Consider the following 57,671-nt stretch of genomic DNA (forward strand, 5'->3'; position numbering starts at 1 on the left):
GCGGCGGACACCCCGCGGGACGCCGCCGGAACGGCGCCGGACCACGCGGGGCGGGCGACCGTCCCGTTCCGCGGGCCGCGTCAGCCCGGTGTCGGCACCACGCCGCAGGGATTCGCGACACTCGTCGCGCTCGACCTGGTCCGGGGGACGGACCGCGAGGCCCTCATACGCCTCATGCGGATCTGGACGGATGACGCGGAACGACTCATGGCCGGGCGCCCGGGGCTGACGGACACCGAACCCGAGCTCGCGGCGGTCCCGGCGCGGCTCACCGTGACCGTGGGCTACGGGCCCGGGGTGTTCGCCGCCGCGGACCTGGCGGGTCGCACGCCGCCGTGGCTGCGTCCTCTCCCCTCGTTCGGCATGGACAGGCTCGAGGACGCCTGGTCCGGCGGTGATCTGCTGCTGCAGGTCTGCGCGGACGACCCGGTCGCGGTCTCCCACGCCGTGCGCGTGCTGGTGAAGCAGGCGCGGACGTTCGCCGTCGGGCGCTGGCTCCAGCGTGGCTTCCGGAACAGCCCGGGCACCACCGCGCCGGGCACCACCTGGCGCAACCCCATGGGCCAGGTGGACGGCACGGGGAACATCGACCCCGCGACCGAACCGCACCTGGTCTGGCACGCCGACGACACCGCCGGCTGGCTGGCCGGAGGGACGTCCGTCGTCGTGCGGCGCATCGCCATGGACCTGGACGGCTGGGACGAGGTGGACCGGGCCGGGCGTGAGAACGTCATCGGCCGGAGGCTGGCCGACGGCGCTCCCCTGACCGGCAATCGCGAGCACGACGAGCCTGACCTGGAGGCCACGGGGCCGAACGGCTTCGGCGTCATCGACTTCGCCGCCCACATCCGCCGGTCGCGCACCGATGACCCGGCGGAGCGGTTCCTGCGCCGCCCGTACGGCTACGACGACGGGCCGGGCGACACCGGCCTGCTGTTCGTCAGCTACCAGGCGGACGTCGACCGGCAGTTCGTCCCGGTCCAGCGCCGGCTGGACGAGCTGGACCTGCTCAACGAGTGGACGACGCCGGTCGGCTCGGCAATCTTCGCCGTGCCGCCGGGCGCCGGTCCGGGTGAGTACCTCGGCCAGGCGCTGCTGGAGGGCTGACGCCGACCGGCTCGTCACCAGGGACGGTCGCCGCCGTGCACGCCGCGGTGGCGACCGTTCCGCCTCCGACGCCGGCCAGGCCACGACGATCCTGACAGTCAGGCCGCGACGACCGGTCAGACCACGACTGAGGGTCAGGTCGCGGCCGCCGGAACGTGCCGGCTCCGGCGCGGGCTCGATCCGGGAGTCCCTCCGCGGCACCACCGTCTCGCACCCGTCTCGACCGCGATCGATTCTCTGACTAAGGTCAGCTATATGTCGATCGACTCGCAGACCGCCGTCGTGCGCCGCTTCAACCGCAGCTACACCCAGCGCATCGGAGTCCTGGAGGACTCCTTCCTCGGCATGGGGGCACCGCTCGGCACGATGCGGCTCCTGTTCGAGATCGGCACCCATGCGGGGACGGTCGCGGACCTGCGGGACCGCACCGGTCTCGACTCCGGCTACGTGAGCAGGCAGCTGAGGCGCCTCACCGAGGACGGCCTCGTCTCCCTCACGTCCGACCCGGCCGACCGGCGACGACGTCTCGTCGAACTCACTCCTCTCGGCCGGGCGCGCTGGGACGAGCTCGAGGCCCGTTCCGCCGAGCGCGCCCGGGCTCTGCTGGATCCGCTGACCGAGCGACAGCGGGACCGGCTCGCGCGCGCCCTCGCCGAGGCCGACCTGCTCGTGCGCTCGGCCCTGGTGACCTTCGAGACGGTGGATCCGCTGTCGGACGGCGCGAGGGCCGCCGTCGAGCAGTACGTGGCCGAACTGGCGACCTTCTTCCCGTTCGACCCGGGCGAGCCCTCGGAGGAGGACGCGGCCGAGTTCCGCCCGCCGTCGGGCAGGTTCGTGCTGGCGGTCGACGACGGCGCCCCGGTCGCGTGCGGCGGCCTGCGCGACCTCGGGGACGGCGTGGCCGAGATCAAGCGTATGTGGGTACACCCCGGCTGGCGCGGCGCCGGGCTGGCATCACGGCTGCTACGGCACCTGGAGAGGACCGCGGCCGACACCGGCCACACGGCCGTCCGCCTCGACACGAACGAGAACCTGAAGTCCGCGATCGCCATGTACGACCACGCCGGCTACCACCGCATCGCCCGGTACAACGACAACCCGGACGCGACCCACTTCTTCGAGAAGCCACTCACCTGACATCCCGGCCGGACGCTCCGCCCCGCACGGCGCATACCTGCCCGCTGCACCACTGCGGGGGCTCCGGGGGCGTGCCCCCGGGGCGGGGCGTGGGGGCTCCGCCCCCACAAGAAACAACGAGACGGCCCGGCCTACGTCGTAGACACGGGCCGTCCACCGTCGAGTGGGCGATACAGGACTCGAACCTGTGACCTCTTCGGTGTGAACGAAGCGCGCTAACCATCTGCGCCAATCGCCCTGGTCGTGCGGAGCGATCCTAGCATTCACCGGACCGTCCGCGACGATCATCTGTTCAGGGGTCGATCCGCTCGCGCCGCATCTTCTCGAAGACGTCGCGCGCGGCCACGGACAGCTCTCCGGCCAGCAGGTCGACGCCGTCGAGCCAGGTCGTGGGCTGGACGTTCCGCACGGACCCGGTCAGGAGCAGGTGCGAACGCCCGGCGGTGACGTCGTCGAGCACGTCGAAAGCCAGTTCTCCCTCGCGCGCCTCGCGCACCGGCAGGCCGGCCTCGCCGCCCCACTCCAGCAGCAGCTCGCGCGTGATCCCCGCGAGGCAGCCCACCGACAGCGGCGGGGTCACCAGTTCGCCGTCGCGCTCCACGAACACGTTGGACCCGGTTCCCTCGCACAGGTCGCCGCGCGTGTTCGCGAGCACGGCCTCGTCGCCGCCCTTGGCGACGGCGTCGGCCAGGGCCACGACGTTCTCGGCGTACGACGTCGTCTTCAGCCCTGCCACGGCCGATCGCTCGTTGCGGGTCCACGGAGAGCGCACGACGCGTCCCTCGGTCCGGATGGTCGCGGGGCCGGCGGCGACGACGACGGTCTGCGGCCCGCCGGTCCGGCCGGACGCGAGCGGACCGACGCCGTCGGTCACGGTGATCCGCAGGCGCCCGGCCCCGGGTCCTGCGGCGAGGACCGCGGCCACGCCGTCGCGCACCTGCTGCTCGTCGGGCTCGGCGAGACCGAGTCCCGCGGCGGACCGTGCGAGGCGCTTCAGGTGCCGCGTGAGGGCGAACGCCTGGCCGTCGAACACCGCACACGTCTCGAACACGCCGTCGCCCACCGTGATGCCGTGGTCGACGGCACTGATCACGCCCTCGTCGGGCGTCACGAGGCGCCCGCCCGTCCAGATCACCGTCTGCGTCATGGGGTCAGTCTGCCTCACGCCGGGCGACGGCGTCCGGCCCGGCGTCGTGCCCGCCCCCGTCACTCCGGCCGGTACGACCCGAAGCTCCACAGGTTGCCCTCGGGGTCGCGGACCGCGCACTCCCGGCCGCCGTAGTCGCGTTCGGCGGGTTCGGTCAGCGCGGTCCCGCCGGCGTCGACCGCCGCGCGAAAGGTGTCGTCGACGTCATCCGTCACGGCGTACGCGGAGCCCGTGCCGGGCTCGTCAGGCCATTCGGCGCGGGACTCGCGATGCGTCCCGAGCATGACACCCCCGCCGGCCGGCCAGTCCAACTCGGCATGGTGGACCACGGCGGGATCGGCGTCGTCACGGTAGACAGCGCGCTCCGTGAAACCCACCGCCTTGAGCCAGGCGAGACCCTGCTCGGCATCGCGGTACTTCAGGGTGACCCACAGTCTGGTGCCCATGGTTCTCCTCCTCTGCGGTGAGGCTTCCGTCACACCGTACGCGAGGACACCGACAGTCCACCCGACGCGAGCCCGACCAACCGCTCTGCCTTGAGTTCCGTCTCCTGCCACTCGGCTGCCGGGTCGCTGCCCCAGGTGATCCCGGCGCCGGTACCGAAGCGCAGGATCCCGGCCGGGGCGTCGCCGGGTCCCCGCTCCCACCAGAAGGTCCGGATGCCGACCGCGAGCGACGCCGTGCCCGCGTCGCCGTCGATCCAGCCGATCGCACCGCAGTACGGCCCGCGGGGGACGGTCTCGAGCTGCTCGATGATCCGCAGTGCCGAGGACTTCGGCGCGCCCGAGACGGACCCCGGCGGGAACGTGCCGTCGAACAGACGACGCCACAGATCCGGGGCGTGCATGACATCGTCGGCCAGGACGCCCCGCACGCGGGAGACGAGGTGCACCAGGCCCGGATGGTGCTCGACGGCGAGCAGGTCCGTGACCTCGACGGTCCCGGGGCGGCAGACATGCTGCAGATCGTTGCGGACCAGGTCGGTGATCATGATGTTCTCCGCCCGGTCCTTGTCCGTGAGACCGGCCGGGGTGCGGGCGGTGCCCTTGATAGGGCCGGACGTGATCACCGGCGCCGCCGCGGACGCGGTGCCTCCCGGGCCGCCGGGGCCACGCCCCCCGATGTCCTCGGCGTCGCCCGGTCCGAGTGACAGGTACAGCTCGGGCGACGCGCTGACGACCCAGACCGGGTCAACCGGCTCGCCGGCGGAACCGGGTGTGCCGGACGGGACATGGATCGCCGCCGCGTGCGGAGCGGGATTGCCGACCGCAAGACGGGCGGCGAGGCCGCGGGCATCGGGCTCCGCACCGTCCGGCGCCACGGACAGGGGCGCGGACAGCACGCGGCAGAGGTTCGCCTGGTAGACGTCCCCCTCGCGCACGTGCTCGCGGATCCTGCGTACGGCCGCCTCGTAGCCGACGCGGTCCATCGAACTGGTCCAGGTCGTGGGGTCCGGCCCTGTCCAGGCGTCCGGGGCCGGTTCCGGTCCCACGGCGCCGATCGTGTCCGACGACGCCGGGGAGGGCGCCGCGGCCGGGTCCGCCGCGGTCACCTCCCGGAACTGCCACGCACGGGCCCTGCCCTCGAAGTCCGCGACCACGAACCACGTGCCCTCGGCCAGGGCTTCGGGCTCGGCCCGGAGGTCGATGCCGCGGGCGACGCGCGTGGCGACGCGCCCGCCGAAGGCGGCCCAGCCGGTGTTCCCGGTCACGTCGCTGGTGGGCGCGACCGTAGTGGTGGTGCGGGTTCTCGCCGGTCGGCGCAGGGTCGGTGACACGTCGTCCACGCTAACGCCGCTCAATCGATTGGACGGCCACACCGAAGTTCGATTAATGTTCAGACCACGCCGGAGCACACGGGGGAAACCCGCCAGGTCCGGCTGTGCGGACGTAGCTCAGTTGGTAGAGCATCACCTTGCCATGGTGAGGGTCGCGAGTTCGAGTCTCGTCGTCCGCTCGGAGGCCCGCTCCCGTGCTCGTCTCGCAGGAGCATCCTCACGGTGGGTTGGCCGAGAGGCGAGGCAGCGGCCTGCAAAGCCGTATACACGGGTTCGAATCCCGTACCCACCTCGCACGAACTCGAGCGATTGGCGCAGCGGTAGCGCGCTTCCCTGACACGGAAGAGGTCACTGGTTCGATCCCAGTATCGCTCACCACCACCCCACCAGGGGCGATTGGCGCAGATGGTTAGCGCGCTTCGTTCACACCGAAGAGGTCACAGGTTCGAGTCCTGTATCGCCCACTCGACGGACAGGCGGAGTGCGCCCAACAAGGTTGGGCACACTCCGTCTCGTTGTTTCTTGTGGGGGCGGAGCCCCCCACACCCCGCCCCGGGGGGCACGCCCCCGGAACCCCCGCAGTGGTGCAGCGGGCACGGATCTGCCCTGGGGCCGGGGCTGCCCGCGTGGGCGGGCCTGGCAGTCGTCTGCGCCTACCTCGCGGTGGCCTGGTGGGCAGCAGGCCGCCGGCTGCCGGTCGGTGCCACCGACCGGCACCGACCGCCTACGGCGTCGATATCCGACCGACGGCGTCCCGTTCGACCTCGCACGACGCACCACCACGGAGCGTGCGGCCGCGGAATCCCGGCCGCACGACCCGTGTGACGCACGCCCGTCCGCGAACCGCCCGTTCGATTGGACCTTTGGCCGGTGCGTCCCGTAATCTTCTGGAGCGCCGGTTCGCGTGAGCGAGCCGGAATCGTGCGGACGTAGCTCAGTTGGTAGAGCATCACCTTGCCATGGTGAGGGTCGCGAGTTCGAATCTCGTCGTCCGCTCGGACGTGGGTGAGAACCCTCGCGGTGGGTTGGCCGAGAGGCGAGGCAGCGGCCTGCAAAGCCGTACACACGGGTTCGAATCCCGTACCCACCTCGCGCGATTGGCGCAGCGGTAGCGCGCTTCCCTGACACGGAAGAGGTCACTGGTTCGATCCCAGTATCGCGCACGAGACGGATGGGCGGAGTGTGTTCGGCGGGGCCGAACCCACTCCGTCTCGTCATTTTTTGTGGGGGCGAAGCCCCCACACCCCACCCCGGGGGGCACGCCCCCGGACCCCCTTTGGGGCTTCGCCCCTTGCCCCCCGTGGCTGAGTCTCCGGAGTTCGTGTCCTCTCGGGGCTCCTGTCCTGGTAGCGGTGGCGGAGGGGCCTGGGTGTCCCGGGCCGGGCCTGTCGCCCTTGGCGGGCGGGGCGTACCGTCGGGGACATGTGCCGCAACATCACGACCCTGCGAGGGCTCGAGCCTCCTGCTACCGATGAGGAGATCAGCGCCGCGGCGCTGCAGTTCGTTCGCAAGGTGACCGGAGTGACCAAGGTCAGCGACGCGACCCGGGAGCCCGTCGAGCGGGCCACGGACGAGATCGCCGCGATCGTCGAGCGGTTGCTCGACGATCTGCCCGCGCGGCGGCAGCCGCCCAAGTCCGTCCCTCCCCTGCGCCGCGCCGAGGTGCAGGCCCGCATCGCCGAACGGCAGCGGGCCCGCGAGGAGCACGAACGCATGCACGAGCTCGGCATCGCCCATGAGCACTGAGTCCATGAGTCACTGAGTCACCCGGTCTCCGGCCGTCGCCGGACACCGCCTGCCACGACCGCCGTCGTCCGCGCGAGCGGGCGCTCAGGCGAACGGATCGGGCGTCAGCGTGTACTTGGTCTGCAGATACTCGTGGATTCCCTCGGCACCGCCCTCACGGCCCAGGCCCGACATCTTCCAGCCGCCGAACGGCGCCGCCGCGTTCGAGACGACGCCGATGTTGAGCCCCATCATCCCCGTGGCCAGTCGCTCGATCATCCGCTGGCCGCGAGCGAGGTTCTCGGTGTAGACGTACGAGACCAGCCCGTACTCCGTGTCGTTCGCGAGCCGCACCGCCTCGTCCTCGTCGTCGAACGGGACGACGGCGAGCACCGGTCCGAAGATCTCCTCCCGGAGGATCTCGCTCCCTGCCCGGACGCCGCTGAGGATGGTGGCCCGGTAGAAGGACCCCGGCCCGTCGATCGCGGCGCCGCCCGTGTGCAGCGTGGCGCCGCGGCGGACGGCGTCCTGCACGAGCTCGTCCGCCTTGGCGACCGCGCGGTCGTCGATGAGCGGGCCGATCACGACGCCGTCCTCGGTCCCCCGGCCCACGCGGAACGACTCGACGCGCCGCGTGACGCGCCGGGTGAACTCGTCCGCCAGCGAGCGCTGCACGATGAAGCGGTTGGCCGCGGTGCATGCCTGGCCGATGTTGCGGAACTTCGCCGCGACCGCGCCGTCGACCGCCTTGTCCAGGTCGGCGTCGTCGAACACCACGAAGGGCGCGTTCCCGCCGAGCTCCATCGAGGTGCGCAGCACGCCGCCCGCCGCCTGGGCGAGCAACTGTTGACCGACCGGCGTCGACCCCGTGAAGGAGAGCTTGCGCAGGCGCGGGTCGCGGAGGATCGCCTCCGACACCGGCCCGGACGCGCGCGTGGTGACCACGTTCACCACGCCGTCGGGCACGCCGGCGTCGGCGAGCAGCTGGGCGAGGTACAGCGTGGTCAGCGGCGTGAGTGCGGCCGGCTTGATCACCACCGTGCAGCCCGCGGCGAGGGCGGGCGCGATCTTCCGGGTGGCCATGGCGAGCGGGAAGTTCCACGGGGTGATGAGGTAGCACGGGCCCACGGGATGCTGGGTCACGATCATCCGGCCGGTGCCCTCCGGGTTCGCGCCGTACCGGCCCTGCACGCGTGCGGCCTCCTCGCCGAACCAACGCAGGAACTCGCCGCCGTAGGCCACCTCGCCGCGCGCCTCGGTCAGCGGCTTGCCCATCTCCAGGGTCATCAGGAGCGCGAACTGCTCCTTGCGCTGTGTGAGCAGGTCGAACGCCCGGCGCAGGATCTCGGCGCGGTCGCGCGCGGGCGTCGCGGCCCATCCTGGGAACGCGGCGTCGGCCGCGTCGAGCGCCGCGAGGCCGTCGTCCACGGACGCGTCGGCGACCTCCTTGAGCACCTCGCCCGTGGCGGGGTCGTGGACGGCGAGCGACGCACCGGCCGCCGCCGGGCGCCACCGGCCGCCGATGTGGAGCCCGTCCGGGACGTCGGCCAACAGGTCGTGCTCGCCCTGCGAAATCATGAGTTCTCCATTCTCGGTTCCTGCATGTTCCCGGCGAAGAAGCCGGCCAGCTCGCCGGTCGCCGACAGCGGCAGCACGGCCGCCACGTACTGATCGGGGCGGACGACGACGACCGCGCCGGACCGGTCGATGCCGCGCTCGGCGAAGATGTCGGTGCCGCACCAGGCGGACGGGCCGGCCGCGTACACCTTCTCCCAGTCGGTGAGCCCGAGCGGCCCGGTCTCGGGCCGGAAGACGCCGGGCACGCGGGCGAGGTCGACGTCCTCGTAGGCCTGCTGGTAGACGACCTTCACGTCGAACACCGCGTCGGCGTCGGCACCCCGTGGCGTGAAGCGCGCGACCGGCGAGGCCGGCGACGCGAGCCAGTCCGCCCACGAGGCCAGCGCCGAGCGCTCCCCCGGCGCCGCGGCGTCGGCGAACGCGTAGATCCGCCAGCGCCCGTCGGCCCGCGCATGGTGGCCGAGATGCACCACGTTTCCGTCGCAGACGCGCACCACCTCGGCCGACTTGAAGCGCATGCCGACCGGGAAGCCCTCCGCGAGCGCCGCGTCCGGCGCCTCGGCGACGATCGCCGAGGGCCCGTATCGCGTCATGAACCCGGAGGGGAACTCGGCCGTGCCGAGGTAGTAGTTGGCGAGTTCCTGTGGGTCGGAGATCTCCTCGGGCTTGCGGGCCATGAGGGAGGACCACTCGCGGTCGAAGTCGATGAGCTGCTGCGCCACGGGACGGCGCTCGGCCGAGTAGGTCGCGAGCAGCGAAGCGGGGCTCAGGCCGGTGAGGACGTGGCCGAGCTTCCAGCCGAGGTTGAAGCCGTCCTGCAGGGACACGTTCATGCCCTGGCCGGCCTTGGCGCTGTGGGTGTGGCAGGCGTCGCCGGCAAGGAAGACGCGCGGCGGGCGGCCGGATCCGCCGGGGGCGGCGTCGTCGCCGGGCGCGTCGTCGAACTTGTCGGTGACCCGGTGGCCCACCTCGTAGATGCTGTGCCACGCGACCTGACGCACGTCGATCGAGTAGGGGTGCAGGATCTGGTTGGCCCGGCGGATGACCTCGTCGAGGGGCGTGTCGCGAACGGCGTGGTCGTCGCCGTCGGGCACCTCGCCGAGGTCGACGTACATACGGCTGAGGTAACCGCCCTCGCGCGGGATGTGCAGGATGTTGCCGGCCGCGGAATTGATGGCGCACTTGGTGCGCCAGTCGGGGAAGTCGGTGTGCACGAGCACGTCCATCACGCCCCAGGCGTGCGCGGCGAAGCGGCCGACGTGTCGCCGGCCGATCGCCTCGCGCACGCCGCTGCGCGCCCCGTCGCAGCCCGCGACGTACCTGGCGCGCACGGTGCGTTCCTGGCCGGCGCGCTCGCCGGTGGTGTACCGCACGCGCACCTCGACGGGGTACTCGCCGTCGGCGTGCACGGTGAGGCCGGTGAACTCGACGCCGTAGTCGGGGACGACGCGGCCGGGGCCGCGGGCCGCGGCCTCGGCGAAGTAGTCGAGGACGCGCGCCTGGTTGACGATGAGGTGGGGGAACTCGCTGATCTGGAGGGCGTAGTCCGCGGTGCGTGCCGTGCGGACGATGTGGCTCGGGTTGTCGGGGGGTCGGGGCCCCAGAAGTTCATGCAGGCGATGTTGTAGGCCTCGGCGACGATCCGCTCCGCGAACCCGAACGCCTGGAACGTCTCGACGCTGCGCGGCTGGATGCCGTCGGCCTGCCCGAGGACGAGCCGCCCCTCGCGGCGCTCGATGATGCGGGTGGTGACCTGCGGGAACTGGGACATCTGCGCGGCGAGCAGCATGCCCGCCGGCCCGGAGCCGACGATGAGGACGTCGGTCTCGTCGGGCAGGTCGCCGGGGCGGTCGACGCCGGTGCCGGCGGCATCGTGCACGCGCGGATCGCCCGAGACGTAGCCGTGGTGGTGGAACTGCATGGTGCGGGCTTCCTCCTCAGCGCTTCGAGAGGCCGTAGACGGGGCTGACCGCCTGCTCGGCCTCATGGTCAGGACCGAGCGGGATGCCGGTGCGATCCCGCAGCAGCAGGGTGGCGGCGAGCCCGATGACGGTCATGCCCGCCAGGTAGAGGGCGACCGACCAGGTGGTGTGTGTGGACTGGACCAGGGCGGTGGCGATGGTCGGGGCGAAGGCGCCGCCGAGGATGGCGCCGAGCGCGTAGGAGATCGAGACACCGGAGAACCGGATCGAGGCCGGGAAGAGCTCGGCGTAGTACGCGGACTGCTGGCCGTAGGTGAAGCCGAGGCCGATCGCGAGGATCGAGATGCCGGCGAACAGCAGCTCGATCTGACCGGTGTCGACGAGCGGGAACAGCGCGAACACGCCCGCGAGCTGGAGCAGCCAGCCGAGCACGTAGGTCCGGCGCCGGCCGAGCCTGTCGCTGACCCAGCCGGCCGTCCACGTGGACGCGAGCCAGAACACAGCGGATCCCGTGACGGCGAGCAGCACCGAGCTGCGTTCGAGGGCGAGCGGGCCGGCGGGGTCGCTCGCGTAGTTCTGGATGTAGCCGCCGGTGGTCATGTAGCCGACGGCGTTGTTGCCCGCGAACACGAGCGCGGCGATGATCACGAGCGGCGCGTGCCGGCGGAAGAGGGCGACGACGGGTGTGCGGGTGCGTACCTTGCGGTCGGCGACCTCGAGGAAGACGGGGCTCTCCTCGACGCGGCGGCGCACGTAGTGGCCCACGAGGATGAGGACGAAGGACAGCAGGAACGGCACACGCCAGCCCCACTCGAGGAAGGCGTCGCCGGGCGCGACGATCGCCATCAGCGTCATCGTGCCCGAGGCGAGCAGCAGGCCGATCGGGACGCCGATCTGGGGCGACGCCCCGAACAGGCCGCGCCGGTCGGTCGGGGCGTGCTCGACAGCCATGAGCGCCGCGCCGCCCCATTCGCCGCCGGCCGAGACGCCCTGCAGCACGCGCAGCAGGATCAGGAGGACCGGCGCCGTGACGCCGATCGCGGCGTAGGTGGGCAGGAGGCCGACCAGGGTCGTGGCGACCCCCATCAGGACCAGCGTCAGGACCAGCACCACGCGGCGGCCGTACTTGTCGCCGAAGTGGCCGGCGAGCAGCGCGCCGAGCGGGCGGAACAGGAAGCTGATGCCGACGGTCAGGAACGACAGGAGCGTCGCGACCGCGGGCCCGGCGGGGGCGAAGAAGAGGCTCGCGAAGACGAGGCCGGCCGCCTGCGCGTAGATGAAGAAGTCGTACCACTCGACGGTGGTGCCGACGACGGTCGCGAACACGACCCGGCGCCGGTCGGTGCGCAGGTCGGCCGGTGCGGTGGTGCCGGGTTCCTCGAGCGTGCTGTCGCTCATGTGTGACTCCTGGTGACGACGTTGTCTCGGTCAGCCGATCCGACGATCGGTTGCCGCGGGAACCCCGATGATATACGATATGAAATACGCTGCAAAGAGCGAGGGAGCTCATGACCACCGATCCACGTCAGACGGACGCCGTCGATCCGCGATTCGCCGCACTACCCGGCCGGCCGGGCAAGATCGTCGCGGTGCACCTGAGCTACGCCTCGCGCGCCGATCAGCGCGGGCGTCGTCCGGAGCACCCGTCGTACTTCCTCAAGCCGTCGAGCTCGCTCGCCGCCTCGGGCGACGTCGTCGAACGGCCGGCCGGCACCGAACTGCTCGCCTTCGAGGGCGAGATCGCCCTGGTCATCGGCACCGTCGCGCGAAACGTGCGGCCCGAGGACGCGTGGGCGCATGTGGGATGGGTGACCGCGGCCAACGACTTCGGCCTCTACGACCTGCGCGCGAACGACCGCGGCTCGAACGTCCGCGCCAAGGGCCGCGACGGCTACACCCCGCTCGGGCCCTCGCTCGTCGCGGCGGACGGGCTCGATCCCGCTGCCTTGCGCGTGCGTACGTGGGTCAACGGGAAGGTGGTCCAGGACGACACGACGGCCGGGCTGCTCTTCCCGTTCCCGCGGATCATCGCGGACCTCTGCCAGCACCTCACCCTCGAGGCGGGCGACGTGATCCTCACCGGCACCCCGGCCGGCTCGTCGGTCGCCGTCCCGGGCGACGTCGTCGAGGTCGAGGTGGACGCGCCGGCCGCACCCGGCGGGCCGACGTCGGGCCGCCTCGTCACGACCGTCACGCAGGGAGACCACGGCTTCGACGAGGGCCTGGGATCCCTCCCTGTGGTCGACGACGTGCAGCGGGTCGAGGCCTGGGGCTCACGCGAGGCCGCCGGGCTCCCTCCGGCCGAGGACCGGACGGTACTCACTCCCGCGTTGCGGGCCAAGCTCTCCGAGGCGTCGGTCGCCGGGCTGTCGCAGCAGCTGCGCAGGCGGGGCATCGACAACGCCACGATCGACGGCGTCCGCCCGATGCACCCCGGCGCCAGGCTCGTGGGACTGGCCCGGACACTTCGCTTCGTGCCGAACCGCGAGGATCTCTTCGCCGCCCACGGCGGCGGACACAACGCCCAGAAGCGCGCCTTCGACGCCGTCGGCCCGGACGAGGTCATCGTGATCGAGGCCCGGGGCGAGACCGGCTCCGGCACGCTCGGCGACATCCTCGCGATCCGCGCCCACGCGCGCGGTGCGGCGGGCATCGTCACCGACGGCGGCGTCCGCGACCACGCCGCGGTCGCCGCCGTCGGTATCCCGGTCTACTCCGCCGGTGCCCACCCGGCCGTGCTCGGCCGGAAGCACGTGCCGTGGGACGCCGACCTCACCGTCGCCTGCGGCGGCACCACCGTCCAGCCGGGCGACATCATCGTCGGCGACGGCGACGGCGTGGTCGTGATCCCGCCCGCCCTCGCCGAGGATGTGGCCGAGGCCGCCGTAGCCCAGGAGGCCCAGGACTCCTGGATCGCCGAACAGGTCGCGGCGGGACATCCGATCGACGGACTCTTTCCCATGAACGCCGAATGGAAGGCGAGGTATCGCGCATGGCGCGAGAAGAGCTGACCGCCACGCCGGCGGAGGCATCAGCGGACCTGAGCAAGTCACAGCGCGCGTACCACTGGATCAAGGAGCGGATCTCCGCTCAGGACTTCACCCCGGGCTACCGGCTCGTTCTGCGCAGCATCGCCACGGAGCTCGACATGAGCGTCGTCCCCGTCCGCGAGGCGATCCGCCAGCTCGAGGCCGAGGGCCTGGTGACGTTCGAGCGCAACGTGGGTGCGCAGGTCTCGATGGTCGACGACACCCAGTACCGGGCGAGCATGCAGGCCCTGTCGATCCTCGAGAGTGCCGCGACGGCTCTCGCGGCTCGCCGGCTGACCGCCGACGACCTCCGCCGTGCCCGCCGCGTCAACGAGCTCATGACCGAGTCGCTCTCGGACTTCGACCCGAGCGCCTTCACGCGGCTCAACCACGAGTTCCACTCCGTCCTGTATCACAAGTGCACCAACGCGCGCGTGCTCGAGCTGGTCGAATCGGAGTGGGCCCGGCTCTCGCACCTGCGCGAGTCCACCTTCAGCTTCGTCCCGGGCCGGGCACGGCAGTCCGTGCAGGAGCACGAGCACATCGTCCAGCTCATTGAGAGCGGCGCGCCGCTCGGCGAGATCGAGAAGGCGTCCCGCCACCACCGCTCCGCGACGCTCGACGCGTTCCTGATCCACGAGCACCCCGACGAGACACTCGGCCTTTCCGCGCCGTGACCGCACACCTTGGAGAAACCATGACCGACGCAGCCGCCGTGACCGGCGCCGCCGCGACCACGCGGCGCCACGCCCCCGCGGACCTCCCGGAGCGCATCCGGCACTACATCGACGGCACCTTCGCCGACTCGGCCGACGGCGCCACGTTCGACGTGCTGGACCCCGTCTCCAACGAGACGTATCTCCAGGCCGCCGCGGGCAAGCGGGCGGACGTCGACGCCGCCGTCGCCGCCGCCCGCCGCGCGTTCACCGAGGGCCCGTGGCCCCGGATGCTGCCCCGCGAGCGCTCGCGGGTGCTGCACCGGATCGCCGACATCGTGGAGTCGCGCGACGCCCGGCTCGCCGAGCTCGAGTCCTTCGACTCCGGCCTGCCGATCACCCAGGCGCTGGGCCAGGCGCGCCGGGCCGCGGAGAACTTCCGGTTCTTCGCCGACCTGGTCGTCGCCCAGGCCGACGACACCTACAAGGTGCCCGGGCGGCAGATCAACTACGTCAACCGCAAGCCCATCGGCGTCGCCGGCCTCATCACGCCGTGGAACACGCCGTTCATGCTGGAGTCGTGGAAGCTCGCGCCCGCGATCGCGACCGGGAACACCGTCGTCCTCAAGCCCGCGGAGTTCACGCCGCTCTCGGCGTCCCTATGGGCGGGGATCTTCGAGGAGGCCGGCCTGCCACGCGGCGTGTTCAACCTGGTCAACGGGCTCGGCGAGGAGGCCGGGGATGCGCTGGTCAAGCACCCGGACGTGCCGCTGATCTCGTTCACCGGGGAGAGCCGGACCGGGCAGATCATCTTCGCGAACGCCGCGCCGCACCTGAAGGGCCTGTCGATGGAGCTCGGCGGCAAGTCGCCCGCCGTCGTCTTCGCCGACGCCGACCTGGAGGCCGCGATCGACGCGACGATCTTCGGGGTGTTCTCGCTCAACGGCGAGCGCTGCACCGCCGGGTCGCGCATTCTCGTCGAACGGGGCGTCTACGACGAGTTCGTGGAGCGCTACGCCGCCCAGGCGAAGCGGGTGCGCGTCGGCTACCCGCACGATCCCGCCACCGAGGTCGGCTCACTGGTGCATCCCGAGCACTTCGCGAAGGTCATGAGCTACATCGAGCTCGGCAGGACGGAGGGCCGGCTGGTCGCCGGCGGCGGCCGGCCCGAGGGATTCGAGACGGGCAACTTCGTGGCGCCCACCGTGTTCGCCGACGTCAAGTCCGACGCCCGCATCTTCCAGGAGGAGATCTTCGGCCCGGTCGTCGCGATCACCCCGTTCGACACCGAGGCCGAGGCCCTCGAACTCGCCAACGGCGTCCGGTACGGCCTCGCCGCCTACGTCTGGACGAACGACCTCAAGCGGGCGCACAACTTCTCCCAGGCCGTGGAGGCCGGGATGGTCTGGCTCAACTCGAACAACGTGCGCGACCTGCGCACCCCGTTCGGCGGCGTCAAGGCGTCCGGCCTCGGCCACGAGGGCGGCTACCGCTCGATCGACTTCTACACGGACCAGCAGGCCGTGCACATCACGCTCGGCAAGGTACACAACCCCACGTTCGGCAGGGCGGACGACGCCGGTCACTGATCCGGCCACCGCTACCCGCACCCATCGGCCCCCCGGCATGCAAGGACGCATCATGAGCATCGACAGGACCCGCACCTCCTCCGGCTTCTTCGTCTCGCAGGAAGCCCCGATCCACAGCGACGACCCGATCCCGGCGCCGCACGCGCCGGCGCCCGACATCGTGCGCTGCGCGTACATGGAGCTCGTCGTCACGGATCTGGCGGCCTCCCGCGAGTTCTACGTCGACGTGCTCGGCCTGTACGTCACCGAGGAGGACGAGCGGAGCGTCTACCTGCGGTCCACCGAGGAATTCATCCACCACAACCTCGTGCTGCGCCAGGGCGACGTGGCCGCCGTCGCCGCCTTCTCCTACCGCGTGCGGACGCCGGAGGACCTCGACAGGGCGGTCGCCTTCTACACCGAGCTCGGCTGCGAGGTGCGCCGCGAGCCGGAGGGCTACGCGTTGGGCATCGGCGACTCCGTGCGCGTCGTCGACCCCCTCGGCTTCCCCTACGAGTTCTTCCACGCCACCGACCACGTCGAGCGCCTGTCGTGGCGCTACGACCTGCACTCCCCCGGCGAGCTCGTGCGCCTGGACCACTTCAACCAGGTCACCCCCGACGTGCCGCGCGCCGTGAACTTCATGCAGTCGCTCGGCTTCCGCGTCACGGAGGACATCCAGGACGACGCCGGCGTCGTCTACGCCGCCTGGATGCGCCGCAAGCCGACGGTGCACGACACGGCGATGACCGGCGGCGACGGCCCGCGCATGCACCACGTCGCGTTCGCCACGCACGAGAAGCACAACGTCCTGGCGATCTGCGACAAGCTCGGCGCGCTGCGCCGCTCCGACTGCATCGAGCGCGGGCCCGGGCGCCACGGGGTGTCGAACGCCTTCTACCTGTACCTGCGTGACCCGGACGGGCACCGGGTGGAGATCTACACGCAGGACTACTGGACCGGCGACCCCGACAACCCGGTGGTCACCTGGGACGTACACGACAACCAGCGCCGCGACTGGTGGGGCAACCCGGTGGTGCCGAGCTGGTACACCGAGGCGTCGCTCGTGCTCGACCTGGACGGCAACCCGCAGCCCGTCGTCGCACGCACGGACACCTCCGAGATGGCCGTCACCATCGGCGCCGACGGGTTCTCGTACACGCGGCCCGACGACGACGCGGACTCCCTGCCGGAGTACAAGCAGGGCGAGTACAAGCTCGGCCACCAGCTCTGATCCCGCACGCCGCCGCGAGAGGACCGAGAGGAACCAGATGCTCAGCCAGGACGTCGTCGCCGCCATCGCCGAGGAACTCGCCGAGGCCGACCGCACACACGCGGTGATCCCGCGGATCACCGCCCGCCACCCGGACGCGACGATCGAGGACTCCTACGCGATCCAGGGGGTCTGGCGCGACCGGATGCTGGCGGCCGGGCGGCGGCTCGTGGGCCGCAAGATCGGCCTCACGTCCAAGGCGATGCAGCAGGCCACGGGGATCGACGAGCCCGACTACGGCGTGATGTTCGACGACACGGTGTACCCCAGCGGCGCCGAGATCCCGGTGGACCGGTTCTCGAACGTGCGCATCGAGGTGGAGCTCGCCTTCGTGCTCGCCACGCCCCTGGAGGGTCCCGGCTGCACGCTCGAGGACGTCCTCGCGGCGACCGACCACGTGGTGCCGGCGCTCGAGGTGCTCAACTCGCACATCGAGCTCGAGGGGCGCACGATCGTGGACACGATCAGTGACAACGCCGCCTACGGTGCCATGGTCCTCGGCGAGACGCGCAAGCGGCCGGACGAGATCGACCTGCGCTGGGTGCCGGGCCTGCTGTACCGCAACGGCGAGATCCAGGAGACCGGCGTCGCCGCGGGCGTGCTCGACCACCCGGCGCGCGGCGTCGCCTGGCTCGCCGACAAGTTCCACCGTCACGGCGCCCGGCTGGAGGCGGGCGAGATCATCCTGGCGGGCTCGTTCACGCGCCCGATGTGGGTCTCGCGCGGCGACGACGTGCTGGCCGACTACGGACCGATGGGAACCATCACATGCCGCTTCGTCTGACCCCCACCTTCCGCGACCGGCTCGCCGAGGCCGACCGCCCTCTCGCAGGCGTCTGGTTGTGCGCGGGATCGCCGCTCGTCGCCGAGATCTGCGCGGGCTCCGGCCTGGACTGGACGCTCGTCGACATGGAGCACGCCCCGAACGGGCTGGAGTCCGTGCTCGCCCAGCTGCAGGCCGTCGCCGCCTACCCGATCACGCCGGTGGTGCGGGTGCCCGCGAACGACGCCGTGATCGTCAAGCAGGTCCTCGACCTCGGCGCGCAGAACCTCCTCGTGCCGATGGTGAACTCCGCCGCCGACGCCGAGGCCGCCGTCGCCGCGGTGCGGTATCCGCCGCGCGGCCGCCGCGGCGTCGGCTCCGCGCTCGGCCGCTCGGGGCGGTGGAACCGCGTCGGCAGCTACCTCGTGGACGCGGACTACCACGTCTCGCTGTTCGTGCAGGTGGAGACGGCCGACGCCGTGGCCGCGGCCGCGGAGATCGCCACGGTCGACGGCATCGACGGCGTGTTCGTGGGCCCCAGCGACCTCGCGGCGTCGATGGGCCGGCTCGGGGAGCAGGCCCATCCCGACGTCGTCGCCGCGGTGCACGCGACCTTCGACGCCGTGCGCGCCGCCGGGAAGCCCGTCGGCGTCAACGCGTTCGACCCGGTCGTCGCGGACGCCTACCTCGCGGCGGGCGCGTCGTTCGTGCTGGTCGGGGCCGACGTCGGACTGCTCGCACGCGGCTCCGAGGCGCTCGCCGCACGGTTCGTCCCCGGCTCGGCCGAGCGGGAGCGCGACGCCCGCTGACCCGGTGGCGCGGTGATACCACTTCGTATATCATCACGCCGTCCGGCACGAACGAGCCTGCCGGTGCTCGAAAAAGGGGCACGCAGCCGTGCGCGAAGGCACGCGCGAGACACATACGGCATCTGTTTCCGTACGTTGTCACCCCCGCCGAGGCGGGGGTCGAAAGGCCCGGTCATGCCCTCCGTCTCCGCGCACGTCGCCCATGCCCTCGCTCCCCACGTCGACCAGGTGTTCGGGGTGATGGGCAACGGCAACGCCTACTTCCTCGACGCCCTCGAACGTTCGACGTCGGTCTCCTACACCGCCGTCCGCCACGAGGCCGGCGGGGTGGTCGCCGCCGACGCCTACCACCGCGCCTCGGGCCGCCTGGCCGCGGCGACGGCGACCTACGGAGCGGGCTTCACCAACACCCTGACCGCCCTCGCCGAGTCGGTGCAGGCCCGCGTGCCGCTGGTGCTCATCGTGGGCGACGGTCCCACGTCCGGGCCGCGGCCGTGGGACGTCGACCAGATCGCGCTCGCCTCCGCCGTGGGCGCGCGCACCTACACGGTCGGCCGCACGGACGCCGCGGCCACCGCCGTCATCGCGATCGAGCACGCCCTCACCTACCGCGTGCCGACCGTGCTCGCCCTCCCGTACGACGTCGCCGCGATCGACGCCGGCCCGCTGCCGGAGACTCCCGAGCCGCGGCTGCCCACCCGCCTCGCGCCGCACGGGGAGTTCGGCGCGGGCGCCGTCCGCGAGATCGCGGCCGCCCTCGCCGGCGCCGAGCGTCCGTTCCTTCTGGCGGGCCGCGGCGCGTGGATCTCCGGTGCCGGCGCCGCGCTCGGTGAGCTCGCCGACCGGGTCGGCGCGGTGACGGCCACGACGGCGCTCGGCCGCGGGGTGTTCCCGCGTCCCGAGTTCGATCTGGGCGTGACCGGGGGCTTCGGCACCGAGGGCGCGATGCGGCTCGTGCGCGAGGCCGACGTCGCCGTCGTGTTCGGCGCCTCGCTGAACCCGTTCACGATGCGTTTCGGCGACCTCTTCGCGCCGGGTACGCGCGTCTTCCAGGTCGATGTCGCGGCGACCGCGACCCATCCCCACGTCGGCGGCTACGTCCGGGGCGACGCCGACGTGGTCGCCCGGGGCGTCGTCGACGAGCTCGTACGACTCGGCGCGGCGCCGAGTGGCTGGCGGGAATCCGTGGAGATCGCGCCGCTGCGCGAGTACGAGAAGGGCGACGGCGTCGCGGCGGACGGCCGGCTCGATCCGCGGTCGGTCGCGGCGCGCATCGGCGAGCTGCTGCCCGCCGACCGCGTCGTCGTGTCGGACGGCGGCCACTTCATCGGCTGGGCGAACATGTACTGGCCCGTCGAGGCCCCCGACCGCATGATGATGGTCGGCACGGCCTTCCAGTCCATCGGCCTGGGCTGGCCCTCGGTGCCCGGCGCCGCGCTCGCCCGGCCCGGCGCGACGGTCGTGCTGTCCACCGGGGACGGCGGGGGCCTGATGGCGCTGGCCGACCTCGAGTCCGCGGTGCGGGTCGCGGGCGGCCGCGGCATGGCGGTGGTCTGGAACGACGCGGCGTACGGGGCCGAGGTCAACCTCTACGGGCTCAAGGGACTCGCACGGGAGCCGATGCTGATCCCCGAGGTCGACTTCGCCGCGCTGGCCTCCGGGGTCGGGGCCGAGGGCGTCGTCGTGCGCGAGATGGCCGACCTCGAACGGCTCGGCTCCTGGGCCGCCGAGCCCGCGACGTCCCGGCGCTTCCTGGTCCTGGACTGCTGCGTCTCCGGGAGTGTCGTCGCCCCGTACCAGCGGGAGATCATCCGGGTCAACAGCTGACGGTGTACGACGGCGGGACCCGGCTACGCTGGAACCTGTCACCGACGTCAGATGCGAGGTTGGGACGCGAATCTCGGGAGGCCACCCATGCGGATCGGGGACCTGGCGGCGCGGAGCGGCGTGAGCGTGCGCTCGCTGCGCTACTACGAGGAGCAGGGCCTGCTCGCCAGCACGCGTAGTGCCGGCGGCCAGCGCACCTACGACGACGACGCCCCGGCCCGCGTCGAGTTTCTCCAGCGTCTCTACGCGGCGGGCCTGTCGAGCAGAACCATCGCGGAGGTCCTGCCCTGCGTCGAAACCCCCAGCCGCGAGAACACCGAGGACGCGTTCCTGCGCCTGCGGACGGAGCGGGACCGCCTCTCGGAGCGCATCGAGGACCTGACCCGCACGCGCGACGCGCTCGACGGGCTCATCGAGGCCAACCGCCGGCACGCCTCCGCGATCGCGTCCTGAGACGCGCGTCGCGACCGCACAGGATCGCTCGGTCGGTCGTTTTCTGAGTGATCGGCAGATCGAACGATCGATCGTTCAGGAGGTGACCGACCGAGCGGCTGTCGTCAGCCCTCCGGGCCGGGCGGCGTCGGCGCCGTGTCGTCGCCTCCCGGGTTCTCCGGCGGGTCCGGCGGCGGGGGCGCGACGCACGCCAGGGCGTGGTCGGGGCGGTACGTGGTGGTGTACGAGCGCTCGATGACCACCTTGCCGTCACTGATCCGCTCGACCTTGCGGTCGACGGTGATCGTGAAGCCCGGCTGACCGCCCGCGTAGGCCACGCACCCGGGATCCGTGCTGTTCACCACGCCCGCGGGCACGATGTTCCGCTTCTCGCCGTCGGTCCAGGTGTTCCTGAGGTGCTTCGTGCTCCAGATCCGCACGTGGAGCTGGTTGTCGGCCACCCAGGACTGCAGCACGGCACCGTACGGCGTGTTGTTCCGCACCTTCATGTCCTTGCTCCCGACGGCGATCGTGGCCTCGCGGCCGGCCGGGTACCGCTCGAACCAGTACGAGTGCGGGTGATGCTCCACGTCCTCGAACCCGGCGATCATCGCGGCGTTGTACGTGGTGGTCGCCATCTGCGACAGGCCGCCCCCGACACCGTCGATGTGCTGTCCGCCGATGATCATCCCCGAGGCGACGTACCCGTTCGCCAGGGTGATCGGGGACAGCGCCGAGACGAGGGAGAACGTCTCGCCCGGCCGGATCAGGTCACCCGTGATCATCTCGGCGCCCCGGATCAGGTTCTGGGTGCGCACGTAGTCGCTCGTCAGCGGCGTGGAGAACTCCGCGACGACCTCCTCCACCCCCATCGCCCGCAGCGCCTGCGTCGAGTTCTCGGGGGTCTGCCGAACCACCTCGAGGGTCGCCGTACGGTCGTCGCCCAGCGCCGCCGCACGGATCGCGGCGCGGGTGGGCTTGTCGGCGAGGGTGGTGCCCAGCTCGCCGCCGACCACCTCGGGCCGGCCGGACGCGAAACCGAACTGGGCGCCCTCGGCCGCCGTGAGCAGGTCGTCGGTCCGCTCGACGATCGCCTGCGTCAGCGTCGCGCCGTCGAACCGCGGGGCGAGCGCGCCGTCCTTCTCGACGAAGCTGACGGCCGCCGCCAGGACCTTGGGCGGCAGCTGCGCGCTCTGCCCGCCGACCTTCACCTCGACGGGGCCCGAGACGATCTGCTCGGCCTGCGCCACGGCGGCCTCCGTCTCCTCCCGCGTGATCTCCGGGGGAACCGCCCGTGTCGGCAGCTCCACGGGGCCGTCCGCGACCAGCCACGCGGAGGTGATCGCCCGGCCGGCCGCGCCGGGGTCGATCCGCGTGCCGTCCCGGGCCGGGGTCGACGCCGGCTCGATACCGGCGAACTCGACGGCGCCGTCGACCGGGTCGACGGCCATCGAGTCCTCCAGCCCGCCGACGGCGGACGCGAACACGTCGTCGTCCACGTCGAGGACCGGGACGGCGGGCCCGGCCCCGAACAGGTGCCGCCACATCCGCGCCGGGCTCAGGCTGAATCCGGTGAGCGAGTCCGCGGTGGCCTGCACGTCCACCGCCAGCCCGGCGGCGACGGGATCCAGCGTGGTCGAGGCCTCGCCGGCGACCAGCTCCAAGGGCTTCGCCGCGAGTTCCGCCAGCGCGCCGGCGAGCGTCGCGGCCGCCTCGGCGGTGCTCTGCCCGCCCACCTCGGCGCCGGCGACCGTGGTTCCCTTCGGCACGACGTCGGCGTGCGCGACGGCCACGATCGCGTAGACCGCGAACAGGACGACGACGGCGGCGACCGCGCCGATCCCGATCCTGCGGTTCCGCGTGGCGGTCCTGGCGTGCCCGGCCGGCTCACCGTCCGGCCCGGCTCCGGTCCACCATCCCCGCAGATCATGTGCACGCCGGACGACGGCGGTGCGCGCGGAACCGTAGAGATCGCGCGCCGGGGACGCGGGCGGGGCGGGCATCGGGAACGGCGGCACGTCCCCGTCCGGCACGGGGGCGGGCTCCGCCGCCGGGTCCGACGGCGGTGCGGGGTCGGTCGCCGGCGCGGTGGGCGCAGGGCTCACCCGGGCCGCGTCCTCCGTCGCGGCCTCGACCAGAGCCAGTGCGATCACCTGCACGTCGATCGGCGCGGCGAAGGCCGTCTCGGACTTCCCGTCGTCGACCAGGTCGACATCGGCATCGGCCGCGTCGTCGGCATCGCCGGCCAGGCCGGCATCGGCCGGGTCGACGTCGTCGGCCGGGTCGGCCGGGTCGTCGTCGGCCGGGTCCGCTCCGGCGTCGTCCCGGCCGTCCGGGCCGCCGACCGTCGCGGCATCGGCCGGCACCTCGGGCCCGGGGTGAGGCACAGTCGTCTCCGGGCCGTCGGACTCCGACGGCTCCGGCCGATCCTCGGCGTCGGTGCGCCGGGCCCTGTCCGGCGCCCGGGATTCCGACGGCTCCGCTGTGGGCGCCTCGTCGCCGGGCACTTCATCGCCGGGAACGTCATCACCGAGCATCTCGGGAGTCGTGCCGGACCCGTCCGGCGCACCGTCGCTCGGCAGCGGGGCAGCCGGCGTCTCAGCTGCCGGCGCCTCGACCGATGCCGACGACTCGACCGGCGCCGTCTCGTCGGCCGTCGCCTCGTTCCTGGACGCTTCCTCGGCGGATGGGCCGGGGCTCGACGCCTCGTCGTCCGGCGCCGCCTCGTCCGCCTCCTCCGGGTCCGGCGACGCGGGTTCCGGTTCCTGCGGCGTCGGGTCGAGCGTGGTCGAACGAGGCGAGGGTCGGTCCATCAATCAATCTCCGTGCTGCTCAGCTGGGAAGAATGGGGAGATTGTCGCAGATCCGGACCGCCGCCTCGTCACCCCGGCCGGCGGTCGGCCCCCACCTCGATGAGGCGGGGCATCCCGGGCGGCGCGACCTGGCTCACGGCCAGGTAGCGCGCCTCCGCCCGGTGCAGGCGGATGTGCTCGTCGAGCGACCAGTCGGGCCCGTTGGTCAGCACCATCCCGCAGGAGCAGTCGGTCTCCACCCGGCCCCCGGGCAGGTGCCGCAGCTCGCCCACGGTCACGTGGGAGGCGCGGGCGTCGGCCTTCGCGCGGTGCATCGCGGCGCTGACGGGCGAGGTGTCTTCCACGGCGCCCAGGTTACGGGCCGCCACGGACCTCGTCGTCCGGCGCACGCGCTTCGGCCCCGGGACCGATCACCGGACCCGCCGCGCGCCGTCGGCCAGGCGCCGCCTCGGCGCCTACAGTTCCTCCGGGTCGTCCCAGGAGACGCCGCTCGAGTCCCCCGTCATCGGGTGCAGTTCCTCCGCCGCGAGGCGCTTCGGCGCCTTCGTCGCGTCGCCGCCGCCCAGCAGTTCGCTCCGCGTCGGACGCCGCTTCGGCGGCCGCGGTGCGATCCGCGCGTACGACGCCGGCGACTCCTCGGCCAGCTCCGCGCCGATCGCCGACGGTGCGGCGCCCTCGACACCCGCCTCCTCGGCCCCGGACTCCGCGTCGGAACCGTTCGCCTGCGACTCCCCAACCTCGATCACCATGTATCGATCCTTGCAGCCGACGACGGCAGATGCCCGCGCAGGAGCGATCACCCACGGGCACGACACCGCCTCGACACACTGTGTTCGCACTCTGACCAGCAACAACACCCCGCGCAACCGGCGCGGCCCCGCAGCACGCGCCGCGGCGCGACACGGCGCGGAGGCTCTGGGCGTGGCGCCGGGGCAGGTGTGATGATGCTCCGTATGCAGACCTGGCCCGGCCGCGCGTACCCCCTGGGGGCCACCTTCGACGGCACCGGCACGAACTTCGCGCTCTTCTCCGGCGTCGCCGAGCGGGTGGAGCTGTGCCTCGTCGCCGACGACGGCACCGAGACCCGAGTGGACGTGACCGAGGTGGACGCCCACGTCTGGCACGTGTACCTGCCCGGCGTCGGCCCCGGGACCCGCTACGGCTACCGCGTGCACGGTCCGTACGATCCTGCCCGCGGCCACCGCTGCAACCCGGCCAAGCTCCTCCTGGACCCGTACGCCAAGGCGATGGACGGCGACGTCGACGGCGACGCGGCGCTGTTCTCCTACCCGCTCGACCGGCCCGCCGACGCCACGGCCCGTGGGGCGGTACCGACGACGACGGACTCCGCCGGGCACACCATGACCTCGGTCGTGGTCAACCCGTTCTTCGACTGGGGCCACGACCGCCCGCCGGCCACGGACTACCACGACAGCGTCATCTACGAGGCGCACGTGCGCGGCATGACGATGCGGCACCCGGACGTCCCGCCCGAGCTGCGCGGCACCTACGCCGCCCTGGCCCAGCCGGCCGTGCTCGACCACCTGGCGAGCCTCGGCGTGACCGCGGTCGAGCTCATGCCGGTGCACCAGTTCGTCACCGACCCGTCGCTGCGGGCGAAGGGCCTGACCAACTACTGGGGCTACAACACCATCGGCTACTTCGCCCCGCACAACGGGTACGCGGGCTACGGAACGCGCGGCCAGCAGGTCATGGAGTTCAAGGCCATGGTCAAGGCGCTGCACGAGTCCGGCATCGAGGTGCTGCTCGACGTCGTCTACAACCACACGGCCGAGGGCAACCACCTGGGCCCGACCCTGGGCTTCCGCGGGATCGACAACGCCGCCTACTACCGCCTCGTCGACGACGACAAGGCGCACTACTTCGACACCACGGGCACCGGGAACTCCCTGCTCATGCACTCCTCTGCGGTGCTCCAGCTCATCATGGACTCCCTGCGGTACTGGGTGGAGGAGATGCACGTCGACGGCTTCCGGTTCGATCTGGCCGCGACCCTGGCCCGCCAGTTCCACGAGGTGGACCGCCTGTCGGCTTTCTTCGACATCGTCCACCAGGACCCGGTGGTCTCCCAGGTCAAGCTCATCGCCGAGCCGTGGGACCTGGGCGACGGCGGGTACCAGGTGGGCGGGTTCCCGCCGCTGTGGACCGAGTGGAACGGACGGTACCGCGACACCGTGCGCGACTTCTGGCGCGGGGAACCGGCGACCCTGCCCGAGCTGGCCAGCCGCCTCACCGGCAGCAGCGACCTGTACGAGCACACCGGCCGGCGTCCCGTGGCGTCGATCAACTTCGTCACGGCCCACGACGGGTTCACGCTCACCGACCTGGTCTCCTACAACAGCAAGCACAACGAGGCGAACGGCGAGGGGAACGCCGACGGCGAGAGCCACAACCGCTCCTGGAACTGCGGCGCCGAGGGGCCCACCGACGACGCCGGCGTCAACCGCCTCCGTGCCCGGCAGCGCCGCAACATCCTCGTCACGCTGCTGCTGAGCCAGGGCGTGCCCATGCTCTCCCACGGCGACGAGCTCGGCCGCACCCAGCACGGCAACAACAACGCGTACTGCCAGGACAACGAGCTCACGTGGATGGACTGGGACAAGCCCGACGACGAGCTGCTCGACTTCGCACGCCGCACGGTCCGCCTGCGCCGCGACCACCCCGTACTGCGCCGGCGGCGCTTCTTCGAGGGCACGCGCGTCGGCGCCCTGGCCGACATCGAGTGGCTCGACCTGACCGGCGACCGGATGGACGACACCGACTGGCACACGTCCTACGCCCGCACCGTCACCGTCTTCCTCAACGGCGACGCGATCACCGAGACGGACGGCCGCGGCGAACCCATCGTGGACGACTCGTTCCTCCTGCTGCTCAACGCCCACTCCGAACGCCTGGACTTCACGCTGCCCCCCGAGGGCTACGGAGCCGCGTGGACGGTGGTGCTCGACACGGACGACAACGCGGTTCCGGGCACCGAACTCGGCGCGGGCGCCACCCTGCCGGTGACCGGACACAGCGTGGTCGTTCTCACCCGCCCCGCCCGCGACCCGGCCGCCCGGGCGTCCGGGTCCGGGTCGACTCGCCCTTCTCGCGCAGCCGACTAGGCTTGCCGCCGTGACCGGCTCGAGCTCCGACCCGTCCTTCGGGTCCCCTCCCCCGCCCGGCACCGCCCCCGAGTCGTCCGTCCCCGGCCGCCGCCCCGTGGTGTGGGCGCCACGCGCCCGCGTGGTCGAGGTCCTCCTGCCGTACGACCCGGACGAGGAGCCGGAGCACCTGCCCCTGCGCCTGGTCGGCGCCGACCACCCCGGCAGCTGGGGAGCCGACGTCGACCTCCCCCACGGCACCGAGTACGGCTTCTCCGTCGACGGCGGCCCCCTCCTGCCCGACCCCCGGTCGGTCTGGCTGCCCGACGGCATCCACGGCCCCAGCCGGGTCTTCGACCCGACGGTCTTCGAGTGGTCCGACGGTGCCTGGTCGCCCCCCGACCTGACTGCCGGCGTGCTGCTGCACGTCGACGTCGCCACCTTCACCCCCGGCGGCACGTTCGACGACGTCGCCCGCCATCTGCCCGACATCGCCGGCCTCGGCGTCGACGGCATCGAGATCGCCCCCGTCGCCGCCTACGACCCCGACGAGGGCCCGGCCGGCGGTGTCCGGCTCCACTCGGTGGCGCAGGACCTCGGCGGCCCCTCCGGCCTGCAACGCCTCGTCGACGCCGCGCACCAGGCCAAGCTCGCCGTCGTGCTCAACGTGCCCTACCGCTGGGCCGTCACCGACGAGCTCGGCCTCGACGCGTTCGGCCCCTACTCGACCGGCCGGCAGCCCACCCGGCCCCGCACCCGGGTGGACGACCAGATCGCCGCCACCCGCGCCGCCCAGGCCATGCGGCCCCGCACCGGCCAGATCCCGCTCGCCCGCCCCCGCACCGGGCCGATCAACCTGAGCGCCGCCCTCGGCGCCGCGCGCCTGCGCCGCCCCGGCCGGCCACCCGCCCGCATCGGCTCCGGCCCCACGATGCGCACCGACGCCGCGCTCACCCGCATCAACCTCGACGGCAGCGGCAGCCTCGGCCCTCGCGGGTTCCTCATCGACAACGCGCGCCACTGGTTCCACACGTTCCACCTCGACGGGATCGTGCTCGACACGCCCGCGCTCGCCGACCGCGCGCAGATCCCGTTCGTCCAGGAACTCGCCGACTCCGTGGTCCACGAGGGCGAACGGGCCCAGCGCCGGTACGCCCTCTACCTCGACGGCCCCGGCCTGAGCGACCGTCTCACCAGCACCGTCGCCGGCCTGCTGCTGCAGCCCGGACGCCCCGAGCACATGGCCACCGTGCGCATGCTCGCGGAGACCCTCGCGCCGTCCGTGCGCCGCGCCGCCCGGCAGGGGCCGCGCCACAACCGGCGCAGCATGCGGCGCGCCGGGGCCGCCGTCGTCGAGGACATCACCCGGATGCCGGGCGCGGCGCTCGCCGTGCCCTGGGCGGACGAGGAGAGCCCGGCCCGCGCCCTGCTCGACGTGGACGACGTCGACGTCCGCGCCAGCCTGCTGGCCTTCGCCGTGCTCGCCGGGACGCCGCTCGTCCTCGACACGGAGCACCTGCCCGTCGTGCCGCGCACGGCCGAGGAGCTGCGCCTGGCCAAGTGGGCGCGCGTGCTGCTGCGGCTGCGCCGCGCGATCGTCACGGAGCTCGAGCTGCCGCTGGACATCCGCTCGTCCACGGACTCGACCGTCCTGGCCGTCGTGCGGGGGCGGGGCGCCCTCGTGCTGAACACGTCGGGGGCGCTGGCGGCCCTGCGGATCTCGACGCTGCTGCGGCCGGGCGAGGGCGCCATCGGCGCGCCGTCGCCCCAGGAGTTCCGCCTCCAGGCCGCCTGGGAACCGGGCGCCACCCGCCTCGTCGGCGACACGCTGACGGTCCCGCCGCGCATGGTCGCGGTGCTCCGGGCGGACTGAGCGCCCCGGCGCGAGGAGTCCCGGCGCGCTGTACGACCGATCAGACCGACGGCGTCCCCGGAACGCGGCTCAGGCGGCGGCCCTCTTCCGCCAGCGCGCCCAGGCGGGAGAGCGCGCGGTAGTACTTCTTGCGGTAGCCGCCCGCGAGCATCTCGGGCGTGAACAGGCCGTGCTCGCCCGATCCGCCGAGCAGCACGGGGACGTCCCGGTCGTAGAGCCGGTCGACGAGCACGACCAGCCGCAGCGCCACGTCCTGCCGCGTCACGGGCCGCACGCCGGTCAGCGCCACGAGCCGCACGCCGTCCAGGAGGGCGCCGTACCGCGACGGGTGGACCGTGGCGAGGTGCGCGAGCAGGTCGTCGAACGCGTCGAGGGTGGCGCCGTCCCGGCCGGCCACGGCCGCGGCGACCTCGGGGTCCGGCAGCGGCCGCGTGTCGGTCACGACGGACCGGTGCCGGTAGTCCTCGCCGTCGACCCGCAGCACCTCGAAGCGCGCCGCGAGCGCCTGGATCTCGCGGAGGAAGTCCTCGGCGGCGAAGCGGCCCTCGCCGAGGGCGTCGGGCAGGGTGTTGGAGGTGGCCGCGAGCGCCACGCCGCGGTCGGCGAGCTCGCGCAGGAGGCGGGACATGAGGGTGGTGTCGCCGGCGTCGTCGAGCTCGAACTCGTCGATGCACACGAGGCGCCGGGCGGCGAGGGCCTCGACGGTGGGGAGGAAGCCGAGTGCCCCGACGAGGTTGGTGTACTCGACGAAGGTGCCGTAGGTGACCGCGGCCTCGCCGAGCTCGGCGGTCACGGCGTGGGCGAGGGAGGTCAGGAGGTGCGTCTTGCCGACGCCGAACCCGCCGTCGAGGTAGACGGCGGGGGCGGAGGTCTTCCTGCGGAAGACGGCGAAGGGCCTGGGCCGGGCGCCGGCGACGACCTGTCCGGCGACTTCCTCGAGCCGGGCCAGGGCGCGAGCCTGGCTGGCGTGGCCGGGGTTGGCGCGGTAGGTGGAGAACCGGGCGGAGGCGAAGTGGGGCGGCGGGACCATGTCGTCGACGAGCCGGTCCGCCGGGACCTCGGGCCGGACCCCCGTCAGGGAACGGGTGGTGGTCGGCGCGCCGTGGTCGGTGACTGTCACGGCATCCCACGTTACCGTCGCCGCCCGCGCCCCTCACGCCCCGGAGACCAACCTCACACGCGCGGCCGGCGGGATGCCGTGCGGTCGCGAGGGGCTCAGACGTGGACGACGGCGGGGGTGGCCGGGTTGTCGAGGATCGTGGTCAGGGCCGTGGCGACGGCGGCCGGGGGGACCGTCCGGTCGGGGGTGACGTTGCGGTCGTCGCCGGCGACCGCGTGGTCGACGACGAGTTCGTGGAAGCGGACGCGCCCGGACCCGGATGCGTCGTCGCCCGTTCCGGGCGCCGTCTCCTCCAGGTTCAGTACCTGGATCAGCATCGCGAGGCCGGCGCCCGTGACGTTGATCGCTCCCGAGCCCGCCATCGGTTCGGCGCGGGCGGCGCCGTTGAGCACGACGTAGGCGGGGTCCGGGTGCGCGGAGTCCCGCAGGAGCGGGACGAGGGCGCGGACGGTGGCGAGGTGGGCGGTCAGGTGGCTGTCGAGGGTGGCGCGCCAGCCGTCGAGGTCGGGCTCGTCGAGCAGGCGTGCGCCGAGCTGCCAGCCGCCGATGGCGGCGGCGACCCCGCCGGGGAGCGGGAGGCCGTCGCGGGCGCAGGTGTCCCGGACGGCGTCGCCGAGTCCGGCGGCGTCGGCGTAGGTCACGGGGCGGACGAGGCCCGGCCTCGGACCGCCGCCGGGCACGAGTGCCGGGAGCGGCCGGCGGGACGCGGCGAGCACCGTGCGACCGGTGCGCGCGAGGGCGGCGACCAGCCGGAGGCCGACGTAGCCGCCGGCGCCGGCCACGACCACGGGCGCGGAGGTCGTGGCGGTTGTCGTCTCGTTCGTCACGGCCCCGACGCTACCGGGCGCCGCGCCGGTCCGGTCAGGAGGTGGACACGCCCTGGCACGTCGCGCGGGCGGAACTAGGCTGGCCGGGACTGATCCGTCCGCACGACAGGAGCGCACATTGTCAGCACGAGCACAGATCGGCGTCACCGGCCTGGCGGTCATGGGCCGCAACCTGGCCCGGAACTTCGCCCGGAACGGGTTCACGGTGGCGGTGCACAACCGCTCCTACGCCCGTACCGAATCCCTCGTGGCGGAGCACGGCGACGAGGGCGACTTCGTGCCGTCGGAATCGCTGGAGGACTTCGTCGCGTCGCTGGAGCGGCCGCGCAAGGTCGTGGTCATGGTCAAGGCGGGCGCCCCGACCGACGCGGTGATCGACGAGCTGGTGCCCCTCCTGGAGGAGGGCGACATCGTGGTCGATGCCGGGAACGCGCACTTCCCCGACACGATCCGCCGGGAGAAGGCGCTGGCGGCCCACGGCCTGCACTTCGTGGGCACGGGCGTGTCCGGCGGCGAGGAGGGCGCGCTGAACGGCCCCTCGATCATGCCGGGCGGCACGGCCGAGTCGTACGAGTCCCTGGGGCCGATCCTGGAGAAGATCTCGGCCCACGTCGACGGCGTGCCCTGCTGCACGCACGTCGGGCCCGACGGCGCGGGTCACTTCGTCAAGATGGTGCACAACGGCATCGAGTACGCCGACATGCAGCTCATCGCCGAGGCGTACGACCTGCTGCGGCAGGGCCTGGGCGCGTCGGCGGCCGAGATCGGCGACATCTTCGCCGAGTGGAACCGGGGCGATCTCGCCTCGTTCCTCGTGGAGATCACCGCGGAGGTGCTGCGGCACCAGGACGCGGCCACGGGCCAGGCGTTCGTCGACGTCGTGCTGGACCAGGCCGAGCAGAAGGGCACCGGGCGCTGGACCGTGCAGAACGGGCTCGACCTCGGCGTCCCGATCACCGGCATCGCCGAGGCCACGTTCGCCCGCTCCCTGTCCGGTTCGGTGCCGCAGCGCGAGGCCGCCGCGAACCTGCCCGGGCACACCGCCGGCTGGGAGGTGAAGGACCGCGACGCCTTCGTGGAGGACGTCCGCCAGGCGCTCTACGCGTCCAAGGTGGTCGCCTACTCGCAGGGCTTCGACCAGATCGCGGCGGCGTCGGCCGAGTACGGCTGGAACATCGACCGCGGGGCGATGGCCCGCATCTGGCGGGGCGGCTGCATCATCCGCGCCGGGTTCCTGAACCGGATCACCGAGGCGTACGAGCGTGCCGAGGACCTGCCGCTGCTCATCGCCGACGAGTACTTCGCCGACGCGGTCAGCGCCGGCCTGGCGTCCTGGCGCCGCGTCGTCGCCGGTGCCGCGCAGGCGGGTATCCCCACCCCGGCGTTCTCCTCGTCCCTGGCCTACTACGATGCGGTGCGCGCGCCGCGTCTTCCCGCAGCTCTCGTGCAGGCGCAGCGGGACTTCTTCGGTGCGCACACGTACCGTCGCACGGACCGCGACGGCACGTTCCACACCGACTGGTCAGGTGACCGCACGGAGGCTGAGGCGTGAGGGGATTCCCCAAGGATCTGAACGAGGCGGGCGGCGCGGGGTCGCCGGCCGCCTCGATCACCGGCGACAACACGATCGCGGTGGGGGTCGGCGGTGACGTCGGCACCTATGCCCTGGTGCGGGCGTTCCACGAGCAGTACGGGATCACGGGCGTGGTCCTGTCGTCGGTCGCGACCCGGCCGATGCAGGACTCGGCGATCGTGGAGAACGTCGTCGTGCCGGGCCTGGACGACACGGAGACGTTCCTGTCGTCGCTGGAGGAGGTCGCCCGCCGGCACGCGGGCAAGCGGCCGATCCTGCTGACCAACGCGGACTGGTTCGTCCGCGAGGTCATCGTGCACCGCGAGCGGCTCGACGCGGCCGGGTTCGTGACGCCGTACCCGAGCCTGGAAGTACTGGAGCAGGTCTCCAGCAAGGAGGGCTTCGCCGAGGTGTGCGAGCGGCTCGGCATCCCCACGCCGCGGACCGTCGTGGCGGACATCCCGAAGCTCGTCGCCGGCGGCGGGCGCGCCGCCGTGGCGGACCTGGAGCTCGACCTCCAGTTCCCCCTCATCGGCAAGCCGTCCAACAGTGCGGACTGGCACTACGTGTCGTTCCCGGGCAAGGCGAAGATCCACCACCTGAACGACCGCGCGGAACTCGACGAGGTGCTGGGGCACCTCGTCGACGCCGGCTACCCGAGCGCGTTCCTGGTGCAGGAGTTCATCCCGGGCGACGAGACGCAGATGCGGTCGCTCACCGCGTACCGCGACGCGTCGGGCACGGTGACCTTGCTCGCCACGGGCCGGGTGCTGCTGGAGGAGCACACGCCCGGCACGCTCGGCATCCCGGCCGCGATCCTCGTGGAGCCGTACGACGACGCCATGGAGGCGGCCACCCGGTTCCTCGACGCGACGGACTACGTGGGCTTCGCGAACTTCGACTACAAGCTCGACCCGCGCACGGGCAGGCACGTGTACTTCGAGGTGAACCCGCGCATCGGGCGGAACAACTTCTACGTGACCGCCGGCGGGGCCAACGTGGCGCGCGTGCTCGTGGAGGACCAGGTGCTGGGGCGGCCGATCCAGCCGCTGCGGGCGACGAGCGAGGTGCTGTACACGGTGGTGCCGTTCGGGCTGCTGCTGAGGTACGTGCTCGACCCGGAGCTCAAGGCCCGCCTCAAGCGCCTGAAGTCCGAGGGCAAGGTCGTCAACCCGCTGAAGTACGACCGGGACAGCGGCCTCAAGCGGCGCCTGATCGTCGAGGCGATCACGCAGAACTACCGGCGCAAGTACGCGCAGTACTACCCGGAGCCGACGAGCACGGGGTACTGACCGGCGGCGGGCACGACGGCGATCCGCTGTGGGCCGCGTCCGTGCGGAGTCTCTCCGGGCGGACCCGGCCCCGGGCGGTGACGTGTCGACGACGGGCCGTGGCGGCGGGNCCGCCGCCACGGCCCGTTTCTGGCGTCTCCTCTGTCGCAGCCTCCGTCGTCTCCGGAGCCGCGGCACGCGCGAGTCCCCCCGGAGTCATAACGATTCGGCGTCGGATCGTGGAGTTTTGCCCGTGGAAGGCCGGAAACGGTGTGAAGAATCTGTGCGAGCCGCCAGACTGTGTGCCGAATGGGTGATGTCGGTCATCACCCCCGTCACAGAGAGGTCTCACATGTCCTTCATGGAGTCGATCCGGACCGTGCTGTCCAAGTATGCGGACTTCAACGGCCGGGCGCGCCTGTCGGAGTACTGGTGGTACGCGCTGGCCTACACGGTCGTCATCCTCCTCGTCGAGGCGATCTTCGTCTTCCCCGCGATCGGCCAGATGTCCGCGGCCACGGCGACCGACCCCACCGCGACGACGGTGCCGCCGATGATGGTCGTCGGGTACGTGATCGTCTCGATCATCGCGCTCGGCCTGTTCCTGCCGTCCCTCGCCGTGTCGGTCCGCCGCCTGCACGACAGCGACAAGTCCGGGTTCTTCATCCTGCTGGGCCTCATCCCGTTCGTCGGCCCGATCATCGTGCTCGTCCTGATGGCCCTGCCCGGCACCGCCGGCCAGAACCGCTTCGGCCCGGACCCGAAGGCCGCCGAGGTCCCGGCCCAGGCCTGACGGCACGGCACGCCGGACCCGAACCGGACCCAGCCGGCCCGACGACGCGCCGGCTGACAGGCCGGCTGGCGCCGGCACGACCACGACATCCTGGGTGGTGGGTGCGATCCCATCACCCGGGATGTCGTGGTCGGCGGTCACGTCGGCGGCGCCGCGAGGGGTCGCGGCGGTGACCTGGGCGTGGGCGCGGGTGATCGACGCGGGCGCGGGTCACGATCTGGGCACGGACGGCCTCGGATGTCCGCGTGGCGGCCCGGACGCGGCGGCGGCGGCGCGTACCGTGCTGTGCGTGAGCAATGACGTGCCGGCCGAGTTCGCGGACGCCCTCGCCGATCTACGCGGCCAGGGTGTGCGGCCCGGGGTGCATGTCGAGGAGATCGCGGCCCCCGTGCGCGTGGCCCCCTACAGCGTCGCGCTGTCCGGCGAGGTGACCGACGACGGCACCGGGGCCGGCGCGGCGCCCGCCGACGATCCCGTCGCCACCGGGAGATTCGTGGTCCTGCACGATCCCGCTGGGCAGGAGTCCTGGCAGGGCACGTTCCGGGTCGTCACCCTGGTGCGCGCCACCCTCGAACCGGAGATGGCCGCCGATCCCCTGCTCGCCGACGTCGCCTGGTCCTGGATCCCCGAGTGCCTGGACCTCGCGGGGCTGCGGCCCGGCGCCGACGTGCTCGCGGAGGGCGGGACCGTGACCCGCGTGCTGTCGAAGAGCTTCGGAGCGCTGTCCAGCACACCCGACGCCGTCGACCTGGAGCTCCGCGCCTCGTGGACGCCCGTCGGCACCCACCTCGGCGCCCACCTGCAGGCCTGGACGGCACTGCTGTCGACCGCCGCCGGAATACCTCCCCTGCCGGCCGGCGTCACGGCGATCACCAGGCGCTTTTCCGACCGTCCCCAGCGCCCGCATACGGTGGGCCCATGAACGAACCCCCTGCGCCCAGCGCCGACGACGGCGCAGCGGTCACGCCGCTGACGGAGCCGGCCGGGGGCCTGCCTCCCGTGACCACACGGCCCGACGAGCTCGAGAAGGTCGCCGACGCGTTCGCCCGCGGCACCGGTCCCGTCGCCGCCGACGCGGAGCGCGCCTCCGGCTACCGCTACGGCCAGGCCACCTACCTCGTCCAGCTGAAACGCGCGGGCGCCGGGATCGCCCTGGTCGACCCGGTGGCGCTGCCGGACCTCTCGATCGTGAGCGACGCCGTGGGGGACGCCGAGTACGTGCTGCACGCCGCGTCGCAGGACCTGCCCGGCCTGAACGAGCACGGCATCGTCCCCGCGCGCGTCTTCGACACGGAACTCGCGGCGCGCCTGCTCGGGTTCGAACGGGTCGGCCTGGCCGCCGTCGTCGCCGAGACACTGGGCCTCGGCCTGGCCAAGGAGCACTCCGCCGTGGACTGGTCCACCCGCCCGCTGCCCGAGGACTGGCTGCGCTACGCCGCCCTCGACGTCGAGGTTCTGGTGGAGGTCCGGGACGACCTCGCCGCGCGCCTCGAGGCCGCCGGCAAGGCCGAGTGGGCCGCCCAGGAGTTCGAGGCCGTGCGGACCGCGCCTCCGCCTCCCCCGCGCGTCGACCCGTGGCGCCGCACCTCGGGGATGCACGTCCTGCGCAGCCCGCGCCAGGTCGCCGTCGTCCGCGCGCTGTGGGAGGCGCGCGACGCGACCGCCCGCGCGCGCGACATCTCACCCGGCCGCGTCCTGCCGGACCGCGCGATCGTCGCCGCGGCACGCGCGATGCCCCGCACCGCCGGACAGCTCGTTGCCCTGCCCGAGTTCGCCGGCAAGGGCATCCGCCGCCGGGCCGGGTACTGGCAGCGCGCCATCGACGGGGCGCGGGAGCTCCCCGAGAACCGGCTCCCCTCCGTGCGCGGTCCCCGCACCGACGGACCGCCCGCGCCACGGCTGTGGGGCGATCGCGACCCGGTCGCGGCCCGGCGCCTCAAGTCAGCGCGCGAACTCGTCGCCACCCTGTCCGAGCGGCACGCCGTCCCGGTGGAGAACCTCCTGCAGCCGGACGCGCTGCGCCGGCTGTGCTGGAAGCCGCCCGAGCCCGCCGATGCCGACGCGATCGCGGAGTTCCTCCGGGAGCGCCGGGCCCGGGAATGGCAGGTGAGCCTGCTGGCGGCGCCCCTGGCCGAGACACTCGCGGGAATTCGCTGACCTCTTCGTGGATGTACAGACCTGTCGTCGGAATCTCCTTGAGTTCCACTCCGGGCGCGTGCCTCGTTCCTCGGCCCCCACCCTGCGTTTCACTCTTCGTCGATCTCCGTCCCTCTCGATAGAGTCTGACCATGCCAGCCTCCGCGACACCCTCGTCTGCCACGTCTGCCGCCGCTTCCGTCTCCGTCGAGGTCGTCACCGAACGATCCGCCTGGGACCGTGAGGTGAACGGGCTCGGGGGCCATCCGCTGCAGCTGTGGGGCTGGGGCGAGGTGAAGTCCGCCGGGGCCTGGACCGCGCACCGGCTGCGGATCATGTCGGGCGGTCACACCGCCGGCCTGGCACAGGTCCTGGAGCGCTCCCTGCCCGCGCAGTTCAAGGCGCTCACCTACGTGCCGCGCGGGCCGGTCGTGGCGCACCTGGACGGGGCGAACACCATGCGGGCGGTGTTCGGCGTCGGCGACTCCGCCTCGCGCGACCTCGTCACGAACGCCGTCGTCGAGTGGGCGCGGGAGAACGTGGGCGGCGTGGGCATCACCCTCGAGCCGGACTGGCCCGTCGGCACCGGGATGAACCTGCCGAACCGCCGCTACGCACCGAACCCGGTGCTGTACCCGTCCACGCTCATCCTCGACCTGCGCAAGAGCGAGGACGAGCTGATGTCGGCCATGTCGAAGAAGACGCGGCAGTACATCCGCAAGTCGCTCCGCGAGGACCTGGAGTTCCGCGAGGTCACCACCTCCCGGGAGATCGACGCGTGCCTCAAGATCTACCACCAGACGGCCGAGCGCGCCGGGTTCGGGCTGCACTCCGACAGCTACTACCACCTGGTCAAGACCGAGCTCGGGGCCGCCTCCCCCATCTTCGCGGCCTTCGCCCGCTCGTCGGAGGACGGCCCGTACGACCGCCCCGTGTCGTTCGTGTGGTTCGCGGCGTCGGACACGACGTCGTTCGAGCTGTACGGCGGCATGAACGACGACGGCATGGACCTGCGCGCGAACTACGGCCTGAAGTGGCACGCCATCCGCGCCATGAAGGAACGCGGCGTCATCCGCTACGACGTCAACGGGCTGCTGAACGACGGCATCTCGAACTTCAAGCGCGGCTTCGCCAAGCACGACGACGAGCTCGTGGGCAGCATCGACGTGCCGTTCTCCCGCTGGTACAGCACGTGGAACAGCGCGCTGCCGACCGCCAAGAAGGTGGTTCGCAAGCTCCGCGGCGGCCACTGAGCTCTGTCTGCCCGAGCCACTCTGCTTTCCCGAGCCGCCGGGCTCAGCCGTCCTCGGCTCGTACCTCGCCTGCGGGCGGCTTCGCTACGCTTCGCCTCCGGCGGCCGGGGACCGGTTGGGTCGGCAGGAGACGAGACCGAGGGAGGCTGAGACTCGATCTCACGGCTCGGTGAACTCAGTCTCGTCAGGGCTAGGTTTTTTACCGATACCCGGGGTAGCGTGTATCGCGAGCACCGAGCGGCGTCGCTGAGGGACGCCGCCGTCCGACCAAGGAGCTGCCCATGACGGCCACATCCGCGCCCACGCGCCGGACCGTACGCGACGTCGTCTTCGTCGACGGCGTCCGTACCCCGTTCGGCAAGGCGAAGCCCGACGGCCTGTACGCCGAGACCCGCGCCGACGACCTCGTCGTCAAGCTGATCCGCGAGCTGCTGCGCCGCCACCCCGAGCTGCCCGCCGAGCGCATCGGCGAGGTCGCGATCGCGGCCACCACCCAGGAGGGCGACCAGGGCCTGACCCTCGGCCGCACCGCCGGCGTCCTGGCCGGGCTGCCCGACACCGTGCCCGGCTACGCCATCGACCGCATGTGCGCGGGCGCCATGACCGCGGTGACCACCACCGCGGGGTCCATCGCCCTGGGCGCGGCCGACATCACCGTCGCCGGCGGCGTCGAGCACATGGGCCGCCACCCCATGGGCTTCAGCGCCGACGTGAACCCGCGCTTCGTCGCCGAGAAGCTCGTCGACCCGCAGGCCCTCAACATGGGCGTCACCGCCGAGAACCTGCACGACACGTTCCCGCGGCTCACCAAGGAACGCGCCGACGCCTACGCCGTGAACTCGCAGGCCAAGTACGCCAAGGCACTGGCCAACGGCAACATCGACCCCGACCTCGTGCCGATCGCCGTGCGCTCCACGGAACTGGGCTGGGGCCTGGCCACCGCCGACGAGCTGCCCCGCCCGGAGACCACGATGGAGGGCATCGCCGACCTCAAGACGCCGTTCCGTCCCGGCGGCCGCGTCACCCCGGCGACGTCGTCCCCGCTGACCGACGGCGCGACCGCGTCGCTCCTCGCGGCCAGCGACACGGCCGCCGAGCTCGGCCTCCCGGTACGGATGCGCATGGTGTCCTACGCGTTCGCGGGCGTGGCTCCGGAGATCATGGGCTACGGCCCGGTGCCCGCCACGGACAAGGCGCTCGCGAGCGCGCGGCTGACGATCGACGAGATCGGCCTGTTCGAGATCAACGAGGCCTTCGCCGTCCAGGTGCTCTCCTTCCTCGACCACTACGGCATCGCCGACGACGACCCGCGCGTCAACCCGTACGGCGGGGCCATCGCGATGGGTCACCCGCTGGCGTCGTCGGGCGTGCGCCTCATGACGCAGCTCGCCCGCCAGTTCGAGCAGCACCCCGAGGTCCGCTACGGCATCACCACCATGTGCGTGGGCCTGGGCCAGGGTGGCACCGTCGTCTGGGAGAACCCCCACCACGCCGACTACACCGGCCACACCAGCGAGGAGAACGACAAGTGACCGAGAACGCCCCTGCCGAGCGCGTCACCCACGCCCTCGTCCGCGACGTCACCCTCCCGGGCGGGGCCGGCACCCTGGCCCTCGTCACGCTGGACAACGGCTTCGACCACACCAAGCCCAACACCCTCGGCCCGCAGGGCATGGCCGAGCTCACCGCCGCCCTGGAGGGCGTGCGCGAACGTGCCGCCGCCGGCGAGCTCGCCGCCGTCGCCGTCACGGGCAAGCCCTACTTCCTCGCCGCCGGCGCGGACCTCAAGGGCGCCCAGACCATCGCCAGCCGCGACGACGCGCTCGAGCTCGGCCGCGCCGGGCACCGCGCCTACTCGATCCTCGGCGACCTGCGCGAGCAGCACGGCGTCCCCACGTTCGCCTTCGTCAACGGCCTGGCCCTGGGCGGCGGCCTGGAGGTGGCGCTGAACTGCGACTACCGCACCGTCGCGTCCGACGCGGGCGGCCTGGGCCTGCCGGAGGTCTCCATCGGGCTGGTCCCGGGCTGGGGCGGCGCCTACCTCGTGCCGCACCTGGTCGGCATCGAGAAGGCGATCGACGTCATCTTCACGCGGCCGGCGTCGCAGAAGCCGTACAAGCCCGCCGAGGCGCTGGAGATCGGCCTCGTCGACGCGCAGTTCGACGCCGCCGACTTCCTCGAGCAGTCGATCCTCTGGGCCGCCAAGGTCCTGACGGGTGAGGTCGAGGTGACCCGCCGCGAGCTGGACCCGCAGCCCGTGTGGGACGCCGTCACCTCGGGCGTGCGGCAGCATCTGAAGGCGACGATCGGCGGCTCGCGCCCCGCCCCGTACCGCGCGCTCGACCTCGTCGAGGGCGCCCGCAACGCCACGCGTGCCGAGGCGTTCGAGGCCGAGGACGAGGCGCTGGCCGACCTCATCATGTCCGACGAGATGCGGGCGAGCGTGTACGCGTTCAACCTCGTCTCCGGCGGCAAGAAGCCCCACGGCGCACCGGACCCGAAGATCGCCCGCCCGGTGACCCGCGTCGGCATCGTCGGGGCCGGCCTCATGGCGGCGCAGATCGCGTTCCTGTTCGCCCAGCGGCTGCAGGTGCCGGTGGTCATGCGCGACCTCGACCAGGAGCGCGTGGACAAGGGCCTCGACTTCGTGCGCGGCACGGCCGAGAAGCTCGTGGGGCGCGGCAAGCTCACCGAAGGCGCCGCGAGGCGCATCGTCGCGTCGGTGTCCGGCACCACGGACATCCAGGAGTTCGCCTCGTGCGACTTCGTCATCGAGGCCGTCACCGAGGTCATGGGCCTGAAGAAGAAGGTCTTCGCCGAGCTCGAGGACATCATCTCCCCCGAGGCCGTGCTGGCCACGAACACGTCGGCGCTGTCGGTCAGCGAGATGTCGGCCGACCTGCGGCACCCCGAGCGCGTGGTGGGCATCCACTTCTTCAACCCGGTCGCGCAGATGCCGCTGGTCGAGGTGATCCACGCCGACAAGACCTCCGACGAGGCGCTCGCCACCGCGTTCGGCATCACGAAGAAGCTGCGCAAGACGGCGGTCCTGGCGGCCGACCGTCCGGGCTTCGTCGTGAACCGCCTCCTCATCCTCGTCATGGGCAAGGTGCTCGAGGCGATCGAGAACGGCACGCCCGTCGAGGTCGCGGACCGCGCGCTCGCGCCGCTCGGCTTCCCGATGCCGACCTTCGAGCTCACCGACCTCGTCGGCCCCGCGGTCGCGGACCACGTGCTCACCTCGCTGCGCGAGGACCTCGGGGATCGCATCCCGACCTCGCCCGGCCTGAAGCGGATCGTGTCCGAGGGGACGCGCATCGTGCTCGACGCGCCCGGCAAGGGCCTGCCCAAGCCGGTCGACCCGGCCGTGCAGGCGGCGTTCGGCGAGGCGCTCGAGCCGGGCACGACGGGCCGCAACGGCACCCCGGTGCTGGACGGCCCGGGGGTGCTCGACGCCGTCCTGACCGCCACGGCCACCGAGATCGGCCTCATGCTCGACGAGCAGGTGGTCGCCGGCCCGCAGCAGATCGACCTGTGCATGATCCTCGGCGCCGGCTGGGGCTTCCACACGGGCGGCATCACCCCGTACCTGGACCGCACGGGCTACAGCGAGAAGGTCCTGGGCAGGCGTTTCCTGCCCGACGGCGTGGCGAACGTCCCGGCCTGACCGGGCCGCGCTCACGGTGCCCGGGGAGCGCGCCCGTGAACCAGCTGGCTCATGGGCGCGTTTCCGCCGGATTTGTCGCGCTTTAGGTGGTGGGCTCGGTATATTGTCCGGCCATGGTGATTGCGAAGCGGCAGCGGCGCCCGCAGTTCGTCGTCTGCGGGGACGGCCCGCTCGCGTTCCGCGTCTCGTTCGCACTCAGTACGCGCTACCAGGGCGACGTCACCGTGATCCTGCCCGACGCGGGATCGAAGCACGGCGCCCAGATGGCCGCCCTCGACCACGTGACGGTCGTGGAGTCGCTCCGGCCCGACACCGCCGCCTTCCGACGCGCCCGCCTCGACGACGCGGACGCCGTCGCCCTGCTCGACCAGGACGACGCGGGGAACATCGAGACCGCGCTCCTCGTCAACGAGCTCAAGCCGGGCGTGCGTCTCGTGGTCCGGTTCTTCGACGACGAGCTGGGCGCCGGCATCGCGGACCACCTGCCGAACTGCGACGTGCTCTCCGCCTCGAAGATCGCGGCCCCGCCGCTCGTCGCGCTCGCCCTCGGCGAGGCCCGGCACCTGGAGGTGCCCGGCATCGACCTCGTGGTCGGCAAGCCGAGCCAGCTGCCCGGCCGGTCGCTGTTCACGCTCGCCGCGCTGCGGGGCGAGGACTCCGTGATGCTCCCCGACGACGACGAGGGACTCGACCGCCGGATCGCGATCGGCGTCGCGTCGCCCGACCCGGCGCCCGCGACGCCCCTGCGGCGGCCGAACGGCCGCGTGTGGTACTTCGTCCGCCAGAACCTCAACAAGTACGTCTGGTACGCCCTGGCCGTGCTGGCACTCGTGATCGTCGCCGGCACGACGCTCGTGGCGCTCACCGCGCCGGCGCACTGGATGACCGCCCTCTACCAGGTGGTCCTCGAGACGCTCGCCGGAGCCGACCCGGGCACGGACGTCCCACCCGTCACCAGGGGCGTGCAGGTGGTCGTCACGGTGATCAGCGTCGCGGTGATCCCCTTGCTCACGGCCGCGCTGGTGGACGCCGTGGTCCGCGCGCGGCTCGCCGCGGCCGTGTCCGGCCCCGGGTCCCCGATGTCGGGCCACGTCGTCGTCGTGGGCCTGGGCGACGTCGGCACCCGCGTCCTCGCCACCCTGCTCGAGCGCGGCATCCCCGCGGTCGCGGTCAACGTGCGCGACGACGGCTCCCGCGGCATCCCCTTCGCCCGGGAGCACGGCGTCCCGGTGGTGATCGGCGACGGCCGGCGGACCGACGTGCTCAAGGCCGCCCAGATCGGTACCGCGCGCGCCGTAATGGCCATGACGAGCGACGACGTCGCGAACATCGGCATCAGCATCGCCGCGGACTCCGTCGACCGCGATCCGGCGCACGGCAGGCTACGCCGCGTGCTGCGCCTCTTCGACGAGGACTTCGCCCGCCGCGTGCAGGGCCTCATCCCGCGCTCGGCGCCGCGCAGCGCCTCCGCGCTCGCCTCCCCCGCGTTCGCCGCCTCGGTGATGGGTCCCGACGTGCTCGACACCGTGCCGTTCCGGGACCGGGTCCTGCTCGTCGCCGAGGTGCCGATGCACGCGCGCTGCGAGCTCGAGCACCGCCCCGCGCGCGACGTCGACGTGCCGGGTCAGGTGCGCCTGCTGGCGGTCCGCCGGCCGGAGAAGGGCTTCACGACCGACGTGTTCCGTCCGGCGACCACCAATCCGCTCCAGCACAACCACCACCTCATCGTCATCGCGACCCGCACCGGCCTGGAACGCCTCCGCGCCCGGACGGCGAGACCGGAGGAGTGACACGCGAGGTGACGTACGCCACGTGGGGAGAGCTCCCCATCCCGCCCTCTGACCAGCACGCATATAGTTGCTCCCCTGGATTGGATCAGCACGAACCGGGAGCAGACGCGTGAGCGGAAACATGTACGGCGCGGACATCGAACAGCTCCGCGCCCTGGCGACGGTGTTCGAGGACAAGTCGAACCAGCTCACCTCCGCGGTCCAGACGATCGCCGGAGCCGTCGATCAGATCCCGTGGTTCGGCCCCAGCGGCGAGATGTTCCGTGAGGAGTGGGAGGGCGGCCACGCCCCGGGGATGCGCGATGCCGCCGGTTCCCTCGTGGCCGCCGCGGACGCCCTCCTGCGCAACGCCGACGACCAGGACGCGACGAGCAACGACCTCGGCGGCGGCATCGGCGGCGGCCCGTTCCCGGGGACCAACCCGTTCCCGGGTTCCTCGGGCACCGGCACCGCCACGGCCGACGACGGCGGCTGGGCCGACTGGCTCAACGATCTGGTGGGCGAGACCGGCTGGTGGGCGAGCGTCGCCGGCGCCACCGAGTTCGCGCTGGAGGCGGCCTACCGCTACGGGGCCGGGCTCTGGGGCCTCGCCGACGACATCCCGGCCGGGTTCGGCTGGGCCGGCAAGGCGATCGGCTGGGCCGGCGTCGCGCTCGGCGGCTGGACCATCGGCCAGGGCATCGCCGAGGGCGACTGGTGGAAGGTCGGTGACGGCGCGATCACCGCCGGCCTGGGACTCGGAGCGGTCCTGGCGGGTGCGGCGCTGGTCTCGAACCCCGTGGGCTGGGCCATCCTCGGAGCCGGCGCCGCCTGGGCGGTCGCGGACATCTTCATCGACGGCAACATCACCGAGGCCGCGTGGAACGGGATCTCCAACGCGGGAGAATGGGCCTGGGACACCGCGGGCGACGCCGCGGACTGGGTGAGCGACACCGCGGGCGACGTCTGGGACGGGGCCACGGACGTCGCGGGCGACATCTACGATGCGGGCGGGGACCTCATCGAGGGCGCGGGCGACTTCATCTCGGACATCACCCCGTGGTGACGGCTCCGGCACGACCCGCTGACCCGGCACGAACCAACGGCGCACCACGGCCGTACGAGGAGGAAGAACGATGAACGACGCCACGCCGAACCCGGCCCCCGACCTGGAGGACCGGGCGATCGAGCTCACGGGATTCGAGATCCTGACGCTGCTCTCGCTCGGCACCGACGACCCCGGCGCCGAGGGCACCCGCAAGGCGCTGCACCTGCCGGAGATCGCAAAGGACTCGCCGCTGCTCTCCGCCGGCATCAGCTCCCTGGTGGTGCGCAAGCTCGCCGTGCCGGACGAGGGGCGGCAGCAGCTCACCCCGCAGGGGAAGGTCCTCGCCCTGACGGCGATCATGAACCAGGCCACCGAGTGGATCGAGGCCTCCGGCGGCGCGGGCGAGTCGGCGAACGCCGCCGTCCTCCTGCGGAGCCCGGCCGGTTCGGCCCTGATCGAGCCGAAGCCGTACGGCATCTGGCAGGCGCTGCCCCTCCCGGGTGAGCGCGCCCTGACGGATCTCGCCGCGGACTACGTCAAGGCCGCCTTCAACAACGCGGCCGAGCGCCCGTTCGCCGGGACCGTCCGCCTGCTCGAGTCGACCGGTACGACGACGCGCGCCGCGGCGATCCGCATCGACGAGAAGAACACCTGGGAGTTCACGAGCGGGACGCCGGACGCCATGCCCGAGCCCGTCGTCATCGCCGCCGACCCGACCTTCCAGGTGGTGGCCAAGGGCCTCGCGGCATGAGCGGCCACGCGAACGGGGGAACCACCGACGGGAACGGTCCGGGGAAGCGCGTCGACCCGGACAGCCCCGACGGGGCGCGGCGCGTCGCGGTCATGTGGACCTTGTTCATCGGGGTGGGGCTGCTCGTGATCGGCCTCACCTGGGGCGGCTGGGCCACGGCCCAGGCCGGCGGGTACGAGGACAACTTCCGCGGGTTCGACGCGGGTGACCCGTTCCCGTGGGTCCCGGTGGTCCTGGGCGGGGCGTTCAGCGTCTTCGCGTTCTTCCGCGCGATCGCCAAGTGGTCCCGCTACGGGAAGATTCGCCGCCAGGAGCGGTGAGGCCGCGTGGGGCCATGATGCTCGCGCGGGCCGTGGGGCCGCGCAACCATCGAGGGTCCGGGATCTCGCCCGGGCGTCGCGGGGATCCGGGCTCTGCCCGCGGGCGGGCCGGCGGCACGCTCCCGCGGGCGGGCCACCCGGAGGGGCGCTCAGGCGCCTACGAGGCTCTCCTGGTCGCGGGACTCGCGGTCCGCCTTGTACGTGTCGACGTCGGCCGCGTCGAAGAGGATGTCCGAGCCGTCCATGTGGAAGTCGAGCTCGCCCGCCTCCAGCAGGTCGATGACGTGCAGGGACGACACGCCCAGTCGGCGGGCTGCCTCGGCCGCCGTCAGGTTCTCCCCGTGCGGGGCGGGACCACCGGCAGCGGACGTGGTGTCGGATGTCTGATGCTGTGTGAAGTCGCTCACAGGAAAAGTCTTGCGCAACGGGGCACTGCGAGTCCAGTCGAAACGCTACGAAAGCCGAGTCCTGTGGAAGAGGTTTTCCATCTTCACCCGGCCCCTCCACTCGGGCGGTACTCGCCAGGTCCCGTCATCGCACCGTGACGGGCTCCGTGTCGGCGGCGCCCAGCCGCTCGCGCTCCTGAGCCACGATCGTCCTGCCCAGCTCCGCCTCGCTCGGCATGCCGGCGCCCGCCGTCGGCTCGTTCACGGCGACGGCGAGGTCCGACGTCTCGGTGATCTCGGACTGCCGCGCGAACTGCTCGAACAACGCGGCCTTCGTGTCGAGGATCTCCATCATGCGCTGGTCCACGGAGTCGGCCACGAGCAGCCGGTGCACCTGCACGGTCCGCGTCTGGCCCATCCGGTGCGCCCGGGCCACGGCCTGCGCCTCGATGGTGGGCTTGACCTGCGGTTCGCAGAAGATCACCACGGAGGCGGCCTGGACGTTCAGCCCGACGCCGCCGGCGGTGATCTGGCTGACGAGCACGCGGGGGCCGTCCGGCGTGGACAGGCTGTCCACCATCTCCTGCCGCTCGGCGACCTTCACCCTCCCGGTGAGGGGCCCGGCCGCGACGTCGCCGAGCAGCTCCATCACCTGTTCGAGCACGTCGAGGAAGTAGGAGAACACGATGACGCGGCGACCGTTCTCCGCGGCCTCGTCCACGAGCGCGCGCAACCGCACGAGCTTCGCGGAGTCGTCGGCGCGCTCGACGGCGAACGCGGCGCGCCGCATCGCCATGAAGTTGCCGTCCGCGACCGCCCGCCGGTAGGCGGCGCCGTCGACCTCCCCGAACTCCTCCCACTCCTCGACCTGGACCAGGTCGGGCAGCTCGGTGAGCACGTCCTCGGTGTTGCGGCGCAGGTAGACGGGCGCGACGATGCGCCGGAACGCCTGGGCGCCGGACAGGTCGGCGTTCGGGTCGAGCAGCCGCGCCACCGACGGCTGCAGGTAACCGACCATCGCCTTGAACTCCGCGACCTTGTTCTCCATCGGCGTGCCGGACAGGAACAGCACCCGGTCGGCCCGGTCGGACCAGGCGCGCACCGTGCGCCCGCGCAGCGTCTCCGGGTTCTTCACGTAGTGCGCCTCGTCGACCACCAGCAACGCGGGGCTCAGGTCGGCGGGGAGACGAAGGCGCCCGAGCATCTCGAAGGTCGTCACCCCGACGCCGCCGGAGGCCACCCACGCGCGCGCCGCCGCGTCCCGGTCGCCGCCGTGCATCACCACGGCGGCCAGGCGCGAGTGCGTGGTCACCTCGCGGGCCCAGTTCGTCACCACGCTCGCCGGGCAGACCACGAGGAAGTGCGCCGGGCCGTCGTCGTCGGGCCGCGTGGCCGCGAGGTGGGCCATCGTCGCGAGGGACTGCATCGTCTTGCCCAGGCCCATCTCGTCGCCGAGGATCGTGCGCCGCTGCACGAGCGCGTACCTGGCGCCGAACGCCTGATAGGCACGCAGGTTGGCGTGCAGGAGGGAACGGTCCAGCGGCTGGGCCTCGACCCGCCGCACGACGTCGGCCGGCAGGAAGCCCTCGGCCGCCTCGTGGTCGTCGCCGAGATCCACCACCTGGCTGAGCAGGCCGTAGTACTCGGCGGACCGCCGCTCGAAGTCCTCCCACACGTCGCCGGCACCCCGCCGCCCGACGACAGTCCGTACCCTGCCCGCCGCCGCGGCCAGGTCCGGCGACGACGCCGCGAGCGCGTTGCGCAGCGCACCGACGGCGGCGGTCGCCTCCGCGCGCTTGCCGGTGTCCGCGAGCAGGCGCCGCCACCAGCGCGTCAGCGCCTGCGCCGGGCCGATGTACTGCGGCAGGACCGCGTGGAGGCGCCGCGCGTCGTCGTAGTGCCGGTGCCGCGCGTCGGTCACGGCGCCGAACATCCGCAGCGAGCGCACCAGGTCGGTGGCGTACGGGTCGTCCGGGTCGACGTCGATCCGGAAGCGCAGGTCGGCGTCGACCTCGTCGGCCAGCTCGGTGGCGGCGGCCACCGCGGGGCGCGCCGTCGTCTCCCCGACGCCGGCCGCGACGAGGCCGTCCACCCCGGCCTCGAGGACCCGGGGAACGTCACGGAAACCCTTCTTCCGCAGCACCGCGACGCGGAGTTTCTTGCGCCGCTTCTCGAGCTCCTCGACCGCCACGGTCCGCAGCTCGGCGTGGACGCGCACCTGACGAGCGGCGAGATAGGCCTCGCGCACCTTGTCGCGATAGGGCCCGTCGGAGGCCAGCAGCAGCCGCGCATCCGCCAGCCGGGCGGCCGCCTCCTCCACGACCTGACGCGCCTCGCGGCCCTTGATCGGAACACCCTGGGAAGTCTCAGTCATCGCGGCGCCAGCGTACCTGCCGTGTCCGACATTCCCTCCACTCCGGAACCTGCGGCGCCGCTTGGCACACTTTTGTCAGATCTCGACGCGCTTCCAGTCCGGGTCCGACGGCGTGCCCGTGAAGTCCATCCGGACCTGGCCCGGCTCCCGGCCGAGTGCGAGCAGCGTGGCCGACGTCGAACCGAACACCCGGCCGTCCGGCAGGTCGTGGCGCACGAGCAGCGCGCGCGGGTCGTCCTCCGCGAGGCCGTCGCCGCGCACCAGGTCCACCCAGTCGCCCCACCACTCCGCGGTCGCGGCGTGCGGAATCGGCTCGCCCGGGATGTCGTCCGCGACCGCCGGTCGCCCGGCCCTGCCGAGCAGCGGCGCGAAGTGCGGCACCAGCGGGTCCTCGGCGACGTCGAGCCCTTCGTTGGTGATGATGTGGTCGCCCGGCGGGATCTCGACGTCGGTCACGTCGTGGCCGTCCCAGGAGACGAGGCGCGCGCCGTCGGCGTCCGCGACCAGCAGGTGGACCACCTCGTAGGCGCGCAGTTCCGCGGCGTCGGGCACGCCGGCGGTCAGCGCCTGCAGGGGCAGGCGGCCGCGGCTCGGCCTCGTGGACGACGGCGGGCTCCCGGGCGGGGCCTGCTCGAGACGGTTCATGAAGCTCCCGTTCAGCACCGCCGCCACCCCGGGCCGCGGGCCACCCCGCACCGCCAGCCACGTCCCGCCGGCCAGTCGGTCGCGGCCGCCCACCAGGCCCGGGGCCTCCTGCGGCCAGTACTCCCCCGGCGGCTCCCACGGCCGGTCGGTCAGCTCGTCACGGACGGCGGCGAGCAGGAGCGGCCAGTCGGCGGCGGGATCCAGACGCAACAGGACGGTGCACACGCCAGCACCCTACGCGCTGACCACGCGGCATTTCGATCCCCCCGGACGTGGGACGGGCCACCCCGCGCCCGCATCACGTTCCGGCCCCGCGGCCCTGCCCGCCTCACACCTCCGCGAGCGCCGCCAGGGTGTCGCGGACCGCGTCTGCGGCGGTCATGCGCTGGGCCGTGGCGATCTGCTCGCGGCTGGCGTGGTCGAAGAACTCGGCGTCCAGGCCGAGGTGCACGTGCCGGGTGCGCACGCCCTGCTCGCCGGCGCGCTGGGCGAGGAGCGCGCCGACGCCGCCGTCGGACAGGCCGTCCTCCATCGTGACGACGACGTCGTGCTCCCCGGCGAGCTTGACGAGGGCGGGCGGCAGGGGCAGCACCCAGGTCGGCGCGACGACGGTGGCCTCGAGGCCGTGTTCCGCGAGCGCCGTGCCGGCGTCGAGGCCGGCGCGTGCCATGGCGCCGATGCCGACCACGAGGACGCGCCGCGACGTGTCCCGCGGGGCGGCCGTGCCGGCCGGCTTCGGCGCGAAGCGCCCGATGACGTCGACGCCGTCGAGCTCCTCGACGCACGGGATGTCCTCGCCGATGGCGCCCTTGGGGTAGCGGACGACGGTGGGGGCGTCGTCGATGTCGACGCTCGCGCGCAGCGCGGCGCGGAGGGTGGGCTCGTCGCGCGGGGCGGCCAGCCGCAGGCCGGGGACGACCCGCAGCATGGCCATGTCCCACATGCCGTTGTGGCTGGCGCCGTCGGCGCCGGTGATGCCGGCACGGTCGAGCACGAAGGTGACGCCGGCCTTGTGCAGGGCGACGTCCATGAGGACCTGGTCGAACGCGCGGTTCAGGAACGTGGCGTAGACGGCGACGACGGGGTGCAGCCCGGCGTAGGCCATGCCGGCGGCGGAGGTGGCGGCGTGCTGCTCCGCGATGCCGACGTCGAACGTGCGCTCGGGGAACTCCTTCGCGAACGGTGCGAGACCCACCGGGTGCAGCATGGCGGCCGTGATCGCCACGACGTCCGGCCGGCGGCGGCCGATGCGCACGATCTCGTCGGCGAACACCTTGGTCCAGCCGAACCGGGACTGCGCGACGGGCAGGCCGGTCTCGGGATGGATGACGCCGACGGCGTGGAAGCGATCGGCGATGTCCTCCTCGGCGGGCTTGTAGCCGCGGCCCTTCTCGGTGATGGCGTGCACGATCACGGGCTTGCCGTAGGCCTTCGCGCGGCGCAGGGCGTGCTCCATGGCGGCGGCGTCGTGGCCGTCGACGGGACCGATGTACTTGATGCCGAGGTCCTCGAACAGGCCCTGCGGCGCGATGACGTCCTTGATGCCCTTCTTGAAGCCGTGCATCCAGCGCCAGGCGAAGCGTCCGGGCGGGCCGGAGCGGTTCAGGGTGCGGGTGGCCCAGTCGAGGAAGGCCTCGTAGCCGCGCGTGGTGCGCAGCGTGTCGAGGTGGTTCGCGAGGCCGCCGATGGTGGGCGAGTAGGAGCGGCCGTTGTCGTTGACGACGATGACGAGCCGGCGGTCCGGGCTCTCGGCGATGTTGTTCAGGGCCTCCCACGCCATGCCGCCGGTCAGGGCGCCGTCGCCGATGACGGCGACGACGTGCCGGTCGTCGCGCCCGAAGACGACGTTCGCCTTGGCGATGCCGTCCGCCCAGGACAGGGCGGTGGACGCGTGGGAGTTCTCGACGACGTCGTGCTGCGACTCGGCGCGCGACGGGTAGCCGGACAGGCCGCCCTTCTGCCGCAGGCGGGAGAAGTCCTGGCGCCCGGTGAGCAGCTTGTGCACGTAGGACTGGTGCCCGGTGTCGAAGACGAGGGTGTCGCGCGGGGAGCGGAAGACCCGGTGCAGCGCGATGGTGAGCTCGACGACGCCGAGGTTGGGGCCGAGATGCCCGCCGGTGCGGGAGACGTTCTCCACGAGGAAGTCGCGGATCTCCTGCGCGAGCTCCCCGAGCTGTCCGGGCGTGAGTCTCCGGACGTCCTCGGGCGAGCTGATCCCGCTCAGCAGTGCCATGTCGTTCCTTCCCCGCGGCTCCGTCCCGGGCGGGCCGGGCGCGCACTCGTCGTCGTCCCCCTGCACCGCGCTGCGACCACTGTGCCACGCGCGGCAAGGTGCCATCGTACGGACCGGGGCCGGGCCGGATGAACTCGGGACGCCGAGTTCCACACCAGCATCACGCAACAGTCATAGTCTGTCATCGTGCGATTCCTCCCGGGCCAAGAACCTTCCCACGACCTCACGTACGGCGACGTGTTCCTCGTGCCGTCCCGTTCGGACGTCTCCTCGCGGTTCGACGTCGACCTCGCCACCGCCGACGGCTGCGGCACCACGATCCCCGTCGTGGTGGCGAACATGACCGCGGTGGCGGGCCGCCGGATGGCCGAGACCGTGGCGCGGCGCGGCGGGCTGGCGATCCTGCCGCAGGACGTGCCGGCCGGCGTCGTCGCCGACGTGGTGGCGGGGGTGAAGTCGAAGGATCCCGTGGTGGAGACGCCGGTGGTGGTCTCGCCGGACGACACCGTGCACACCGCGCTGACGCTTCTCGGAAAGCGCGCGCACGGCGCCGCCGTCGTGACCGAGAACGGCCGTCCCGTCGGCGTGGTGACCGAGAAGGACTGCCAGGACGTCGACCGGTTCGCGCAGGTGCGCACGGTCATGACGCCCGATCCCCTGGTGATCGACGCGGAGACGCTGGCGGTCGCCCCCGGCAAGGGCACGACGTCTCCCGCCCCCGCGGCGTCGGCTCCGCGAGGCGGTGCGCCGGAGGCGGGCTCGACAGTCGCCGGGACCGGGCTGGAGCGGGCGTACGACCTGCTGCACGCCGCGCACCTGCAGTTCGCGCCGGTGGTGCGCGACGGGCTGCTGACCGGCGTCCTGACGCGTCAGGGCGCGGTGCGTTCCTCGGTCTACGCCCCCGCCGTGGACGACGCCGGACGGCTCCGCGTCGGGGCCGCCGTCGGGATCAACGGGGACGTCGCGGCCAAGACGAAGGACCTGCTCGCGGCCGGGGTGGACGTGCTCGTCGTCGACACGGCGCACGGCCACCAGGGCCGGATGCTCGCCGCGCTCGAGGCGGTCCGGTCGGTGGATCCGTCCGTGCCGGTCGTGGCCGGGAACGTGGTCACGGCGGACGGGGTGCGCGACCTCGTGGCCGCCGGCGCCGACATCGTCAAGGTCGGCGTGGGGCCGGGAGCGATGTGCACCACGCGGATGCAGACCGCCGTCGGCCGGCCGCAGTTCTCGGCCGTCCTCGAGTGCTCGGCCGCGGCGCGCGAGCTCGGCAGGCACGTGTGGGCCGACGGCGGCGTGCGCCACCCGCGCGACGTCGCCCTGGCGCTGGCCGCCGGCGCGTCGCAGGTGATGATCGGCTCCTGGTTCGCCGGGACCTTCGAGTCGCCGGGCGACCTGCGCGAGGACGGGAACGGGCGGCTGTACAAGGACTCGTTCGGGATGGCGTCCGCGCGGGCCGTGGCGGCGCGGACCGCCGGGGAGGGCTCCGCGTTCGACCGGGCCCGCAAGGCCCTGTACGAGGAGGGCATCTCGACCGGGCGGATGTACCTCGACCCGCAGCGTCCGGGCGTGGAGGACCTGCTGGACGAGATCACGTCGGGGCTGCGGTCGTCGTGCACGTACGCGGGCGCGCGGAACCTGGCGGAGTTCGCCGAGCGCGCCGTCGTGGGCGTGCAGTCCGCGGCGGGCTACGAGGAGGGGCGCCCGGTCGAGACGAACTGGTGAACGGGCGGGCCGGTCCGCGGAGGTAGCCTCGTCGGATGAGCTCGTCACCGGGAGCCTCCTCCGCACGCACGCAGTTGACGGCACTGGCCGAGGCCGGGTTCCCCGCGCCGTGGCGGCACGCGCGGGGGGAGTTCTCGGGTGCGGCCCGGCCGGCGGCGGTGCTGATCCTGTTCGGTGTCCTCGACGGACTGCCCTCCGACCACCACGCCCAGGCCGAGGCGGTCCGCGACGACCTCGACGTCCTGCTGCTGGCGCGCGCGACGACGCTGCGATCCCACGCCGGCCAGGTGGCGTTCCCCGGCGGCCGGGCCGACGACGGCGAGTCCATGGTGGAGGCCGCCCTGCGCGAGGCCGAGGAGGAGACCGGGCTCGACCCGTCCGGCGTCGAGGTGCTCGGCGAGTTCGACCCGCTGCCGATGCCCGTGTCGAACCACGTGGTCACGCCGGTGCTGGGCTGGTGGGCGAAGCCGACGCCGGTGGGCGTCGTCGACGAGGCGGAGTCGTCGCACGTGTTCCGCGCGCCGGTCGCGGACCTGCTGGACCCCGCGTCCCGGGTCACGGTCGTGGCGCGCGACGGACACCGCACCTACCGCGGGCCCGGCTTCCAGTTCTCCGACGGGACGACGACGCACCTGGTGTGGGGCTTCACGGGCGGCATCCTCGACGCCCTGTTCGACGCCCTGGGCTGGACCGAGGAATGGGACCGCACCCGCGAGCTGGAGCTGCGGCGGTGACCGCCCCGCGGAGCCGCGGCGCTCACCGCCCGCCCCGCCCGAAGGAGGAACCGTGGTCGCCGCTGACATCGACGTCACCGTCGAGCTCGCCCGGGAACTGCTCGCCGAGCAGCATCCCGACCTCGCCGGGCTGCCGCTGGAGGTGGTCGCCAACGGCTGGGACAACGTCATGCTGCGGCTCGGACCGCTGCCCGACGGCGGCCACCTCGCGCTCCGCCTCCCGCGACGGGACGCGGCGGCCCACCTCATCGACCACGAGCAGGCCGCACTCCCCCGCCTCGCGCCCGCGCTGGAGGCGACCGGGATCACGTTCCCGGTCCCGGTGCGCACCGGCAGGCCCAGCGCGCGCCTCGGTTTCCCGTGGTCGTGGAACGTCGTGCGCTGGGTCGACGGCGTTGCCGCGGCCCGCACCGCCGTCGCCGGCCGGACCGCCTGGGCCGCGGAGCTCGCGCGCTTCCTCGTCGCCCTGCACGTCCCGGCCGACGACGCCCCGCCGAACCCGTTCCGCGGGATCCCGCTGGCCGCCCGGCCCGACGCCCAGGACCCGGCCGTGTTCGCCGCCCGGCTCGAGCGCGTCCCGGAGGAACGGCGCGACGCCGCCACCCGCCTCTGGCACGAGTCTCTCGACGCCCCCGCATACTCCGGCGCGCCGGTCTGGCTGCACGGGGACCCGCATCCGGGCAACCTGGTGGTCCGCGAGCCGGCGGACGGTACCCAGGAGCTCGCCGCCGTCGTCGACTTCGGCGACGTCACGTCCGGCGACCCCGCATCGGACCTCGGGGCCGCGTGGCTCACCTTCGACGCCGACGGCCACGCGCGGTTCCGCGCGGCCGTCGACGCGGGCGCGCGGGACGGGCGCGGCTGGGACGAGGCGACCTGGACCCGCGCGAAGGGCTGGGCCCTGATGTACGCGACGACCATGCTCGCCCACCCGGACGAGCACCCGTGGCTGGTCCCGATCGGCGAGCACGGCCTGCGCCGGCTCCTGGCGGACGCGGGCTGACCCCGGCCACGCGGCGCCGCGCCGGACGTGACGCCTGGTCGGGCGTCGCGTGACCGAGCGCCGCGCGGTGTGTCGCCGTGAGAGCGCGGCGGGTGTGGCGCCGCGTGGTCAGCGCAGCATGGCCGGGTCCGCGCCGTGGGCCGTCAGGAGCGTGCGGACCGCCGTCGCCGCGTAGGTGTACGACGACTCGTCCCCGGTCAGGAGCGAGCGGTCGTTCGCGGCGCTGAGCAGCGCGTTCACCTCGAAGGCGACCTGACGCGGGTCGGTGCCGGCGGACAGGTCACCGGCGTCGACCGCGATCTCGACCTGGTGCGCCAGGTACCCCTCCCAGTCGGCCTGCGCCTCGGCGACGGCGTCGCGCACGGGGCCCGGCCGCATGTCGAACTCGATCTCGACGGTCCGGAAGAAGCAGCCGCCGCGGAACACGCGGCGGCGCGAGTAGTCGATCCATCGCCGCACCAGCTCCCAGACCCGTGCGAGACCGCGCTCCGCACCCCGCGCCGGGACGATGACCGCCTCGGTGTAGACCTCGCGCGCGCGTGCGACGACGGCGAGCTGCAGCCCTTCCTTCGAGCCGAACAGGCCCGCGATCGCGCTCTTGTTCACGGGCGCCGAGGCCGCCAGCCCGCCGAGCGACAGCGCGCCCAGGCCGTGCACCGACGCGTCCTGGACGGCCTGGTCCAGCACCGCGCGCCGGGTCCGGTCGCCGCGGACCCGGCGCAGATCGGCGGTGCTCCCGGCCGGAGCGTCGGCCCTGGTGACAGCCGCGCCCCCGCCCACGGTGGCCCCGACGGCGGCCGTGCGCCCGGCCGCGACGTCGGCCCTGGTGACAGCCGCACCCTCGCGCGCGGTGACGCCGGCCGCAGCCGTGTGCCCGGCCTCAGCCGCACCGGTCGCCGGCGCGCCTCCCGTCTCCCCCGCGCACTTCCCTGTCGCCGCATCGGGTCTCGCCATGAAGAGAGTGTACGACCGTACGCACATGTTGTACGCTCACAAACAATCCGATCGATCGTTCAGATACTTGACCGATACCTGGGAGGCCCTGTGCCCACGCTGCGACACCTCGCTCACCTGCCCGCGCCGCTCGCCGCCGAGGTCGCCGCCTGGGCCGCCTTCCGGCTCGGCCCTCGCGCCGCCGTCCGGCCGCACGAACGCGAGCTCCACGAGACCGCCCGCCGGGTCACGCTCGGCCACCGGCGCCCCGCCGCGAACCGCGGACGGCCCGTGGACGTCGCGGTGTACACGTGGGGCGGCCCCGGCGCCCCCGCGGTGCTGCTCGTGCACGGCTGGCAGTCCCGCGCCGCGTTCTTCGCACCGCTGATCGCCGACCTCGTCGGGGCCGGGCGGCGCGTCGTCGCCTACGACGCCCCCGGGCACGGCGACTCCGGCGGCACGCGGCGCACGCTTGCCGACGACGTCGCGATCATCCACCGCCTGTCCGCCGCGGAGGCGGAGGGCTGGGAGGGCGTCGTCGGACACTCGGCGGGCGTGCTCGCAGCCGGCGTCGCCCTGGCCGACGGCGCACCCGCGCGCCGGTTCGCCGGTCTCGCCGGCATCTCCTCGGCACACGCGATCAACGACGGCTTCTTCGAGTTCACGGGCACGCCGCGCCGCCTGCGCGAGCGGTACGACGACGTCGTGCGGCGCCGCCGCTTCCCCGACGAGCCCGACCTCTACGAGCGCTACGACCTCACACGCCGCCCCGTGCCCGCCACGATCCCGGCGCTGTTCGTGCACGACGCGGCCGACAGGCGCGTGCCCCACCGGCAGTCCGAGCTGCTCCTGGGCGCGCACGCCGGATCAGCCGAACTGGTCACCACCACAGGGCTGGGCCACAACCGGATCGTGCGCGACGGCGCCGTGCGCCGCCGGACGGTCGAGCACGTGACGGCCGCGAGGACTTCGGGAGCCGAGACAGCCACGGAGGCCGCTGAGACCGCGTGGACCGTGAACGCCGGTAACCTTCCCTGACCTGCACTTTTCTCCTACACTGATGCCGCGTTCGTCCGGCTTGCTGGAATTCTTCCCCCGGCAGGTCGCGCGAGACCCGCGACCGACGAGTGGGGGAAGCATGTCAGCCGAGCACGCCCGGGACGCGGCCACCGCCGCGGTCGTCCTCGCCGTCTTCGCCGGGCTCTGGTTCGCCTGGGCGCGGCGCCACATCCGGGGCCTGTGGATGCTCGTACCGATCGTCGGGATGGTCAGTGCGGTCGTGGTCGCGGTGAGCGGGACCCTCGACGTCATCGGCGCGTGGGACACGGGAACCGCGGTCGACGGCGGGACGATCGGGCTGTACGTCGTCGCGCTCGGCCTGCAGGCCGTCGTCACGCGCGTGATCACGGGGTTCCTCGCGTCGCGCGATCTGACGAACCTGGTGCCGACCGTCGTCGCGCTCTCCCTCACCGTGCACCTCGTCGTGCTCGCCGAGCTGCTCTGGGTGGACGACCTCTACCTCGTCGCCCTGATCTGCCTGGCGGCGATCGTGCTCGCGTGGCCGATCGCCGCGGTCGGCCGGTTCATGACACCGAGCGGGGCGCCGATGACCCACGCGACGACCGGCATCCTCATGGGCGTGATCCTCCTGGGCGCAGCGGCCCGCGCGCTGGTCTGACCGCGAGGATCGTGCGGGCAGCCCGATCGTGCTCGGCTGCGGTCCGGTGACCGTGCGTGCGCCCCTTGGACGGACCGCGAGGATCGTGCTCGAGGCCTGACCGTGCCGGGCCGTGGTCCGGTGACCGCGCGTGTGCCCCCTGGACCGACCATCGCTCGTAGCCCGGCCCCCGGGCCGCGGTCCCATCCTGATCAGGCCCCCGACGGCGTCCCGCCCGGTGCCGGGAGGACGATCCGCGCGATCGCCCCCGGGTTCCAGGCGACCTCCCAGAAGTAGCCGTCCGGGTCGGTGAAGTAGCCCGTGTAGCCACCCCACTCCCGGTCCTGGGGTGCGTGCGGGATGCCGGCGCCGGCCGCCGTGGCGGCGGCGAGGACCGCGTTCACGTCCTCCCGCTCCGGCACGTTGTGCGCGAGCGTGATCGGCGCGACGCCCGGGCCGTGCCGCACGGCGCCGACCTCGAGCTCGAACTGGTCCCGCGCCCAGAACGACAGGAGGAGGTGCTCGCCCGCCTGGATCATGAGGACGTCACCGGGTTCCTCGAACGCGGGCGTCCAGCCCAGGCCGTCGACGTAGAAGGCGCGGGAGGCGGCGACGTCCCGGACCGCGAGCGTGATGAGACTGATGCGCTGTTCCATACCCCGACCCTGCCACTGGTGTCGGACATCGGCGCGAGGCGCTACGCGTGCGCCCGCGTCCCTCAGCCCTCGGCGTCCAGCGTCCTCCTCTGCGGGTACGGCGTCTCGCCGCGCTCCAGCATCGCGACGAACTTGGCGACGTTGCGGGTGTGGGCCTCCGCCGTCCGGAGATTGGCCAGGCGATGCAGGATGGCGTAGCGGTTCTGCCCGCTGAGGATCTCGAACATCGCCGTGGCACGCGGGCTGGCCGCGAGCGCCTC

General features: G+C 73.0%; 47 protein-coding genes, 8 tRNA genes and 1 pseudogene (2 of these 56 only partly in view). 37 read left to right on the plus strand and 19 right to left on the minus strand.

Going from position 1 to position 57,671, the window contains the following annotated elements; genetic code table 11:
- On the plus strand, positions 1-1,107 hold the 3' portion of the coding sequence (locus IIE03_RS13855) for a Dyp-type peroxidase (protein ID WP_318842975.1). Its footprint begins 159 nt before the window's first position; the window shows 1,107 of its 1,266 coding nt (coding positions 160-1,266); the start codon falls outside the window, past its left edge; it ends in the stop codon at positions 1,105-1,107.
- 255 nt (positions 1,108-1,362) lie between these two features.
- Positions 1,363-2,244, plus strand: a complete 882-nt coding sequence (locus IIE03_RS13860; protein WP_192863349.1) for a bifunctional helix-turn-helix transcriptional regulator/GNAT family N-acetyltransferase — start codon at positions 1,363-1,365, stop codon at positions 2,242-2,244.
- A gap of 164 nt (positions 2,245-2,408) precedes the next feature.
- Here the strand turns inward: IIE03_RS13860 and IIE03_RS13865 are convergent.
- From IIE03_RS13865 to IIE03_RS13880, 4 genes are all read right to left on the minus strand, one after another.
- A tRNA-Val gene (locus tag IIE03_RS13865) sits at positions 2,409-2,482 on the minus strand.
- A 54-nt stretch (positions 2,483-2,536) separates the two neighbouring features.
- Positions 2,537-3,391, minus strand: a complete 855-nt coding sequence (locus tag IIE03_RS13870; protein ID WP_192863350.1) for an aminotransferase class IV — start codon at positions 3,389-3,391, stop codon at positions 2,537-2,539.
- A gap of 59 nt (positions 3,392-3,450) precedes the next feature.
- Positions 3,451-3,837: a VOC family protein gene (locus tag IIE03_RS13875; protein WP_192863351.1), complete on the minus strand. Its 387-nt coding sequence runs from the start codon at positions 3,835-3,837 to the stop codon at positions 3,451-3,453.
- 29 nt (positions 3,838-3,866) lie between these two features.
- The gene (locus tag IIE03_RS13880; RefSeq protein ID WP_192863417.1) at positions 3,867-5,102 is read right to left on the minus strand and encodes a chorismate-binding protein; all 1,236 of its coding nucleotides are present in this window, start codon (positions 5,100-5,102) and stop codon (positions 3,867-3,869) included.
- A gap of 172 nt (positions 5,103-5,274) precedes the next feature.
- On the opposite strand from IIE03_RS13880, the gene IIE03_RS13885 reads away from it, so the two are divergent.
- From IIE03_RS13885 to IIE03_RS13920, 8 genes are all read left to right on the plus strand, one after another.
- A tRNA-Gly gene (locus tag IIE03_RS13885) sits at positions 5,275-5,347 on the plus strand.
- A 42-nt stretch (positions 5,348-5,389) separates the two neighbouring features.
- Positions 5,390-5,460, plus strand: a tRNA-Cys gene (locus IIE03_RS13890).
- Between the two features lie 11 nt (positions 5,461-5,471).
- A tRNA-Val gene (locus IIE03_RS13895) sits at positions 5,472-5,546 on the plus strand.
- 12 nt (positions 5,547-5,558) lie between these two features.
- Positions 5,559-5,632, plus strand: a tRNA-Val gene (locus IIE03_RS13900).
- 459 nt (positions 5,633-6,091) lie between these two features.
- Positions 6,092-6,164 (plus strand) — tRNA-Gly (locus tag IIE03_RS13905).
- A 23-nt stretch (positions 6,165-6,187) separates the two neighbouring features.
- Positions 6,188-6,258, plus strand: a tRNA-Cys gene (locus IIE03_RS13910).
- A 1-nt stretch (position 6,259) separates the two neighbouring features.
- Positions 6,260-6,331, plus strand: a tRNA-Val gene (locus IIE03_RS13915).
- A 259-nt stretch (positions 6,332-6,590) separates the two neighbouring features.
- The gene (locus IIE03_RS13920; protein ID WP_192863352.1) at positions 6,591-6,914 is read left to right on the plus strand and encodes a DUF2277 domain-containing protein; all 324 of its coding nucleotides are present in this window, start codon (positions 6,591-6,593) and stop codon (positions 6,912-6,914) included.
- A gap of 84 nt (positions 6,915-6,998) precedes the next feature.
- Here the strand turns inward: IIE03_RS13920 and IIE03_RS13925 are convergent, their stop codons facing one another.
- The 3 genes and pseudogenes from IIE03_RS13925 to IIE03_RS13935 all read right to left on the minus strand — a co-directional run bounded on the left by IIE03_RS13925 (position 6,999) and on the right by IIE03_RS13935 (position 11,791).
- Positions 6,999-8,471, minus strand: a complete 1,473-nt coding sequence (locus IIE03_RS13925; protein WP_192863353.1) for an NAD-dependent succinate-semialdehyde dehydrogenase — start codon at positions 8,469-8,471, stop codon at positions 6,999-7,001.
- Positions 8,468-10,392: pseudogene (locus IIE03_RS13930) on the minus strand (FAD-dependent monooxygenase). Before IIE03_RS13930 ends, IIE03_RS13925 begins: the two are co-directional and overlap by 4 nt.
- 16 nt (positions 10,393-10,408) lie before the next feature.
- Positions 10,409-11,791 carry an MFS transporter gene (locus IIE03_RS13935; protein ID WP_192863354.1) on the minus strand — a complete coding sequence of 461 codons (1,383 nt, stop codon included), beginning with the start codon at positions 11,789-11,791 and terminating at the stop codon, positions 10,409-10,411.
- Positions 11,792-11,901: 110 nt separating this feature from the next.
- On the opposite strand from IIE03_RS13935, the gene IIE03_RS13940 reads away from it, so the two are divergent.
- The 8 genes from IIE03_RS13940 to IIE03_RS13975 all read left to right on the plus strand — a co-directional run bounded on the left by IIE03_RS13940 (position 11,902) and on the right by IIE03_RS13975 (position 20,771).
- The gene (locus IIE03_RS13940; protein ID WP_192863355.1) at positions 11,902-13,404 is read left to right on the plus strand and encodes a fumarylacetoacetate hydrolase family protein; all 1,503 of its coding nucleotides are present in this window, start codon (positions 11,902-11,904) and stop codon (positions 13,402-13,404) included.
- On the plus strand, positions 13,386-14,099 hold the full coding sequence (locus IIE03_RS13945) for a GntR family transcriptional regulator (protein WP_192863356.1): 714 nt from the start codon (positions 13,386-13,388) through the stop codon (positions 14,097-14,099). The genes IIE03_RS13940 and IIE03_RS13945 overlap by 19 nt, the downstream gene beginning before the upstream one ends.
- A 20-nt stretch (positions 14,100-14,119) precedes the next feature.
- Positions 14,120-15,667, plus strand: a complete 1,548-nt coding sequence (hpaE, locus tag IIE03_RS13950; protein WP_192863357.1) for a 5-carboxymethyl-2-hydroxymuconate semialdehyde dehydrogenase — start codon at positions 14,120-14,122, stop codon at positions 15,665-15,667.
- A gap of 52 nt (positions 15,668-15,719) precedes the next feature.
- Positions 15,720-16,880, plus strand: a complete 1,161-nt coding sequence (gene hpaD / locus IIE03_RS13955) for a 3,4-dihydroxyphenylacetate 2,3-dioxygenase (protein WP_192863358.1) — start codon at positions 15,720-15,722, stop codon at positions 16,878-16,880.
- Between the two features lie 37 nt (positions 16,881-16,917).
- A complete protein-coding gene (locus tag IIE03_RS13960) occupies positions 16,918-17,703 on the plus strand; it encodes a fumarylacetoacetate hydrolase family protein (RefSeq protein ID WP_192863359.1) in 786 nt (261 codons plus the stop codon).
- Positions 17,688-18,491, plus strand: coding sequence for an aldolase/citrate lyase family protein (locus IIE03_RS13965; protein WP_192863360.1), 804 nt, complete (start codon positions 17,688-17,690; stop codon positions 18,489-18,491). The genes IIE03_RS13960 and IIE03_RS13965 overlap by 16 nt, the downstream gene beginning before the upstream one ends.
- 174 nt (positions 18,492-18,665) lie before the next feature.
- Complete coding sequence (locus IIE03_RS13970) at positions 18,666-20,318, plus strand: thiamine pyrophosphate-binding protein (RefSeq protein ID WP_192863361.1); 1,653 nt, start codon at positions 18,666-18,668, stop codon at positions 20,316-20,318.
- A gap of 87 nt (positions 20,319-20,405) precedes the next feature.
- The gene (locus IIE03_RS13975) at positions 20,406-20,771 is read left to right on the plus strand and encodes a MerR family transcriptional regulator (RefSeq protein ID WP_192863362.1); all 366 of its coding nucleotides are present in this window, start codon (positions 20,406-20,408) and stop codon (positions 20,769-20,771) included.
- A 104-nt stretch (positions 20,772-20,875) separates the two neighbouring features.
- On the opposite strand, the gene IIE03_RS13980 is transcribed toward IIE03_RS13975, so the two are convergent.
- The 3 genes from IIE03_RS13980 to IIE03_RS13990 form a co-directional block, all read right to left on the minus strand.
- Positions 20,876-23,563, minus strand: coding sequence for a VanW family protein (locus tag IIE03_RS13980; protein ID WP_192863363.1), 2,688 nt, complete (start codon positions 23,561-23,563; stop codon positions 20,876-20,878).
- 68 nt (positions 23,564-23,631) lie between these two features.
- The gene (locus IIE03_RS13985; RefSeq protein WP_192863364.1) at positions 23,632-23,907 is read right to left on the minus strand and encodes a hypothetical protein; all 276 of its coding nucleotides are present in this window, start codon (positions 23,905-23,907) and stop codon (positions 23,632-23,634) included.
- Between the two features lie 111 nt (positions 23,908-24,018).
- Positions 24,019-24,312: a hypothetical protein gene (locus IIE03_RS13990; protein WP_192863365.1), complete on the minus strand. Its 294-nt coding sequence runs from the start codon at positions 24,310-24,312 to the stop codon at positions 24,019-24,021.
- 204 nt (positions 24,313-24,516) lie between these two features.
- Here IIE03_RS13990 and glgX point away from each other — a divergent pair, with 204 nt between their 5' ends.
- On the plus strand, positions 24,517-26,688 hold the full coding sequence (gene glgX, locus IIE03_RS13995; RefSeq protein WP_192863366.1) for a glycogen debranching protein GlgX: 2,172 nt from the start codon (positions 24,517-24,519) through the stop codon (positions 26,686-26,688).
- Between the two features lie 10 nt (positions 26,689-26,698).
- Complete coding sequence (locus IIE03_RS14000; RefSeq protein WP_192863367.1) at positions 26,699-28,540, plus strand: alpha-amylase family protein; 1,842 nt, start codon at positions 26,699-26,701, stop codon at positions 28,538-28,540.
- Between the two features lie 40 nt (positions 28,541-28,580).
- On the opposite strand, the gene zapE is transcribed toward IIE03_RS14000, so the two are convergent.
- Together zapE and IIE03_RS14010 are read right to left on the minus strand one after the other, a co-directional pair.
- Complete coding sequence (gene zapE, locus IIE03_RS14005; protein ID WP_318842976.1) at positions 28,581-29,660, minus strand: cell division protein ZapE; 1,080 nt, start codon at positions 29,658-29,660, stop codon at positions 28,581-28,583.
- A gap of 95 nt (positions 29,661-29,755) precedes the next feature.
- The gene (locus IIE03_RS14010) at positions 29,756-30,487 is read right to left on the minus strand and encodes a Rossmann-fold NAD(P)-binding domain-containing protein (protein ID WP_192863368.1); all 732 of its coding nucleotides are present in this window, start codon (positions 30,485-30,487) and stop codon (positions 29,756-29,758) included.
- 118 nt (positions 30,488-30,605) lie between these two features.
- On the opposite strand from IIE03_RS14010, the gene gndA reads away from it, so the two are divergent.
- The 12 genes from gndA (at position 30,606) to IIE03_RS14070 (ending at position 45,068) form a co-directional block, all read left to right on the plus strand.
- Entirely contained in the window at positions 30,606-32,039 is a 1,434-nt protein-coding gene (gndA, locus tag IIE03_RS14015; protein ID WP_192863369.1) for an NADP-dependent phosphogluconate dehydrogenase, read from the plus strand.
- Complete coding sequence (locus tag IIE03_RS14020) at positions 32,036-33,352, plus strand: carboxylate--amine ligase (RefSeq protein ID WP_318842977.1); 1,317 nt, start codon at positions 32,036-32,038, stop codon at positions 33,350-33,352. The genes gndA and IIE03_RS14020 overlap by 4 nt, the downstream gene beginning before the upstream one ends.
- 331 nt (positions 33,353-33,683) lie before the next feature.
- The gene (locus IIE03_RS14025; protein WP_192863370.1) at positions 33,684-34,124 is read left to right on the plus strand and encodes a DUF805 domain-containing protein; all 441 of its coding nucleotides are present in this window, start codon (positions 33,684-33,686) and stop codon (positions 34,122-34,124) included.
- Between the two features lie 289 nt (positions 34,125-34,413).
- Complete coding sequence (locus IIE03_RS14030; protein ID WP_318842978.1) at positions 34,414-35,046, plus strand: DUF3000 domain-containing protein; 633 nt, start codon at positions 34,414-34,416, stop codon at positions 35,044-35,046.
- Positions 35,043-36,281 (plus strand): HRDC domain-containing protein, encoded by a 1,239-nt coding sequence (locus IIE03_RS14035; protein WP_192863372.1) that lies wholly within the window; start codon positions 35,043-35,045, stop codon positions 36,279-36,281. Before IIE03_RS14030 ends, IIE03_RS14035 begins: the two co-directional genes overlap by 4 nt.
- Before the next feature lie 131 nt (positions 36,282-36,412).
- On the plus strand, positions 36,413-37,513 hold the full coding sequence (locus IIE03_RS14040) for a lipid II:glycine glycyltransferase FemX (protein WP_192863373.1): 1,101 nt from the start codon (positions 36,413-36,415) through the stop codon (positions 37,511-37,513).
- Positions 37,514-37,794: 281 nt separating this feature from the next.
- Positions 37,795-39,045: a thiolase family protein gene (locus tag IIE03_RS14045; RefSeq protein ID WP_192863374.1), complete on the plus strand. Its 1,251-nt coding sequence runs from the start codon at positions 37,795-37,797 to the stop codon at positions 39,043-39,045.
- Positions 39,042-41,180, plus strand: a complete 2,139-nt coding sequence (locus IIE03_RS14050; RefSeq protein WP_192863375.1) for a 3-hydroxyacyl-CoA dehydrogenase NAD-binding domain-containing protein — start codon at positions 39,042-39,044, stop codon at positions 41,178-41,180. The genes IIE03_RS14045 and IIE03_RS14050 overlap by 4 nt, the downstream gene beginning before the upstream one ends.
- Before the next feature lie 113 nt (positions 41,181-41,293).
- Positions 41,294-42,970, plus strand: a complete 1,677-nt coding sequence (locus IIE03_RS14055) for an NAD-binding protein (RefSeq protein ID WP_192863376.1) — start codon at positions 41,294-41,296, stop codon at positions 42,968-42,970.
- A 109-nt stretch (positions 42,971-43,079) separates the two neighbouring features.
- Positions 43,080-44,015: a hypothetical protein gene (locus IIE03_RS14060; protein ID WP_192863377.1), complete on the plus strand. Its 936-nt coding sequence runs from the start codon at positions 43,080-43,082 to the stop codon at positions 44,013-44,015.
- A 70-nt stretch (positions 44,016-44,085) separates the two neighbouring features.
- Positions 44,086-44,748 carry a hypothetical protein gene (locus tag IIE03_RS14065; RefSeq protein WP_192863378.1) on the plus strand — a complete coding sequence of 221 codons (663 nt, stop codon included), beginning with the start codon at positions 44,086-44,088 and terminating at the stop codon, positions 44,746-44,748.
- Positions 44,745-45,068 (plus strand): hypothetical protein, encoded by a 324-nt coding sequence (locus IIE03_RS14070; RefSeq protein ID WP_192863379.1) that lies wholly within the window; start codon positions 44,745-44,747, stop codon positions 45,066-45,068. Before IIE03_RS14065 ends, IIE03_RS14070 begins: the two co-directional genes overlap by 4 nt.
- A 149-nt stretch (positions 45,069-45,217) precedes the next feature.
- Here IIE03_RS14070 and IIE03_RS14075 read toward each other — a convergent pair whose 3' ends face one another.
- The 4 genes from IIE03_RS14075 to dxs form a co-directional block, all read right to left on the minus strand.
- Entirely contained in the window at positions 45,218-45,475 is a 258-nt protein-coding gene (locus IIE03_RS14075; RefSeq protein WP_192863380.1) for an excisionase family DNA-binding protein, read from the minus strand.
- A gap of 124 nt (positions 45,476-45,599) precedes the next feature.
- Positions 45,600-47,828: a DEAD/DEAH box helicase gene (locus IIE03_RS14080; RefSeq protein WP_192863381.1), complete on the minus strand. Its 2,229-nt coding sequence runs from the start codon at positions 47,826-47,828 to the stop codon at positions 45,600-45,602.
- 75 nt (positions 47,829-47,903) lie between these two features.
- Entirely contained in the window at positions 47,904-48,698 is a 795-nt protein-coding gene (locus tag IIE03_RS14085; protein ID WP_192863382.1) for an NRDE family protein, read from the minus strand.
- Positions 48,699-48,801: 103 nt separating this feature from the next.
- Positions 48,802-50,706 carry a 1-deoxy-D-xylulose-5-phosphate synthase gene (gene dxs / locus IIE03_RS14090; protein WP_192863383.1) on the minus strand — a complete coding sequence of 635 codons (1,905 nt, stop codon included), beginning with the start codon at positions 50,704-50,706 and terminating at the stop codon, positions 48,802-48,804.
- 186 nt (positions 50,707-50,892) lie between these two features.
- Between dxs and IIE03_RS14095 the strand changes: the two genes are divergently transcribed.
- The 3 genes from IIE03_RS14095 to IIE03_RS14105 are packed head-to-tail and all read left to right on the plus strand — an operon-like array spanning position 50,893 to position 54,165.
- Positions 50,893-52,428, plus strand: a complete 1,536-nt coding sequence (locus IIE03_RS14095) for a GuaB1 family IMP dehydrogenase-related protein (RefSeq protein ID WP_192863384.1) — start codon at positions 50,893-50,895, stop codon at positions 52,426-52,428.
- A gap of 35 nt (positions 52,429-52,463) precedes the next feature.
- Entirely contained in the window at positions 52,464-53,162 is a 699-nt protein-coding gene (locus IIE03_RS14100) for an NUDIX hydrolase (RefSeq protein WP_192863385.1), read from the plus strand.
- Positions 53,163-53,214: 52 nt separating this feature from the next.
- On the plus strand, positions 53,215-54,165 hold the full coding sequence (locus IIE03_RS14105; protein WP_192863386.1) for an aminoglycoside phosphotransferase family protein: 951 nt from the start codon (positions 53,215-53,217) through the stop codon (positions 54,163-54,165).
- A 108-nt stretch (positions 54,166-54,273) separates the two neighbouring features.
- On the opposite strand, the gene IIE03_RS14110 is transcribed toward IIE03_RS14105, so the two are convergent.
- On the minus strand, positions 54,274-55,119 hold the full coding sequence (locus IIE03_RS14110; RefSeq protein ID WP_225997734.1) for a TetR family transcriptional regulator C-terminal domain-containing protein: 846 nt from the start codon (positions 55,117-55,119) through the stop codon (positions 54,274-54,276).
- Positions 55,120-55,209: 90 nt separating this feature from the next.
- Here IIE03_RS14110 and IIE03_RS14115 point away from each other — a divergent pair, with 90 nt between their 5' ends.
- Entirely contained in the window at positions 55,210-56,136 is a 927-nt protein-coding gene (locus IIE03_RS14115; protein ID WP_192863387.1) for an alpha/beta fold hydrolase, read from the plus strand.
- A gap of 100 nt (positions 56,137-56,236) precedes the next feature.
- Positions 56,237-56,776, plus strand: a complete 540-nt coding sequence (locus IIE03_RS14120) for a hypothetical protein (RefSeq protein ID WP_192863388.1) — start codon at positions 56,237-56,239, stop codon at positions 56,774-56,776.
- 191 nt (positions 56,777-56,967) lie between these two features.
- On the opposite strand, the gene IIE03_RS14125 is transcribed toward IIE03_RS14120, so the two are convergent.
- Both IIE03_RS14125 and IIE03_RS14130 read right to left on the minus strand, forming a co-directional pair.
- Positions 56,968-57,411: a VOC family protein gene (locus tag IIE03_RS14125; RefSeq protein WP_192863389.1), complete on the minus strand. Its 444-nt coding sequence runs from the start codon at positions 57,409-57,411 to the stop codon at positions 56,968-56,970.
- A 62-nt stretch (positions 57,412-57,473) separates the two neighbouring features.
- Positions 57,474-57,671: the 3' portion of a YdeI/OmpD-associated family protein gene (locus tag IIE03_RS14130; protein ID WP_192863390.1), read on the minus strand. The gene runs 405 nt beyond the window's last position; the window shows 198 of its 603 coding nt (coding positions 406-603); its start codon lies beyond the right edge, outside the window; it ends in the stop codon at positions 57,474-57,476.

This window comes from Myceligenerans pegani, assembly GCF_014892515.1.
Classification (GTDB): domain Bacteria; phylum Actinomycetota; class Actinomycetes; order Actinomycetales; family Cellulomonadaceae; genus Myceligenerans; species Myceligenerans pegani.

What these genes read in the sequence shown, in the direction of transcription:
- IIE03_RS13860 (WP_192863349.1), top strand. Translation starts at nt 1,363, where the DNA reads ATGTCGATCGACTCGCAGACCGCCGTCGTGCGCCGCTTCAACCGCAGC.
- IIE03_RS13870 (WP_192863350.1), bottom strand. Translation starts at nt 3,391, where the DNA reads ATGACGCAGACGGTGATCTGGACGGGCGGGCGCCTCGTGACGCCCGAC.
- IIE03_RS13875 (WP_192863351.1), bottom strand. Translation starts at nt 3,837, where the DNA reads ATGGGCACCAGACTGTGGGTCACCCTGAAGTACCGCGATGCCGAGCAG.
- IIE03_RS13920 (WP_192863352.1), top strand. Translation starts at nt 6,591, where the DNA reads ATGTGCCGCAACATCACGACCCTGCGAGGGCTCGAGCCTCCTGCTACC.
- IIE03_RS13925 (WP_192863353.1), bottom strand. Translation starts at nt 8,471, where the DNA reads ATGATTTCGCAGGGCGAGCACGACCTGTTGGCCGACGTCCCGGACGGG.
- IIE03_RS13935 (WP_192863354.1), bottom strand. Translation starts at nt 11,791, where the DNA reads ATGAGCGACAGCACGCTCGAGGAACCCGGCACCACCGCACCGGCCGAC.
- IIE03_RS13940 (WP_192863355.1), top strand. Translation starts at nt 11,902, where the DNA reads ATGACCACCGATCCACGTCAGACGGACGCCGTCGATCCGCGATTCGCC.
- IIE03_RS13945 (WP_192863356.1), top strand. Translation starts at nt 13,386, where the DNA reads ATGGCGCGAGAAGAGCTGACCGCCACGCCGGCGGAGGCATCAGCGGAC.
- hpaE (WP_192863357.1), top strand. Translation starts at nt 14,120, where the DNA reads ATGACCGACGCAGCCGCCGTGACCGGCGCCGCCGCGACCACGCGGCGC.
- hpaD (WP_192863358.1), top strand. Translation starts at nt 15,720, where the DNA reads ATGAGCATCGACAGGACCCGCACCTCCTCCGGCTTCTTCGTCTCGCAG.
- IIE03_RS13960 (WP_192863359.1), top strand. Translation starts at nt 16,918, where the DNA reads ATGCTCAGCCAGGACGTCGTCGCCGCCATCGCCGAGGAACTCGCCGAG.
- IIE03_RS13965 (WP_192863360.1), top strand. Translation starts at nt 17,688, where the DNA reads ATGCCGCTTCGTCTGACCCCCACCTTCCGCGACCGGCTCGCCGAGGCC.
- IIE03_RS13970 (WP_192863361.1), top strand. Translation starts at nt 18,666, where the DNA reads ATGCCCTCCGTCTCCGCGCACGTCGCCCATGCCCTCGCTCCCCACGTC.
- IIE03_RS13975 (WP_192863362.1), top strand. Translation starts at nt 20,406, where the DNA reads ATGCGGATCGGGGACCTGGCGGCGCGGAGCGGCGTGAGCGTGCGCTCG.
- IIE03_RS13980 (WP_192863363.1), bottom strand. Translation starts at nt 23,563, where the DNA reads ATGGACCGACCCTCGCCTCGTTCGACCACGCTCGACCCGACGCCGCAG.
- IIE03_RS13990 (WP_192863365.1), bottom strand. Translation starts at nt 24,312, where the DNA reads ATGGTGATCGAGGTTGGGGAGTCGCAGGCGAACGGTTCCGACGCGGAG.
- glgX (WP_192863366.1), top strand. Translation starts at nt 24,517, where the DNA reads ATGCAGACCTGGCCCGGCCGCGCGTACCCCCTGGGGGCCACCTTCGAC.
- IIE03_RS14025 (WP_192863370.1), top strand. Translation starts at nt 33,684, where the DNA reads ATGTCCTTCATGGAGTCGATCCGGACCGTGCTGTCCAAGTATGCGGAC.
- IIE03_RS14035 (WP_192863372.1), top strand. Translation starts at nt 35,043, where the DNA reads ATGAACGAACCCCCTGCGCCCAGCGCCGACGACGGCGCAGCGGTCACG.
- IIE03_RS14040 (WP_192863373.1), top strand. Translation starts at nt 36,413, where the DNA reads ATGCCAGCCTCCGCGACACCCTCGTCTGCCACGTCTGCCGCCGCTTCC.
- IIE03_RS14045 (WP_192863374.1), top strand. Translation starts at nt 37,795, where the DNA reads ATGACGGCCACATCCGCGCCCACGCGCCGGACCGTACGCGACGTCGTC.
- IIE03_RS14055 (WP_192863376.1), top strand. Translation starts at nt 41,294, where the DNA reads ATGGTGATTGCGAAGCGGCAGCGGCGCCCGCAGTTCGTCGTCTGCGGG.
- IIE03_RS14065 (WP_192863378.1), top strand. Translation starts at nt 44,086, where the DNA reads ATGAACGACGCCACGCCGAACCCGGCCCCCGACCTGGAGGACCGGGCG.
- IIE03_RS14070 (WP_192863379.1), top strand. Translation starts at nt 44,745, where the DNA reads ATGAGCGGCCACGCGAACGGGGGAACCACCGACGGGAACGGTCCGGGG.
- IIE03_RS14080 (WP_192863381.1), bottom strand. Translation starts at nt 47,828, where the DNA reads ATGACTGAGACTTCCCAGGGTGTTCCGATCAAGGGCCGCGAGGCGCGT.
- dxs (WP_192863383.1), bottom strand. Translation starts at nt 50,706, where the DNA reads ATGGCACTGCTGAGCGGGATCAGCTCGCCCGAGGACGTCCGGAGACTC.
- IIE03_RS14100 (WP_192863385.1), top strand. Translation starts at nt 52,464, where the DNA reads ATGAGCTCGTCACCGGGAGCCTCCTCCGCACGCACGCAGTTGACGGCA.
- IIE03_RS14110 (WP_225997734.1), bottom strand. Translation starts at nt 55,119, where the DNA reads ATGGCGAGACCCGATGCGGCGACAGGGAAGTGCGCGGGGGAGACGGGA.
- IIE03_RS14120 (WP_192863388.1), top strand. Translation starts at nt 56,237, where the DNA reads ATGTCAGCCGAGCACGCCCGGGACGCGGCCACCGCCGCGGTCGTCCTC.
- IIE03_RS14125 (WP_192863389.1), bottom strand. Translation starts at nt 57,411, where the DNA reads ATGGAACAGCGCATCAGTCTCATCACGCTCGCGGTCCGGGACGTCGCC.